Below are 57,671 nucleotides of genomic sequence, written 5' to 3'. Positions count from 1 at the left end.
TACATGGAATCAGCACATAGCGCCGATCATTCATGCTAATTGTACACCTTGTCATAAAAAAGGAGATGCTGCACCGTTTGAACTTATGACATATGATGATGTTGCCAAAAGGGCCACATTTATAAAACAGGTCACCCAAAGCAGGTACATGCCACCATGGAAAGCGGATAGTCACTATACTTCTTTTGCTAATGAAAGAAGACTGACGGACGAAGAGATTGCCATGATCGCTGAATGGGCTGACAATAAAATGCCGAAAGGAAAAGAGGTGGCCCCACAGGAGGAAGTACATTTCGTTGAGGGAACACATTATAACCGTAAGCCGGATACCGTGCTGCAGATGCCAAAAGCTTTTCATATCCAGGGCGATAATAAAGAACGGTTTATTGTGTATAAGATACCGTTTGAGTTAGCAGCTGATATGAATGTGGAAGCGATCGAATTTGTGTCCAGCAACCGGAAAGTGATCCATCATGCAAATTATGAGATTGACGCAGTACCTGACCAGAATCTGGATATTTACGCCGGACAGGATTATATCAATCTCACAGAAGATGACCGGAACAAGTATGTGCAATATGTGCCGTTTCGCCAGCATATGATCTACTACGGCGGATGGATTCCTGGTGCTACCTGTGAATCTTATCCCAAAAACATCGGCTGGATAATGCCAAAGCGTGGTGTCATATTGCTGACATTGCACTATGCACCAGTTGGAAAAGAAGAAGATAATATCAGTGGGATCCAGTTGTTTTTCACCAAAACGCCAGTCAAAAGAGAGATCCGGGCAGTCAGTTTCGGATCGGGCGGAGTGGGTGAGAAAGACATTGACCCTTACTTTTATATACCGGCGGATGCAGTGAAAACCTTCCGTCTGAAAGTTACAGTGCCCGAAGATCAGTCAGTGATGTATGTGTGGCCACATATGCACTACATCGGCACAAAGTTTAAAGCATTTGGCGTTACACCTACTGGAGACACCGTTAAAATGGTATCAGTAACTGACTGGGACTTCAAATGGCAGGAGGTCTACTGGTATCCGAAATTGTTGAAGTTACCCAAGGGTACAATCATCCATATAGAGGCGACCTACGATAACACCGCTGCTAACCCGGCTAACCCATCGTCGCCACCACGGCTGATTTACTCGAGTGGAGATATGAAATCGACAGATGAAATGTTAACACTTGTGATGCTTTACCTGACATATGAGAAAGAAGACGAAACTATTAACCTGAAAAATGAAAGCAAAGTGAAATAAGGACTAATACTATTTTCTTATTTCTTTGTGAAATATTATCATTTTAACCCAAATGTTAACTAGAACACAAAAATCTGTTAAATGTTTCTTGCTCATTCTGTTTTTATTTTTTAGCTTGGCGTTCAGAAGTGAAATAATAATATTATTTAATGTGTGATTTGAGGAAAGCGAAAGAATAGGGACATGTAGAACAATGGAAATTCAACAATGGAAGTAGCGGGAATAAATATCTAAAATACCTATGCCGAATTATTTATCCCCGGTACCATTTTCGTAAGCTAGTCTATTGTAAGAAGAAGGAAACTGTGCCAGGCGGTATATCGAAATCTGCTTTTTAATCTCAGCATTGCAAGTAAATTTTTTATGAAGGAACATAAATGTGTTACCTCTTAATGGGAGAGGTGCATCTATACCTGTGTGTTTCATAAGGACTAAACAAAACATAATAAACTAAAATCCAAAAGAAAGCTATGCGAAGATCTCTCTTAGTGTGTACATTGCTTTTCTTATGCTGCTGCTTTACTGCTTTAGCACAGACTAAGATAGCAGTGACGGGAACTATCAAAGATGCCAAGGGTACTCCTCTCCCTGGCGTAACCGTTAAAGAAAAGGGTGTTTCTAATGGCGCTATGTCAAACCCGGACGGGTCTTTCAAGCTGTCGGTTTCAGCTGAAGGCACATTAGTCGTATCGTATGTAGGGTTTGTTACCCAGGAAATTCCTGTTGCCGGAAAAACTTCTATCAATGTTACATTGGAAGAAGATAACAAAAACCTGAATGAGGTAGTTGTTACTGCAATGGGTATTAAAAGAGAATCACGTGCACTGGGTTATGCCGTAAGCACTGTGAGCTCTAAAGAATTAACGCAGACTGCCAGCCCTACCATCGGTTCTGCACTGTATGGTAAAGCTGCGGGTGTGAAGATCATCACTGCTCCAGGTGGTGCTGGTGGCGCCGTTTCTGTACAGATCAGAGGTGTCTCTTCTATCGGTCTGAACACACAGCCACTGTATGTAATTGATGGTGTGCCTGTAAGAAACTTCAGCAATCCATCATCTAACACCTTCGGTACAAGCAATGGCCGTATCGATAATAACGGTGCTGGTGACATCAACCCACAGGACATCGAAAGCCTGACTATCCTGAAAGGTGCGAGTGCAACTGCGCTGTATGGTTCTGAAGCAACCAACGGTGTTGTTGTAATCACTACCAAGAAAGGTGCTAAAGGCAGAGGTCTGGGTGTTGAATTCAACTACGCTTACACACAGGAAAAACTGGCTAGCTCTCCTGACTATCAGAACGAGTACGGTCCGGGTTACAACCCTGCACTGAACCTGTCTGCTACCGGCGGTCAGAGTGCTGAAGGTTGGTTCACTGAGCCAGATGGCGCTATCCACCCTTACTACAGAGCTTATGGTCAGTTCGGTGCGAAATTCGACGGCCGTGAGGTAACTTATTTTGATGGAACAAAAAGAAAGTATGAGGCACAGCCTGATAACTACAAAGATTTTTATCAGACTGGTTACAACTCTAGCGCTAACGTAGCTATTTCCAATGCAAATGATAAAGGTAGCTTCCGTTTCTCTTATACCCGCCTTGATTATAAGAGCATCATGCCAGGAAGTAACCTGTACAAAAATAACTTCAACTTCAACGGTACACTGAAGCTGCATGAAAGAGTAACATTAGATGTGATCTCTACATACAACAACTTCTACAACCACAACCGTCCAAACGTTCTGAATAACGTAACTAACTCTTATGGTGGTTATTTCAGCCGTTTCGATGATATGAATGTCTATAAGACAAGATTCCAGACCAGAGATGGTTACAAGTATGTACTGTACAACAACACCAGCTATGGTCAGGAAGATAAATTCCTGTACAATATCAGAGCTAGCCAGTTGATGGACTACTTCTGGGATAACCTGCGTAACAGCTTCAACGAAACGCAGAACCGTTTCGTGAATAACGCAACCCTGAGCATCAGAGTGCTGGATAATCTGACCCTGAGAGGTAGAGTAGGTGGAGATTTCACCAACATGTCCTCTGCAGATATGAGATACAACGAAAGACCTGCAAGGCTTGGTTATAGCGGTATGTACGCTACAGATTCCAGAAACAACAACATATTCTATGGTGATGCGATGGCAATCTACAATCCTAAGCTGACAAAAGATCTGGATATGACCGTAACAGGTGGTTACACTGCTCGTAAGACTACTTACAGATATAACAGAGTAGCAACCAACGGTGGTCTGGTAACTGAAAACTGGTTCAGCGTAGGTAACTCTGCGCAGCAGCTGAACGCAAGCTCAGAACGTGCTACCCAGTATGATGTTGCTGGTTTCGGTATCCTGAACTTCGCTTATAAAGGCTTCCTTTACGTAGAAGGTACTGGTCGTTATGAGTCTACAAGTACACTGCCTGTAGCTGTAAACTCTTACTTCTACCCATCCTTCAACGCAGGTTTCATCCTGTCTGAAGTGGTGAAACTGCCAAAAGCGATCAGCTATGCTAAGTTCAGAGGTTCTTACGGTTTCGTAGGTAACCACCCGAACCTGTATCAGTCTAACGTATTGTACACTCAGTACGGTGCTACTTATAACAACGCTAACTTACTGTACCAACAGCCTAACGGTACTCAGTTCGGTAACGGTAAGCTGAGATCTGAGAAAAAGAGAGAGTCTGAATTCGGTCTGGAAACAAGACTGCTGAACAACAAGATCAGCGTAGACCTCGCTTACTATAACAACAAGGTATCTAACCAGATCCTCTACAGATCAGTAGCTACATCTTCCGGTGCTTCCAGCCAGATGGTAAACGCAGGAGATATCTCTAACTTCGGTTTTGAAGCTGCTATCTCTGCAACTCCGATCGAAAGCAAAGACTTCCGTTGGAATACCCGTTTCAACTTCGCTATCAACAGAAACAAACTGACAAGCCTGCCTAATGGCCAGACTTTCCTGGATAGCAGAAGCGTTGACAACGGTTATGCAATTATCCGCTCTCAGGTAGGTGATGCATTAGGTAATATCTATGTACACCCACACAACTACGATGCGAAGGGTAACAAAATGGTTGACGAATATGGTCTGTATACCATCAACACCAGCGAATACGTTCAGGCAGGTAACATCATGCCTAAACTGGTGGGTGGTTTCTCCAATACCGTTAGCTACAAAAACTTCTCTCTGGACTTCACACTTGACTACCGTTTCGGTGGTAAGCTGATCTCTACTCCGACTTATTACATGATCGGTGCTGGTATGTTCAAATCTACCCTGCAGTACAGAGATGCTGCTCGTGGTGGTCTGTCTTACAACCCAACTGGTGATGAAGCGTCTCAGGATCCTGCTAAATACACTTATGTACTGGCTGCTAATGGTTCCCGTCACGACGGTATGATCCTGCCAGGTACTAAAGCTGATGGTACTCCGAACGACAGAGTGATCTCTGCTGCTGACTACTACATGAACAACTTTACATGGGGTGGTAACGGTGACTACACTGGTGCAATCTTCAATAACAACTACATCAAGCTGCGTGAAGTAGCGCTGAACTACAACATTCCTCAGTCTATCTCTGATAAACTGCACTTCCAGGGTCTGCAGGTGTCTGTGATCGGTCGTAACCTGCTGTATGTTTACAAATCTCTGCCTTACGGTCTTGATCCTGAGGTTGCGATTGGTTCAAGCTGGTTATCTCAGGGTATCGATGATGGTACTGCTGGTCCTACCAGAAGCTTCGGTGCTAGCATCCGTGCTCGTTTCTAAGATGTATTGTAAAATTGGATAAATAGAAAATAATGAAAAGAATCTTCATAAATATAGCCCTTGTCTGCACGCTGGCTGGCCTGTTCAGCTCCTGCGCTAAAAAGATCGAGGAGTCTTATAACAACCCGGAGAAAATCTCTGAGGGTTCCTTAAGTAAGCTCCTGTCAGGTATGTACCTGAACAAGAGAATACACCCTTCCTATTACGATTACTACACCTTTGTGATGCCGGTACTGGCTAACTATTCACAGATGGTAGCAACTGCTCCTGGTAATCAGATGTACTTCCCGAACCCTTCCTACCTGGAAGGTCGCTGGACAGACTTCTACGCAGGTGTACGTGCTGACGATGGTGGTAGCCCGGATTATAACTACAATGGTCCTGGTATCATGAGTAGCTATCGCGAAATGCAGACTACTATTGGTCAGATGTCTGCTGAACAGCAGTCAAGAAACCAGGTGTTCCTGAAATGTGCGGAAGTATTGGTATACGACCAGGCTGCGCAGATGATCGATATGTGGGGTGATATTCCTTTCTCTGCATCAAACAGTCTGAATACACCTGATCGTACTACTACAAATGCACCATATGATGATTCAAAAGCACTGTATACCAAAATCATTGCTGATCTGAAATCGATCAACACTTACCTGGATACAGTAACGCTTGCGAGCGATGTACAGTCTGAACTGACTGGTTCCGACATCCTCCTGAAAGGTGACCTGGTTGCATGGCAGCGTTACGCAAACTCTCTGCGTCTGCGTCTGTTAATGCGTATCTCTAACCCATCAGTTGACGAAGCAACAGCAAAAACAGAAGTTACTGCTATGCTGAGCAATGCTACTACTTACCCGCTGATCACTTCCAATGCACAGAACGTTCTGTTCAAAGAAAGTCCAACCGCTGTAAGAAGTGACCTGGTTGACGTATTTACTGGTTATCCTTTCGCTCCGGAATATCTGATCAATACCGTACAGGAAGCTAATGGAGATCCTCGTCTGGCTGTAATGTTTGATGAAGATGATAAAAATGGTTACAAAGGTTTCCCCTGGAATGGTAGTGTAGGTGACTACGACAATCAGGCCCGCCTGTACGCTGTATTCGATACTGCTACTTTCACTTACAACGACAACGTTCCAGGTGTTATCATCACCGCTTCTGAAGTTAGCTTCCTGAAAGCTGAAGCTTTCGAAAGATGGGGTCTTGGCGATGCAGCTACTGAATATACCAATGGTGTTAGACAGTCTATCGACTTCTACTACGGTATCAACCAGTCTGCTATCAAGAGACAAGGTCAGAACAACTTCTCCCGCGCTGCACTGGCTTCTCCGGCAGCTGCTGATGTAAATACGTTCCTGGCTAAAGCGGCTATCGCTTACACCGGTACTACTACAGAAAAACTGCAGAAGATCTATCTCCAGAAATGGGAGCACTTCTTCGTACTGCAGGCCGGTCAGGCATGGGCTGAGCTGAGAAGAACAGATTATCCTGCGCTGCAGTTCCCATCTGTTGGTAACTCTCAGGCTCCAACGCCTCCTAAACGTCTCCTGTATCCAAACAGCGAGAAACTGTACAATGCTAGCGAGTATAGCAAAGTTTCTTCTAAAGATACCCGCGACACGAAAATCTTCTGGGATGCTCAGTAATCTCCAGTAATGATATCCGAAAAAGGGCCGGCATTATGCCGGCCCTTTTTTTTGCCCCTGCCTTTCCCCGTTTTTTTCTACCTTACAGTTCTTAACTGATTCCTTATTCCTGTGAAAATGCTGCACAAAGTCTTCCGATCATTTTGCTGCTGCCTCCTGCTGATATTGCCGTTGCGCCACGTTTCCGCACAGCAGGTGACCTGGTCCCAGCATATTGCGCCCATCATTCACCATAACTGCACACCCTGTCATCGTCATGGTGAAGCAGCGCCCTTCTCACTTGTGACCTATGACGAGGTCGCCAAAAGAGCCAACTTTATTAAACGGGTGACGGAAAGCCACTATATGCCGCCATGGAAACCTGATCCGCACTACGTCACTTTCGCGAATGAAAGAAGACTGAGCGATGAAGAAATTAAACTCCTGGGTGACTGGGCAGAACATGGTATGCCGAAAGGAGAGGGGGAGGTAAAAGAAGTACCGCAAACCTTTGTAGATGGTACGCTCTTCCATCGTCCACCTGATCTCGTGGTGAAAATGAATACCGCCTATACCCTCAAAGGAGATAACGTAGAACGTTTCATCGTATATAAACTGCCATTCGAAATACCGGATTCCGTAGCCGTCGAAGCGATTGAGTTTACTTCGAATAACCGCAAGGTCATTCATCACGCCAACTATGAGATCAACGATGTGCCGGATGCAGATTTTAACAATACGGCAGACTATGTGGATAACACAGAGTCACACCTTGATTATTACCAGCAATACGTACAATACCGTAAAAAGATGAAATACTTCGGTGGATGGATTCCCGGCAGCAGCTACGAATCATACCCCGAAGATATCGGATGGGTAATGCCCAAACGGGGTGTCGTACTGCTGACTGTCCATTATGCGCCTGTAGGAAAAGATGAGGAAGTAATTAGTGGAGTACAGTTCTTTTTCAGAAAGAAGCCGGTAAAACGCCTGATAAGGGCCACTACCTATGGCTCCGGTGGTGTAGGAGAGAAGGAGATAGAGCCTTTCTTCTATATTCCTGCGAATGTGGAAAAGAGCTTTAAAATGAACGTAAAACTCACCGAAACACAATCCCTCTTATATGTATGGCCGCATATGCACCTCTTAGGCCAGACCTTTAAAGCATATGCTGTAACACCGGAAAAGGATACGATCCGTCTCATATCCATTCCGCAATGGGATTTCAACTGGCAGGAAATATACTGGTTCCCGAAAATGGTAAAGGTCCCTAAAGGGACGGTACTCACAATTGAAGGCAAATATGATAATACTGTGAATAACGCCGCCAATCCATCCTTCCCGCCACAACTCGTCTATGGCGCTATGCGTACAAAAGATGAAATGATGACGATGATCATCATGTCACTGCCGTATGAGAAAGGAGATGAGGAGAAAGATGTGAAACGACCGTGAATGCTCATGAGTAATTAAGTACAAAAAGTCCACTGCATACATAAAAAGAGAACGGTCCTTCACACTTGAAGGACCGTTCTCTTTTTATGTATCATTTAAGGCAATCAGAAAATTAATTCCTGATTGTCTACAAGAGGTTTTTAATCTCATTCAGCTTCAGCAAGGCTTCCACCGGCGTCAGTCTGTTAATATCCACATCATTCAACATATCCCTGATCTCTTTGAATGTATCGCTGTGCGCATCGAAGATACTCAGCTGTACTTTCTGCGTAGGACCCGCCATCTCTTTCACATGCTTTTCCAGTGGTGCATCAATATGTTTCTGTTCAAGATGTGACAGTACTTCATTCGCACGTTGCAGCAACTGAGGAGGCATACCCGCCATACGTGCCACATGTATACCAAAGCTGTGACGACTACCACCTGGCGCCAGTTTGCGCAGGAAGATCACCTTATTGCCGGATTCTTTATTGGTGATATGATAGTTCTTGATACGGCCGTGTTTATTCTCCAGCTCATTCAGCTCATGATAGTGTGTCGCAAAAAGTGTCTTAGGCTTATGCGGCGTCATATCATGCAGATACTCCACGATACTCCAGGCAATGGAGATACCATCGTATGTGCTGGTACCACGGCCAATTTCATCGAGTATTACCAGACTTCTTGGTGTGATATTGTTGATAATGCTGGCTGTTTCATTCATTTCAACCATGAAGGTAGATTCTCCACCACTCAGGTTATCGGAAGCGCCTACACGCGTAAATATTTTGTCTGTCAGACCGATCTCCGCTGCCGCTGCCGGTACAAAGCTACCCATATGCGCCATCAGTGTAATGAGGGCGGTCTGTCGCAGCAATGCGGACTTACCACTCATATTAGGACCAGTCAGAATGATGATCTGTTGCTCTTCTTTATCCAGTACGATGTCATTCGCTACATAACTTTCTCCCGGTGGTAAACCTCTTTCAATAACCGGGTGTCTGCCCTCGCGGATATCCAGGTGATAACCCTCTGTGACATTCGGACGACGGTATTTATACTGGATCGCATTATTGGCAAAACTCAGCAGACAATCCAGTCGCGCCATCAGCTGTGCATTCTGCTGAATAGCCTGAATGTGCGGTTGCAGGGCAAGCAGCAATTCATCAAACAACTGTATTTCCAGTGCAAGTATCTTTTCTTCCGCACCTACGATCTTTTCTTCATATTCCTTCAGCTCAGGTGTGATATAACGCTCCGCATTGGCCAGTGTCTGTTTACGGATCCAGTTCTCAGGTACCTTGTTCTTATGCGCATTTGTTACCTCGAGATAATAACCGAACACATTGTTGAACGCTACTTTCAGACTTGGAATGCCGGTAGCATCAGATTCTGCCTGCTGAATGCGTAGTAGGTATTCTTTACCGGAATGTGCGATTGTACGCAGGTTATCCAGTTCTGTATGTATACCGTTCTGTATAACGCCGCCTTTGCTCACCAGTATAGGTGGTGTTTCAACGATCTGTTCCAGGATGCGGCAAAGGATGCCCGGACATGGATTCAGCTTCTCCCCAATGGCAGTCAGATAAGGATGACCTGTCTTTGCCAGCAGTTGTTTGATACCTTCTACCTGCTGTAGTGCTTTCGCCAGCATCATCACTTCGCGTGGATTGATCTTCCGCAGTGGTATCTTGGATACAAGTCTTTCCAGGTCGCCTGTCTGTTTCAGATGTTGCAGTACATCCCTTGAAAGATCAGTTTCTTTGATGAAGTACTCGGTTACATCCAGTCGCTCGTTGATCTGTTTGATGTCCCTTAAGGGCAATACCATCCAGCGTTTCAGTAGTCTGGCGCCCATAGGGGTCACCGTCGTATCCAGTGTTTTCAGCAGGGTATGACCGTTTTCCACACTGCTGCCCAGCAGTTCCAGGTTCCTGATGGTAAAGCGATCCATCCAGAGAAAATCGTCCTGTTCGATACGCTGGATGTTGGTGATATGTTGCAGGTGAGGATGTTCTGTGTCACGCAGATAGTGCAGACAGGCACCGGCAGCAATGATAGCATCAGGTAAACCGTCCACGCCAAACCCTTTCAGACTATGCGTCTCAAATTGTTTGAGCAGGGTTTCTTCTGCGTAGTTGGTCGTGAAGATCCACTCTTCCAGTGTATATGTATAGAATTTGGAACCGAATTGTTCCTTGAAATGTTTCTGTTGCGGACGGGCGAAGATCACTTCTGCCGGTTTGAAACTTTGCAGAAGTTTATCCACATATTCCAGATTACCCTGGGCGACAAAGAATTCACCGGTAGAAATATCAAGGAATGCTACACCGTTCAGTTCTTTTCCGAAATGAACGGCTGCCAGGAAGTTGTTGCTGGCATTTTCAAGGAGCTTGTCATTCACCGCCACACCCGGAGTGACCATCTCAGTTACACCACGTTTCACAATACCTTTAGCCATTTTAGGGTCTTCCAGCTGATCGCATACTGCTACGCGATAACCCGCTTTGACCAGTTTATGCAGGTAAGTATCGAGGGAATGATGGGGAAAACCTGCCAGGTCCTGTTGTGAAGCAGAACCATTGGCCCTTTTGGTGAGTACAATACCTAAGACCCTGGACGCGATGATTGCATCGTCATTAAAAGTTTCATAAAAATCTCCCACGCGGAACAACAACACAGCATCCGGGTAACGGGCCTTGATGGCGTTGTGCTGTTGCATGAGCGGGGTTTCTACCGATTTGCTTTTTGCCATTCGGCAAATATATAATAATGTGCGGATGTGCTGAATTTGAGATGTACACATCCCTGTTGAGGGCTGTGAAGATGTGTTTTCCTTTGAAAAACAATTGTTTAGCTATCTTGTTGGAATGTTATCCAGGCGTCTGGTCCCCTGCAGAACCCTTCAGTCCCTGAACACTTTACATTTTATCGTACTTTTGCAAAATGCGAAAACTAAGCATGGATGAGCTGGGCCGTAAGACGGTTGACCAGTTCCGGGCGGCAGATAAAACTCCTTTGGTACTGATACTGGATAATGTACGCAGTATGCATAACGTAGGATCAGTGTTCCGTACAGCGGATGGATTCCTCCTGCAGGGCATTGTTCTCTGTGGATATACACCGGTGCCTCCTCACCGGGATATTCAGAAAACTGCCCTGGGCGCGACTGAAACGGTAGAATGGCAATACTTTGCAACGACAACCGAAGCAGTAGCCGCATTGCAGGAGGCAGGTTATATCGTTATGGCGGTAGAACAGGCGGTAAACAGTATCATGCTGGATCAGTTCACGCCTGCGACAGATAAGCCACTTGCGCTGGTTTTTGGAAATGAAGTTACCGGTGTCGATGCGGAGGTAATGAAAATGGTGGAAGGCTGTATCGAAATACCGCAATCCGGTATGAAACACTCTTTGAATATCTCAGTGAGTACTGGTATTGTGGTTTGGGATATCTTTGCAAAACTGAAAAACAAACAGGCACAATGATCACAACGGTTAATAAATATCTATCGCTGGTAAAATTCAGCCACACCATCTTCGCGATGCCTTTCGCACTGACAGGCTTTTTCATCGCTACCATCAAGACGGACGCCTCTTTCAGCTGGCAGTTGTTTTTACTGGTAGTGCTCTGTATGGTTTTCGCACGTAGTGCAGCGATGGCTTTCAACCGCTATCTGGATGCTGATATCGACAGGAAAAACCCACGTACGATACAGCGTGAGATCCCAAGAGGTGTGATCACAGAAAAGAACGCGCTCATATTTGTGATCGTGAACTGTCTGCTGTTCATGGCGGCTACCTGGTTCATTAATTTCTTATGTTTCCTGTTATCGCCGGTAGCATTGCTGGTGGTACTGGGTTATAGTTATACTAAAAGATTTACCGCGCTTTGTCACCTGGTGCTGGGATTGGGATTATCCCTGGCGCCGGTGGGAGCCTACCTGGCAGTGACCGGTCATTTTGCGGTATTGCCGGTATTGTTATCCATCCTGGTATTGTGCTGGGTAGCGGGTTTTGATATTATCTATTCCCTGCAGGACGAAGAATTTGATCGTTCCCTGGCTTTAAATTCTATTCCTACCTGGCTGGGTAAGGCGGGAGCGCTGCATTTCTCCGAAGGTTTACACGTGGTAGCAGGCGCCTTGGCAGTGATCATCGGCCTGTATGGTCAGTTCCACTGGCTGTATGCGATCGGCGCCCTTGTATTTATTATTATGCTGGTGTCACAGCATCTGTTGGTAAAACCCAATGATCTGAGCCGTGTCAATATTGCATTTATGACTACCAACGGTATTGCCAGTGTGGTATTTGCTGTATTCGCCATCGCAGATATGTTCATCATCGGATAAAACAGAAATATGGCGCGTATACTTGCAATTGACTACGGAAAGAAGAGAACAGGGCTGGCAGTAACTGACCCATTACAGCTGATAGCCAGCGGTCTGACCACCGTTGCGACCCACGATCTCATTCCTTATCTGAAAAAATATCTGGCACAGGAAGCAGTGGAACTGTTTCTGATAGGAGAGCCCAAAAACCTGGATGGTGGCGCTACACATGCGACCCCGCTGGTGATCGAGTGTGTGCGTATCCTTGAAAAGAACTTTCCACAGGTGCCTGTAAAAAAAGTGGACGAACGTTTCACTTCTAAAATGGCCTTCCAGACGATGATTGACAGCGGACTCAAAAAGAAAGATCGCCAGAATAAAGGACTGGTTGACGAGATCAGCGCCACAATCATCCTGCAGGAGTACTTGCAGAACAAGTAATTCCTAATTCATTCTTACCTTTGCATTTCGAAAAAAATATAAAATGATTCTACCTATAGTTGCTTACGGTCATCCGGTATTACGTAAAATGTGTGAAGATATAACCCCTGATTACCCTCAGTTAGAGCAACTGCTTGCCAATATGTGGGAAACCATGTATGCTTCAAATGGTGTTGGACTGGCTGCTCCGCAGATCAACAGACCTATCCGCCTGTTTGTAGTGGACAGTGAACAGATCATCAACAGCCTGGAAGATGATGAGAAGAAAGACTACCCTGGCGATAACGGGATCAAACAGGCATTTATCAATGCACATATTGTAAGCACTGGCGGAGAAGAATGGGCGTACAACGAAGGTTGTCTCAGTATCCCGAAAGTGCGTGAAGACGTATACCGTCCGGAATCCGTAACGCTGCGTTATGTAGATGAAAAATTCCAGCCACAGGAAAGGACCTTTACCGGCATTACCGCCCGTGTGATATTCCATGAATACGACCATATTGATGGTAAACTGTTCATCGATCACCTGAAGCCATTAAAGCGCAGAATGATCAAAGGTAAGCTGGATGATATCTCCAAAGGCAAGATCAACGTGGATTACAAGATGATATTTCACAAATAAAACAAGTGAAAATTTTGTAATGTAAGAAAACCCGTTTATTTTAGTGCCTGCAAACTAATACAATACATTGGGAGCAGCAGTCACATATACAGAATCCGAATTGGTACTTGGCCTCAAGGCGAGGAACGAAAAGCATTTCGGGTACTTATATGATCATTATTCACCGGCATTATATGGTATCGCCCTCAAAGTCCTGAACGATGAGACGATAGCCGGTGATGTGCTGCAGGAAATCTTTCTCAAGATCTGGCGCGGTATCGAACGCTATGATAGCGAAAAGGGACGTCTGTTTACCTGGATGGTGAACATTGCCCGTAATACTGCCATTGATACCCTCCGCTCAAAGTCCCATAAGATGGGACAAAAAGTTGCAGAATTAGGGAGCAACGCTCTTGCGTCAGACCAGCTGGCTATTCATCCGTCCGTAGATCACCTCGGACTGGTGAAAGTGTTGGAACAACTCAGCAAGGAACAACGTGTTATTATAGACCTGGCTTATTATAAGGGATGCACTCAGGATGAGATTGCGAAGATATTGGACATCCCTCTTGGAACGGTGAAGACCAGGATGCGTAATGCGATCATACAATTGCGGAATATTTTAAAACAGATCTAAGCAAGTGGATGTTCAACGTTACATATCGTCCGGTGTTATTGAAAACCATGTTACGGGATTACTATCAGAACCAGAATCACGTGAGGTTGTCAGCGCCATTCAGCAACATCCTGAGGTAAAGGCTGCTGCCGATGCGATTCAACAGGATATGGAGTACTATATACAGCTGTGGGCCAAAAAGCCACCGGCCGGTATCAGACGCCAGCTGATGGAACGTTTACACAAAGACGATGTACGCGAAGAACCGGTCGCTACCGCAACGCCTGCATTAAGTACAGCAACATACGAAGACATTTTCTCCGAAGATAAAGGGACAAACAGCTCTCCATCCCGTGTTTGGCAATACACCGCCGCAGCAGCGATCGCGCTGTTGATAGGCAGTGTGAGCATGAACATCATGTCATACAGCAAATCAGACAGCGTTACCGGACAGCTTGCTACCCTGCAGGATGAACAGTCAGCTCTTTCCGCAGAGAAAGAAGCGCTGAAAGAACAGCTCGATTATGCACATAAAGAACTGGGTCTGATGAAAGATCCTTCTTTCAAATGGATCCGCATGCCCGGCGTCGGTAAACATACCGGTGCATTCGCCACCATCGGATGGAATCCTCAATCAAAAGAAGCATTCATCCTTGCTCAGGCATTACCTGAGCCTCCTGCTGATAAACAATACCAGCTCTGGGCTATCGTCAACGGAAAGCCCATCGATGCAGGTGTATTTGAACTGGGCGCAAAAGCGCATACCTTACAAAAGGTGAAGTCAGTTGAAAATGCCCAGGTATTCGCAGTAACCCTCGAAAAGAAAGGCGGCAGCCCTGAACCGACACTCGAACAAATGTTCGTCGCCGGTAAAGTGGCAGGTTGACCTTAACGCTTCATTTACTCCTTTCCTCCAACTATAGCGCTCATTATCAATTATTCCGTAATAATTGCTATCTTTCCTTTATTATTGCATTCCCATTAACCATCATTTTAGGACTTATTTGGATTGGAACATCAGGTTGTACTGGTAACAGTTTCGAGTACTGTAGCACCTGCAGCTGAAATGTGGTGAACACTGTGAAAAGTATTTTTAACAAAATTTTTAACTGTTTTGGAATCCGCGTTCACATATACGGAATCTGAGCTGGTGCAGGGGCTAAAAGCCAAAGACCAGAAGGTATTCGGCTACCTGTATGACCGATATTCGCCTGCTTTGTACGGTGTAGCACTGAAAGTGCTCAACGACGAAAGCAATGCGAATGATGTATTGCAGGAAGTGTTCCTTAAAATCTGGCGTAATATAGACCGGTACGATGAAAGCAAAGGACGTCTGTTCACATGGATGCTCAATATTACACGTAACTCCGCAATTGATACGCTCCGCTCGAAGGCACATAAAATGGATCAGAAAATCCAAGACATTGGAGATGACGTACATTTATATACAGGTAATTTAACTGTACACCCATCCGTTGACCATCTTGGACTCTCAAAGGTTCTTGAAAAATTAACTAAGGAACAACGAATCATCATTGATTTAGCGTACTATAAGGGTTGCACCCAGGAAGAAATTTCCAAGGTGCTGGAAATTCCTTTGGGTACCGTGAAAACGAGAATGAGGAACGCAATTATCCAATTAAGAAACTTGTTAAAATTAGTATAAGAGTGGACGCATCACGTTTCATATCGTCCGGATTGATCGAAGCTTATGTTAGCGGACTCGCCACCTCCAACGAAATAGAGGAGCTGGAACGCGGCATGGCGCAGTATCCGGAAGTGAGAGCTGCAGTGGATGACTGTCAGCTCGATATGGAACACTACGTTACATTACAGGCGAAACCACCAGCTCCTGAATTAAAACAGAATATCCTCCGTATCATTGCCGACGAAGAGACTGCCAGAGAAAACGGAACTTATGTTGAACAAACTGAAGTCGCTTTCCCAAATGAAGAAAAAGTTTACGTAAGCAGCGCCTGGCGCTGGATTGCAGCTGCCGTGTTTGTCGCACTGCTCGGTAGCCTGTATATGAATTACGTATACTCCGGGCAGATCAATGACTATAAAGGCCGCTACGAAGCCTTACTCTCCTCACAAAATTCACTGGCGTCAGAATCTAATCTCTATCGCACCCGCCTCGAGCAAATGGAAACTTCGATGAACATCGTTAAAAGTCCTTCCATGAAAGCGGTAAAGATGCCTGGCACCAAACCTTTCCCATCCGCACTCGCTACCGTATACTGGAATCAGCAATCCAAGGAAGTGTTCGTCATGGTGAATAACCTGCCGGAACCCGCTGCTGATAAGCAATACCAGCTCTGGGCCATTGTTGATGGTAAACCCGTTGATATGGGTGTATTCGAAACAGGCAACAAAGATGAACTGCTGCACAAGATGAAACCCATCGATAATGCAGAGATGTTTGCCATCACACTCGAGAAAAAAGGTGGTAGCCCGGTTCCTACGCTTGATCAGATGTACGTCGCAGGAAAAGCCAGCTAACAAGAAAATACATAATTTCGCACCATGCGAAAACTCTGGATCTACACTGTCACACTGTTATTTTTTCAGCAAACCTATGCGCAGGATACAGCTCGTTACAAAGGAATGACTGTTAACCTGGATGAAGTGATCGTAGAAGCCAAACGTATAGGCTTTGACGTCAACAGCTTTATCAAAAGAGTAGAAGACGATACTACTTTTTACCGCGCATTTAAAAATCTGCACCTGCTCGGCTATACCGCCGACAACGATATCCGCATCTATAATAAAAGCAACGAAATACAGGCGTCCCTGAAAAGTCAGACCATACAATCTATGCAGGGCAGATGCCGTACCATGAAAGTGCTGTCTGAAAATATTACCGGCGACTTCTTCGATAAAAAAGGCAATTATAATTACTACACCGCAGAGTTATACGGTAACCTCTTTTTTACAAAAGGAACTATCTGTGCCGATCCCACCGGAGAAGAACCCGAAAGCTCCAAAGGTAGTATGGCCCGTCATAAAGCACAGCTGAAGCAGTTAATATTCAATCCGGGTAAACCTGTCAGAGGTGTGCCCATCGTCGGTGGAAAAGTCGCCATCTTCGATCCGGAAGTACAACGCTTCTATAACTTCGCGATCTCTTCCCAGGAATATCTCGGCGTATCCTGTTATGTATTCAGCGCAAAAGCAAAACCTGATCTGAACAGTCTGGACAGGGGGGATGTCGTGGTAAATGAACTGATCACTTATTTTAATAAAGATAACTTCGAGATCGTCGGACGTAAATATTCATTGTCCTACAAAACAATGCTCTTCGATTTCGATGTGAAAATGGATGTGCAGATGACGAAACAACAAGGTTTACTGATCCCCGCACTGGTTACCTATGACGGTACCTGGGATGTACCTTTCAAGAAACGTGAAACAGCGAAGTTCATCGCAAGGTTTCATACGTTTACCACACCACAGTAATAAAGCTGTCAACATAAAAAGCGAAGAGCGTCTGCCACCGGCAAGACGCTCTTCGCTTTTTATCCTGTATTGTACCTGTCTTAGTAGATCACTGTTACCGAACCTGTCTTCTTCACTTTCTCTCCTGTTGATACCACTTTATAATCCATCATCCAGACATAGGTGCCAAATGGTACTCTTCCTTTCTGCCAGGTTCCTTTCCATCCTACATCCGGATCGGTGGTGTAGTAGATGCGCTGGCCCCACCGGTTGAAAATGACCAGCTCAAATTCTGTAATGGGACATCGGAATTTCGGTCGGAAGTAGTCATTCACGCCATCTGCATTTGGCGTAAAGGCCGTAGGCAGGTATACCTGACAACCACATTCCTGGAAGGCAATATCCACTTCATCGATCGATTGTCCGCAGCTGTTAGTTGCGACGATCGCATAGTGTCCTGCCTGTGTGACCGGGAAGATCGGTAACGAAGAACTGTCCTGCCATTTATAATTCATACCAGCTCCGTCAGGATGCAGATTGTATACTGTCCCCATACATAACAGGGTGTCGTGGCCTAAGTTCGTACGTAAGGTATCTTCAAACTGTACATGAATCGTATCCTGATCTATACAACGGCCTACTTTTGCTTCTACCCAGTAATAACCGGTTTCTCTCACATAGAAGGTCGCCTGTTTGGAGGTATCCTGCCAGCGGTAGGAAGCTGTTCCGAAATCTGCTTTCAGTACCAGGGTCTCGCCTTTACATACGATCGTGTCATTGCCAAGATCAAGTTCTCTGTCTGGTTTATAGCGGATCAGGATCGTGTCCAGTACTTCGCAGGTATTGTTGATTTCTACAAATACCCACAGATCCCAGTTACTTCTGATCGTGGTGGTTGGTGTAGTAGCGCGGTTGCCCCAGCGGTAGCCGGTAGCGCCGGGTGTGGTCGCATTCAGTGTGATGGATTCTCCCGGACAAAGAATGGTGTCTTTACCCAGTGAGAAAGGATGTTCCGTACCGGCAAAGGCGATATAGATCGTATCGCGGTACAGGCCACAACCCTGTGCATCAGCCGTAACGATGTATGGGGTGGATGGCATCGCCACATCGCTGTGTACGATGATGTTAGGTGTGATAGCGCCGGTGTTCCAGATGTAGGTACAGTTCTGAGCTGTGGCATCCAGTTCGATGGTCTCACCGAGACACAGTATCAGACTGCTGTCACCCAGATCTATTTCCGGAACGGGTGTATAAAAGATGTTAACGGAATCGGGTACAAGACAGCCATTGATCTTTACCTTATAGGTGGTCATGCTGTCGACAAGGATACTCCGGCCGGTAGAGCCGTCCTGCCATTCATACGTGGCGCCGGGTACGTCCGGTGCGGTCAGTGTAATGGTTGTACTATCACAGAGGGTCTGATCGGTAGGGCCGAAATCATAGATAACGGGTGCCACAATGTTCAGATTCGTGGTAGAGGTTGACGGTACGCCTGCTCTGTAGGCGATGAGTTGCACAGTGTAGGCACCGACGGTATTGTAAAGGTGGGCGCCTTTGATTCTGCGGGATGTGTCCGCAGCGCCGGAGGCCGGGTCGCCGAAATACCATCTTACGGAGTCTATGCCTGCGAGGTCCGCTTCAGCAATTTCAAATCTAACACTATCATTCTGGCAGGTCGTCGAGTACGTAAATTGTGTCTGTGCCTGGGCACTAAATGCACCCAGCATGGTTATTAAAACCGCGATTAATAGATATAGGCTTCTCATGAAGGGACATGGGTAAGGTGCTAAATTAAAACAAAAAATGATATGTTTTAATTTTTTAATGGATTTACTATTCTAATGGTCTGGCGCTCACATAGCGTCTCCATTTTTCCAGAACGGCTTTAAAATCATCAGGTAACGGACTTTCAAAATGGATAGGTTTACGTGTACGCGGGTGTATGAAACCAAGCGTCTGCGCATGCAGGGCATGGCGTGGCATGATTTCGAAGCAGTTTTCCACAAATTGTTTGTATTTGGCAAATACGGTGCCTTTCAGGATACGATCACCGTTATAAGTATCATCATTGAACAGGGAATGGCCCATGTGCTGCATATGTACCCTGATCTGGTGGGTACGTCCGGTTTCCAGGCGGCACTCGATCAGTGTCACGTAGTTAAAGCGCTCCAGCACTTTATAGTGAGTGATGGCCTCTTTACCGTATTCTCCGTCAGGATATACATCCATAATTTTACGGAAGCGCTGGTGACGGCCAACATGTGCCTCAATAGTGCCTTCATCTTCCTCAAAATCACCCCATACAAGGGCCATATAACGACGTTGAACAGTATGGTCGAAGAACTGCTTCGCCAGATCGTTCATGGCTTTCTCCGATTTGGCAACTACCAATAATCCACTGGTATTCTTATCGATACGGTGTACCAGTCCAAAACGGGGCATGCTCGGTTCAGGTACCGGTGTTGTAGTACGATCACCCAGGTACCAGGCCAGGCCGTTTACAAGCGTACCAGTATAATTGCCAGAGCCAGGGTGTACTACCATACCCGGCAACTTATTGACTATCATTAAATCTTCGTCCTCATAGACAATGTCCAGCGGCAGTTCCTCCGGTATCACCTGCGTGTTTTCCGGATTCTTGTTGGAATACACCACAATACGATCGCCCGCCTTTACTTTATAATTGGATTTAACTGGTTTGTCATTGACGATGACCATGCCATTGTCGCATGCCTGCTGAATTTTATTACGGGTAGCACCTTCCACCCGGTTCATCAGGAACTTATCCACACGAAGTGGCTCCTGACCCTTGTCAGCTATAATATTCACCCGCTCATACAGCTCCTCGCTGCCTTCGCCGTTCTCCAGTTCATCGTCAATTTCAATCAGTTCTTCCGCCATGAGGATTCAAAATTTTTGCAAAGGTACGAATAACCGGGCGCAAGTCCACAGTTTGGGTAAGCTTTGCTTAGGAGTCCACCAGAGAGTATGTTGGGAATGTTGTCAGGCGGCATTCATTCTCAGAGCGTAATATATCATATCGCACAGCGGAATTTATCATGTGCTGATAGCGGGTAGGAAGGATATCGCCATAAGTAAAAGAGGGATGTTGTATGAGATGAAGCATGGATGCGTCGTATATACGTCGTGTATGCGTCGTGTCAGGGCTATATTTTGGCCTGATAGGGGGCATTTAGGACAAAATATAGCTTCCCTGGTGCTGATTGCCTATAATTATTTGTAAAACAATTAGTTATAGTTGGTGATCTGTATTCGCAAAAAAAGTATCCCGTAGTATGTCAGGCTGCGGTGTTTCATCGTAAATTATGATAAGGGCGGTCCCGGTGCAAAAGATCAGATAATTCAGAAGCCTGACTATAGTTATAGTATAGTTAGCTTACGTTAGTGCTACGTTTTTCTCGGCCATCTAAGGGAGGATAACTATAGGATGACCAATGAACAGTGATAACCAAACATTGTTAAGCGTATTCTTCCATACGGCCCCCCTCCGGATAGATCACCGCAAGTGGTAATTCCGTATTTTTGCACCTGCAATATGAACAAGAAGATCCACACGAACGACCTGGGAATAATTGATTATCAGAAGGCCTGGGATTATCAGGAACAGCTTTTACAGCAGAATGTAAGCATCAAGCAGGCATTGGCAAGAGGAGAGGAGCTGCCGGGACAGGCACGGGAAACGACCAATTACCTGTTATTCTGCGGTCATCCGCATATCTATACCCTCGGTAAGAGCGGACACATGGAAAATCTGTTGCTGGATAGCCAGCAGCTGGAAGATAAAGGCATCACTTTTTCAAGCACGAACCGCGGCGGAGATATCACCTATCACGGTCCCGGTCAGGTGGTAGGATATCCGATCCTCGACCTGGAGAATTTTATCACAGATATAGGGAAGTACCTGCGTAACCTGGAAGAGGTGATCATGCTTACACTGGCGGACTATGGCATCAAAGGCGATCGTTCTCCGGGAGAGACCGGCGTATGGCTGGACCCGCAGGATCCTGCCCGTGCCCGTAAGATCTGTGCGATGGGAGTACGTTGCAGCCGCTGGGTGACCATGCATGGCTTCGCTCTGAATGTCAATACCAACCTCGACTATTTTGGCAATATCGTGCCTTGCGGTATTGTTGATAAAAAAGTGGCTTCCATGCATGAAGAACTGGGTAGAGAAGTGCCTGAGGCGGAAGTAAAAAGCCGGATCGCACAGCATTTCGCCACCGTCTTCGGCGCAGAAATGATCATGGACTAAATACAACAGAGCTGTTATAAAAGAGAAAAGGCCTTTCCACCTATGGCGGAAAGGCCTTTTCTCTTTTATAAACGTGTTAATTGTTAGTTTCTGTAAGTCAGCGGGATATAGAGATTCCACTTCTCATATGCTTTTCCTTCCTGGTAGATTTCGAAATTGAACCAGCCAGCATGCAGGAAAATTGCTTTTTCCAGTATCAGGAAGGGCTCTTTTACCTGTGGGATCTCAAAAAGGAAGGAGCCGTCCGGTTCGAAGAACTTAACACTGTATTTCTTTTCCTGTGCATCCGGCAGTTTGATGTTCACATTGCCGTCTGCGGTGGTATAAATATAGTTAGATGGGTGCCACACGATCTTTTCCTCTTTTACCACCTTCTCTTTTGCTGTCGTTGTAGTCGGATTCGTACCAGTATTGATACCCGCTTCTTTCGCAGCAGCGATCGCCTCTTTCACGTCTGACAACTGCAGCTTCTTGGTAGCGTCTATAGTGCTGTCCGGTACTGCCAGCACAATTTTGGAGTGCAGGTAGCGTCCGTTGTTGAATTGGATAAAGAGACGGTAGTAGTTAGACCCTGGCAATGGTTTGACGTCATTATAACTGTTCCTGAAGTCATTCGGATTATTCACCAGACCAATTGTACTGAAGTTCAGTACGCTGTCAAGAGAGCGCTGTACGCCGATAAACTTCACATCCCGGAAACCGGAGATAAATTCCAGTGAGATCTTGCCCGTTTTAATGAGGGCAGAGAAATCAGGTAATACCGGTGGTGTATTCGATTGGGTCTGTGCCTTAACTGAAAATACTGATGCTGTAAATATAACTGCGAATAAAATAAGACGCGACAACTGCTTCATAAATGCTAATTCCTGTACTGTATCCATGTCTCCGGAGTCTTTGTTCACACAAGAACGCCGGTTTTCCTCTTTAAGTTGGCAAAAATAATAAAATGATAGACCTGACTGGTATCAAATACCGTTAAAAAAATCCAAACAAAGGTAGCATGACTGTCCTGTGGCTGGAAGTAGTTACTACCGTAAATATAAACAAATCTGCTATATGGCGTTTCCCTGCAATCCGCCGGTGTGGATAAGTAACACCTTACTACCATCGGGATACCTGCCCTCCTGTATATCCTGTCTGAATCCCATCAGCAACTTGGCTGTATAGATCATATCGAGCGGAATACCGGTTTCAGCATGAAAATTAGCCATGAAGGTCTGTAGCGCAGGCGTCACTTTCGCATACCCTCCGCCATGATGTTCATGGCGTAATTCCCAGTGGGGATGAGGAGCCGGATGGAGCAGGGTCTGTATTTCATTTGTCAGGTAAGCAGCCCCTTTTAATACAGCATAGCCAAGAATGGTTTGCTGCGGTGCTGCACTGTTTATAATACCTGCCAGCGTCGTACCGGTGCCCACAGCACAGGCAATGTGGCTGAAGTATATACTGGCCTCCGCCGGGGAAATAACACTTTTATCAACGGCCATCAGTTGCGGGATGGCCAGTGGCAGGATCTCCTCACAACCCTTTGCTCCCAGGGCATTGTTGCCGCCTTCCGGTACGATCCAGGCATCCGGATAAAGCGTGGCCCAGTCTGTATCCGCTTTATGCCGGTAAGCTTCCCGGCTGATAAATACCAGTTCCATATTGCGGGCAGCTGCGTCCTGCAACGTATGACTTAATACAGGCGCTCTTTCTCCCCGGATAATGCCGGTGCAGGGAATGCCCGCCAGCTGACAGGCAGCGGCAGTAGCAGCAATGTGATTGGAATAAGCGCCGCCAAAAGTGACAATACGGTGTTTACCTGCTTTAATGGCGGCGTCAAGATTATACCTGAGCTTAAACCATTTGTTACCCGATACTTCCGGATGCAGCAGGTCCAGCCGTAATACAGCAGCACGGATGCCGGCGGGTAACCAGGCAGGTGTAATAAACTGTAATTGAATATTGTCGTAATCAAATTGCATGCTGCGCAAAGTAACGACATTGAGGGGTATATATAAAACGGGTGTGCCACAAGACACACCCGTTGCAAAACGATATGAACAGCTGTTTACTGACCGGTAAAGAAGATCTCTGCCGGGTTCAGTTTCTCTCTGTCTCTGTAGATACCTGCATCCAGCCAGGCGCCGGTGCCGGTATTAAAGTATTGTACTTTGATGCGGTGCAGTCCTTTACGCAGCGGTACAAAACCACTACGATCCTGCAGATCATGTTGCCCGTCATTATCCACAACGATCTGATCATCTATATAAAATACAGCGCCATCGTCACTGTTGAGATGGAATTCATAGAGATCATCCGCGGGGATCTTTACCAGTCCGGAGAAAGTGACACCATACTCTTTTACCGGCAGCGGACGAATATCGACTGCTGGCAATATGCCACTGCTATCACCTTTTTCAGGTAATTGCTTTGCACTGGCAGGTACTGTTTTTACAAGTGAGAAACGTACGCCCTTTGCACCTTGTTTTGTTACAATGGCAGGAAGGAAGGCTTTGCGTACATAGGTGGCACTATATAGTGGACTCACACGTCCGGTAGGCAATACCACAATACAGTTTAACTGTGCAGTACCGTTTTCAGGAACGTTGATCGTAATAGCTTGTTTATAAGGTTTGCTGCGCAGTCCAGGTTGCGTACCATCAGTTGTATAATAGATCATACCACCTTTCACCGGCGTCTTCAGTGTGACAGTGACTGATGGCGTAGTCACGACTTTGCTTTCCAGTCCGATAGGTTCTGGTATACGGAAATTGATACCGGCATAACTCATGCGGGAAAGCTCCAGTGGCAGCTTACGGAGGAAACGGTCATAGTTCTTTTTACCAGGTTGTGCCCAGGCTATTTCAGATAAAGCCAGTGCACGCGGCCATAACATATAATCAAGCATCTGCTGATCGGGGATGAACTCTGTCCATATATTACCCTGTACACCTTTAATATAACGTTGTTCCGTTGGCGTTAGTGATGGTGGTAAAGGCTCATAGTTATATACAGTTTTCAGTGGCAGATAAGCAGCTGCATTCAATGGTTCTGTTGATGGCTGACCTTGTGTATAGTCAAAATACAGATAGGTATTAGGCGTCATGATGACGTTGTGTTGCTGTTTGGCAGCTGCGATGCCACCTTCTTCACCACGCCAGCTCATAACGGTCGCATTGGCTGCCAGTCCGCCTTCCAGTATTTCATCCCATCCGATGATAGAACGTCCTTTACTATTGACAAACTTTTCCATCCGCTGGACGAAATAACTCTGCAACGCGTGTTCATCTTTCAGTCCCAGTCTGCGTATCATGCGCTGTACTTCTGCGGATTCTTTCCATCTGTCTTTCAGACATTCATCTCCCCCAATGTGGATAAACTGGCTGGGGAAGAGATCTATCACTTCTGTTAATACATCCTGCAGGAAGGTGAACACAGAGTCATTTACAGGATTCAGTACATCTTTGGAAATGCCCCAGGTGCCGCGCACTTCATAAGGACCTTTGGTATTACCGAAGGATGGATAAGCGGTGAGCACCGCCTGTGAGTGCCCCGGCATCTCTATTTCAGGAATGATCGTGATATTTCTTTCTGCTGCGTATTTCACAATATCGCGTACTTCATCCTGTGTATAATAACCGCCATAAGGCTTACCATCATAAGTAGTACTACGGCGGTGATGACCAACGATCGTCTCTTTTCTGATGGATGCAATTTCCTGCAGACGTGGATATTTTTTGATCTCGATACGCCATCCCTGGTCATCGGTGAGATGCCAGTGGAAGCGGTTGAATTTATAAAGCACCATCATATCGATGAACTGTTTGATGGCAGCAGGAGGAAAGAAGTGACGGCTGACGTCCAGCATCATACCACGATAGGCGAAGCGTGGATAGTCCTGGATCTTTACGCCGGGCAGATGAAGACTGCCATTATAAGGAGTTTGTCTGACAGTGTCAGTTGCGGTTTTAATATTCTTATTAACCGGGAACAGTTGTATCAGTGTCTGCAGGCCATAAAACAGCCCGGCAGCGTCTCCCTGCAGATAGACCCGGCCGGTATTTACTTCAAGGATATATCCTTCCGGTTTGCCGCTGCGTGCTTCCACAATTTTGATGATGGAGTTGGAGGCCTGTCCGGATACGGTTGTCTGGCTGACAGGGAGTTTGAAGTTATAATTACGTTGCAGGTAATCATTCAGGAATGCAGCTGTTTTTTCAGCGCCTTTGCCACTGTATTGAATGGCTGCCTGGTCGTTCACAACAAAGCTGCCTGGCATAGGATTGAGCAGTAGTGGCTCAGGGATAATGGTGATGTCGCCGGTTTTCAGCTGTGCTGTACCCGACAGGTAACAACAGATTGCGAGCATCGACAGGAATAATGTTTTCATATGCATCATGTTGGTATGGTTATTTACTGGCCGTTCCATGTCATTGTCCATCTCCTCGTTTACGCTATGGGATCAGCAGTCCTGCCATCAGGAGGACTGCTGATATTGTTTTATTCATTTGTCAGGAATCCGCCTTTACCACGGTACAGCTTTACTTTGCCGTCCAGTTCCAGCGCCAGTACAGTCATGTATTTATCCTGTACATTGGCAGGGACGTCAATGTATACCAGTCCGGGTACAGCGCTCCAGGAGATCTTACCTACCACCTTATGCGTCAGTTGCTGACCATTGCCCAATACACTGATCTTTTTGATATTGTTCACCAGGCCTTTCACCATGACCTGACCGCTTACATTGCCAGCCAGGAAGAGGTATAAGGTAGTGGAATCTTTTGATAAAGTGGTAGGACCATAAAAATGTCCTGCCGGAATTCCCGCTACCGTATTGAAAATAGCAGGCGCATGTTTTTTATTCCATGCACCCAGTTCTTTGAGCACAGTCACTTCTTCAGCAGGAATGGTGCCATCTTCAGCAGGCCCGATATCCAGAAGCATATTACCGCCATTGCTGACAGCATCTGCAAAGATGGTGATGACTTCATACGGCGTCTTGAAATTGGTATCATCCGGGTGATAGCCCCAGTTGTTGTTGATGGTCATGCAGAGTTCCCACCAGTTGTAATGTGGTCTGGATACGGGGAAGTTCTGTTCAGGCGTGTCATAATCACCATATCCCTGTAAGCGGCCATTGATGATGGTATTCGGGTTATGACCCGTCAGCATTTTTCTGACCTTTACAGCTTCCCATTCTTCTGCGCTGTGTTCCCAGTCGCCGTCAAACCACCAGAGATCGGGATTATACTGCTGCATGACTTCTTTCAGCTGTCCTTCGTAGAAGTGCAGGAAGCGTTGCCAGCGGGCAGGATCTTTCTTTGCATCATAGCGGCTGCTGTCTTTCAGGAACTGTGGATAATCCGGATAACTCCAGTCGATCAGTGAGAAGTAAGCGCCGGCTTTGATACCCTGCTGACGTAAAGCAGTGTAGAAGGGCGTGAGTACATCACGTTTTGCCGGTGTACTGTTGGCCATATCCAGTTTACTCAGTTTACTATCCCATAATGCAACACCATCATGGTGTTTAGTGGTCATTACGGCATAGCGTGCGCCTGATTCCTTGATCAGTGCGGCCCATTCTTCCGGATGATAATTCTTTGCAGTAAAACCTTTCAGTTGCTGCATGTAATCAGCGTAAGCGATCTTCCTGTTGTGGAAGGACCAGGATTCGTCTACTCCGTTGACGGAATAGATCCCCCAGTGAATGAAGATGCCGAGCTTTGCGTCGGCGAACCATTGCATTTTTTCACGAATGGAATCAGCGGATGTGTGTTGTTGTGCGTTGAGACTTCTAAGCAGTGGTAGTATAAGGGCTACCGATAATAGGAAACGTTTCATTCTATATTCACATGTGTTTATTGTGTAATGTTTTTTAATTCTGGTAAATTGCCCCGGTTGGTACGGGATTTGTTGCATGATGGCCCATAGGCGTAACAGTTTGGTAACAAAAAGAAGCTGTGAAAATAGTTTTAATGATTAAATTTATCGCCAGGAAAATGTTCATCCAATACATGAAAACACAAAAAACAATCTATAAATGCAACCAACTTTATTGATCCTTGCTGCCGGTATGGCTAGCCGATACGGTAGCTTAAAACAGATCCAGCAGTTTGGCCCCAGCGGTGAAACAATTGTTGATTACTCCATTTACGATGCTATCCGTGCTGGTTTCGGCAAGATAGTGTTCATTATCCGTAAGGATTTTGAAAAAGAATTTAAGGAAATATTTGAACCTAAACTGAAAGGCCGTGTGCAGACTGATTATGTATATCAGGAAATGGATGCATTTACAGATGGCTATGCAACACCGGCTGACCGTACCAAACCATGGGGTACAGCGCATGCTATATTGTGTGCAAAAGATGCTATCAACGAGCCTTTCGCAGTGATCAATGCAGATGATTTTTATGGTCGTGACTCATTTGAGAAAGCAGCAGCTTTCCTGAAAGATGCCGCTAAACCGGATGTATACAGTGTAATTGGTTATCAGCTGAGCAAAACGATCAGTGAGCACGGTTCCGTTTCACGCGGTGTATGTGCTGCAGACAGTGAAAGCAACCTGGCTGCTATCAATGAAAGAACCAAGGTATATAAAGACGGAGAGCAGATCGTGTATGAAGATGCTGATGGCAGCAAGCACGAACTGGCGCCAGATACCCCGGTTTCTATGAACTTCTGGGGTTTCCATCCTTCTGTATTTAAACTGAGCCAGGACCTCTTCAAAGACTTCCTGCAGCAGAATGGTGATAAACCTAAGTCTGAGTTCTTCATTCCGATCGTTGTGGATCACTTCATTAAGAACAAGGTAGGTGTTGTAAATGTGATCCCTACAGGAGCGCAGTGGTTTGGTGTTACTTATAAAGAAGATGCCCCAGGCGTACAGGAAAGTCTCTCTGCCCTGGTAAAAAGTGGGGAGTATCCGGACAACCTCTGGAAATAGAAGCTGAAGAATTGTAATAATTTTGCTATTTGTATGGATTTTAGCTAAAGAATCGATGTTTTATTTCAAAAACTTCAAAAAGTGAAGTTTTGTTTGCGAAATAACTAAATCTTTGGATTGTATTGTTTTTTAGTTTTATGACCAATACATTTGTAGAAGCAAAATAAAAAGCGTCCCTCCATGTGGGTAAATAAAGACAACAATAAGATTAATCACATCGTAGCTCAGTTGAACTGGGCTATAACACTAGTCGTGATTGTCGTTGTCATTATTAGCCACCAGTATGGAGGATAGGTTAACGTGTACAATCACTAATGATAAACAAGACGCCTTCCTCCATCAGAGGAAGGCGTTTTTTTGTGCCTGTAATTATAAAGCAATCCAAAATCGAATTCTAATATCTGAATTATGTATAGCTATTACAACGAGAACACCATTCTTTACATTAACGGGGAGTATAAGAAAGCTACCGCGGCCACTACAGATCTGTATGGTCAGTCATTACACTATGGGTATGCTGTATTTGAGGGCATTCGCGCTTATAAAACAGCTGATGGAACTGTGAAGATTTTCAAAGCAAAAGAACACTTCGACAGATTTAAGCGTTCCTGCGAATTAATACACATGCCATATCCATTTGATAATGACGAGCTGGTGAAAGCATGTTACAAAGTGCTGGAACTGAATAATATGGAAGAAGCGTACATCCGTCCGCTCGCTTTCTGCCCTCCGAACATGACACTGAAGGCTGCCTCCGAAACACATGTACTGATCTGTGCATGGGAATGGGGTGCATACCTGGGCGAAAAACTGCTGCGTGTGATGACCTCATCTTACCAGCGCCCAAATCCAAAAGCATTCAAGATCGAGTCCAAAACAGCTGGTCTGTACGTAAACTCCATCCTGGCTTCTCAGGAAGCAAAGGAACAGGGTTACGACGAAGCGCTGCTCCTGGATATCAACGGCTTCGTAGCTGAAGGTCCTGGTGCAAACCTGTTCTTCGAAAAAGACGGTAAGATCTTTACGCCTCCTCCGGGCAACATTCTGCCAGGTATTACCCGTGCTACCGTGATCGAATTGTGTCACGAACTGGGTATTCCGCTGGAAGAGAAACTCTTCACTACTGACGAACTGAAAACAGCTGACTGCGTATTCTATTGCGGTACTGCTGCTGAAGTAGTAGGATGGGATTCACTCGATGGCCAGACCTTTAACAAGCCATGGGCTACTTCCCTGGGTAAACTGCTGCAGCAGGCTTACAAAGCGAAAGTACTCGAGAAAGAATTCGATCGCGCTGCGGTTCCGGTCGCGTAAGCCACTGGTATCAGTACACAGATATTCATGAAAACTCGTGCTGATTCAGGTTGTATTTCCTCTATATACTTCACCTGAGAGTGATACGCTATTGTTTAAAACCAATAGTATAGTATCTCATTTGAATCAGATAGCTAACAAAGCATCACGCTTTGTACCCATGGTATAAAGCGTGATGCCTTCTATAAACACTTCGTTCAGGCCTCACATTCTTCCCGTTACAGCCTTTTTTAACCAAGTTGGAATTTGGATTTTTGAAAGTACGTTATCCAATACCACAGCGGATTTGGCCACAAAACGAAGAGATTTGAATACCGGCTAACCGGTCAGTAATTGGTTTGGAACTTGGCTTTTATCACTGCTATTTTGTACCTACTTAAATAGCAACCCGGAAATTTTTATAAACAGATGGAATTAAACAAATACAGCAAAACGCTCACGCAGGATCCAACACAGCCCGCCACACAGGCGCAGCTGTACGCTCTCGGTTTAACTGAAGAAGACCTGAAGAAAGCGCAGGTAGGCATTGCCAGTATGGGCTATGACGGTAATCCGTGTAATATGCACCTCAATGACCTCGCACAGGAGGTCAAGAAAGGGGTCTGGGCTAATAATCTCGTCGGACTCACTTTCCATACTATTGGCGTCAGCGATGGTATGACAAATGGTACTCCGGGTATGCGTTATTCCCTGGTCAGCCGCGACCTGATTGCTGATTCCATCGAAACCGTAGTAGGTGCACAGTATTATGATGGTGTGATCACCGTGCCTGGCTGTGATAAGAACATGCCTGGTTCCCTGATCGCAATGGGACGTCTGAACCGTCCTTCTATCATGGTGTATGGCGGTTCTACCGCTCCTGGTAAATACCAGGGTAAAGACCTGAACATTATCTCTGCATTTGAAGCGCTGGGTCAGAAAATGGCTGGTCAGCTCAGCGAAGAAGACTTCAAAGGCATTGTACAGCATTCCTGCCCTGGCGCCGGCGCCTGTGGCGGTATGTATACGGCAAATACCATGTCTTCTGCAATCGAAGCATTAGGTATGAGCCTTCCTTACAGCTCTTCTAACCCTGCACTCAGCAAGGACAAAAAAGAAGAGTGTCTGTCAGCTGGTAAATATATCCACATCCTCCTGGAGAAAGATATCAAGCCTTCTGATATCATGACGCTGGAAGCATTTGAAAATGCGGCTACCGTTGTGATGGCGCTGGGTGGTAGTACCAATGCCGTACTGCACTTCATCGCAATCGCAAAAGCAATCGGTGTGAAATTCGGTTTACCTGAATTCCAGCGTATCAGCGATAAAACGCCACTGATCGCTGACCTGAAACCAAGTGGTAAATACCTGATGGAAGACCTGCACAACATCGGCGGTGTTCCATTGGTAATGAAATATCTGCTGAAAAAAGGATACCTGCATGGTCACTGTCTGACAGTAACCGGTAAGACCCTGGCAGAAAACCTGGAAAGTGTACCAGATCTGGAATTCGAAGGACAGGATATCGTTGTTCCGGTTGAAAAACCAATAAAAGCGACCGGTCACATCCAGATGCTGTACGGTAACCTGGCAGAACTGGGTTCCGTAGCAAAGATCACCGGTAAGGAAGGTTTAAGCTTCCGCGGTCCTGCACGTGTGTTTGAAGGTGAATATGAGCTGATCGCGGGTATTCAGAGCGGTCGTGTGAAATCAGGCGATGTGGTGGTGATCAGACAGGTAGGTCCTAAAGGAGCGCCTGGTATGCCGGAAATGCTGAAACCAACATCCGCTATCATGGGTGTAGGTCTCGGTAAGAGCGTAGCGCTGATCACAGACGGACGTTTCTCTGGCGGTACACACGGTTTCGTAGTGGGACACATCACACCGGAAGCGGTGGAAGGTGGTACCATCGGACTGGTACAGGACAATGACATTATCGAAATTGACGCCGAAAAGAATACGATCAACGTGGAACTGAGTGCAGAAGAACTGGCTGCCCGCAGGGCGAAATGGGTGAAACCCGCGTTGAAAGTAACTAACGGTGTATTATATAAATATGCAAAACTCGTTTCAAATGCAACAGAAGGATGTGTTACCGATGAAGCCTGAGCCGGCTGAAAAGCGGACAGCTGCGACTGCTCCACTTAATATGACTGGTTCTGAGGCAGTGATCCGCTCGCTCATTGCAGAAGGTGTTGAAACCATTTTCGGCTATCCTGGCGGCGCTATTATGCCCATTTATGATGCCCTCTACGATTTCCAGCAGGAAGTTCATCATATACTGGTCCGTCACGAGCAGGGTGCTACGCACGCTGCACAAGGTTATGCGCGTTCATCCGGTAAAACAGGGGTGGTCTTTGCTACCTCCGGTCCGGGTGCTACCAACCTGGTAACAGGTCTGGCTGACGCTTATATGGATTCTACGCCGATGGTGTGTATTACCGGTCAGGTAGCAGCACATCTGTTGGGTACAGACGCCTTCCAGGAAACAGACGTGATTGGTATTACCATGCCGATCACCAAATGGAACATCCAGGTAACACGTCCGGAAGATATTCCAGGTGCTATTGCCAAAGCATTCTATATCGCAGGTAGCGGCCGTCCCGGTCCGGTACTGGTTGATATCACCAGGAATGCACAGGTTGCGAAATTTGATTTCGAATACAAGAAATGTGATTATATCCGTAGCTACCGTCCCGTACCAAGACTGGACCTCGAGGCAGTAGAAGCGGCAGCAGAACTGATCAATAGTGCAAAGAAACCATACATTTTCTGTGGTCACGGTGTATTGTTGTCAGGTGCTGAAAAAGAACTGATCGAACTGGCTGAAAAAGCAGGTATTCCGATCGCTTCTACCTTACTGGGTCTGTCAGCTGTACCGGTTGACCATCCGAACTATGTAGGTTATCTCGGTATGCATGGTAACTATGCGCCGAATATCATGACCAACGAGTGTGATGTACTGATCGCGGTAGGCATGCGTTTCGACGACCGTATCACCGGTGATGTATCACAATATGTGAAACAGGCGAAGGTGATCCACGTAGAGATCGATGCAGCTGAGATCAACAAGATCATCAAAGCGGATGTAGCAGTACATGCAGATGCTAAAACTGCGCTGGAAGCTTTGTTGGCCCTGGTAAAACCTGCAAAACATGACGAATGGATACAATCCTTCCGTGAAGCAGACAAACAGGAAATAGAAAAAGTATCTACTAAAGAACTGTATCCTACTGAAGGTGGTTTAAAGATGGCGGAAGTAGTGCGCCTCATCTCTGAAAGAACCGAAGGTAAGGCTATACTGGTAACCGATGTGGGCCAGCACCAGATGGTCGCTTCCCGTTACTATCGCTTTAAAGATCCGAATACCAACATCACTTCAGGTGGTATGGGTACAATGGGTTTTGCCCTGCCGGCAGCGATGGGTGCGAAAGTAGGTGCGCCTGAAAAAGAAGTAGTAGCGGTGATCGGTGATGGTTGTTTCCAGATGACATTGCAGGAACTGGGTACGATCTATCAGTCTGAAATAGGCGTGAAAATAGTGATCCTGAATAACAACTTCCTGGGTATGGTGCGTCAATGGCAGCAACTGTTCTTTGACAAACGTTACTCTTCTACGGAAATGACCAACCCTGACTTCGTACAGATCGCAAAAGGGTTCTTCATTCCGGGTAGGAAAGTAACTGACCGTGCAGATATCGTTGCTGCTGTAGATGAGATGATCTCTCACAATGGCGCTTATCTGCTGGAAGTAGTTGTGGAGAAAGAAGACAACGTATTCCCAATGGTGCCTTCCGGCCAGCCGATCGCAAATATCAGGCTCGAGTAGCAGGAAGAAAGGTTCAGCAATCATTAACAACGAACACTATGCAAAAAGAATATACAATAACGGTTTATACGGAAGACAGGATTGGTATCACCAGTCGTATAACTGTTATTTTCACCCGCCGTGGAATAAATATCACGAGTCTTACAACGGCTGAAACAGAGATTCCCGGCGTATATAAGTTCATCATCACGGTGCTTTCTGAAAAAGAAAAGCTGGTGAAGATCGTAGGTCAGATCGAAAGACTGATCGAAATCCACCGTGCATTCGTGCATGAAGAAGACGAAGTGGTATACCAGGAACTGGCGCTGTATAAGATCTCTACAAAGGCACTGCAGAACGGTAATATCGAACTGCTGATCCGTGAGAACAATGCGCGCATCCTTACGATCACTGAAGACTACTTCGTACTCGAAAAGACCGGTCATCAGCAGGAGCTGATCGATCTGCAGGCAAAGCTTGCACCATATGGTCTGATCGAATATTCAAAGAGTGGAAGGGTAGCTATTATCAAATGGAGCCGCCGTTTCCACGATCACCTGAAGGAGCTGGAAACACAGCGTCCTGACAACCTGAAGCAGGCAACTTATAAAGAACACACAGAAGTGTCTGCAGAAGAAGAAAGTATCTAGTTTATAATATTTATAAAAAAAACAAACACTATCAAAACATGGCAACCATCAATTTTGGAGGGGTACTGGAAGACGTAGTAACCAGAGAAGAATTCCCAATGGAAAAAGCTAGAGAAGTGCTGAAAGATGAAGTGATAGCTATCATCGGTTACGGCGTACAGGGTCCCGGCCAGGCACTGAACCTGAAAGATAACGGTTTCAACGTTATCATCGGTCAGCGTAAAGATTCTAAAACCTGGGACAAAGCTGTTGCTGACGGCTGGGTTCCTGGTCAGACGCTGTTCGAGATCGAAGAAGCTGCTCAGAAAGGTACGATCATTCAGTTCCTGTTGAGTGATGCCGGTCAGATCGCACTGTGGCCTACACTGAAACCACACCTGACTAAAGGTAAAGCGTTATATTTCTCCCATGGTTTTGGTATCACTTATAAAGACCAGACTAACATCATTCCTCCTGCTGATGTGGATGTAATCCTGGTTGCCCCTAAAGGTTCCGGTACATCTCTGCGCAGACTGTTCCTGGCTGGTCAGGGTCTGAACTCCAGCTTTGCTATCTATCAGGATGCAACCGGTAAAGCCCGTGATCGCGTTATCGCACTGGGTATCGGTGTTGGTTCAGGTTACCTGTTCGAAACAGATTTCAAAAAAGAAGTTACTTCTGACTTAACAGGTGAGCGTGGTACCCTGATGGGTGCTATCCAGGGTATCTTCGCTGCTCAGTACGAAGTACTGCGCAAGAATGGTCACTCTCCATCTGAGGCATTCAACGAAACAGTAGAAGAACTGACGCAGTCTCTGATGCCGCTGGTTGCTGAAAACGGTATGGACTGGATGTATGCTAACTGTTCTACTACTGCTCAGCGTGGTGCGCTGGACTGGTGGAAGAAATTCAAAGATGCCAGCCAGCCGGTATTCGAAGAACTGTACGCAAGCGTTGCTGCAGGTAAAGAAGCTGCACGTTCTATCGCATCTAACAGTACTCCTGACTATCGTGATAAACTGAACGAAGAACTGAGAGAACTGCGTGAAAGCGAAATGTGGCAGGCTGGTGCTGCGGTAAGAAAACTGCGCCCAAATAACTAATAATTCAATTAGGAATTAAGAATTAAGAATTAAGAATTGTGGTGCAATTGTCTGCCTGCTGATTTTGAAGTCTTAATTTTTAATTCCTAATTCTTAATTCCTAATTAATAATGTCCCAGGTAATAACAAGCGTGAATCCGCTCAACATACTCGATGCAGCGGTGAAGTTAAAACCTGTGGTGAACCGTACCCCGCTTACTTACAGCGCCACGCTCTCCCGCAGGTACAATGCAGATGTCTATCTCAAAAGAGAAGACATGCAGATTGTAAGATCTTATAAATTGCGTGGGGCATACAACCTGATTAGCAGCCTGGATAAAGAAACGCTGTCAAAAGGAGTAACCTGTGCCAGCGCGGGTAACCATGCGCAGGGCTTTGCCTATGCATGCCGCCAGCTGGATATTAAAGGCGTGTGTTTCATGCCGATCATTACGCCAAAACAAAAAGTCAACCAGGTAAATATGTTCGGTGGCGAGAACATCGAGATCAGACTGGTAGGCGATACATTTGATGATTGTGCCGCAGAAGCCCAGGCTTTTACCAAAGCGCACAACATGACTTTCATTCCTCCTTTTGATGATCCAAAGATCATTGAAGGACAAGGTACCGTGGCTGTAGAGATCCTGGAAGACCAGTCGAAGATCGATTATGTGTTCGTGCCTATCGGTGGCGGCGGACTCGCAGCAGGTGTCGGTACTTATTTTAAAACATACAGTCCCAATACACAGATCATTGGCGTAGAACCGGAAGGTGCTCCGTCTATGAGCCGTGCACTGGAGGCAGGCGAACCAGTTACACTGAGCGAGATCGAACGCTTCGTAGACGGTGCCGCCGTAAAAAGAGTAGGTACACTCAATTTCAGTATCTGCAAAGACGTGCTGACAAAAATGCAACTGGTACCGGAAGGGAAAGTTTGCTCAACTATATTAAGGCTGTACAATGAAGACGCTATCGTGGTGGAGCCTGCCGGGGCACTGTCCATTGCGGCGCTTGATTACTACGCGAAAGAAATTGAAGGCAAAAAGGTGGTTTGTGTTGTCAGCGGCAGCAACAACGACATCGACCGTATGCAGGAGATCAAGGAACGCTCCCTGTTATATGAAGGTCTGAAACACTACTTTATCATCCGCTTTGTACAGCGTCCGGGTGCACTGAAAGAATTCGTGAACCATGTGCTGGGACCTAACGATGATATCACCCGTTTCGAATTCATTCAGAAACACAACAAGGAAACCGGCCCCGCACTGATCGGTGTGGAACTGAAAAACAGGGAGGATTATGATATCCTGGTGGCTAATTTCCGCAAGTATAATATTCACTTCACTGAACTGAACAAGGACGATAATCTGTTCGGCTACCTGGTTTAACTGCTTAGTGATAAAAGGCTTCTGAAAGGGGCATTATGTTTTGGTTATAAAACATAATGCCCCTTTTGCATATGTGGCAATTATCGTTTTTATCGCTAATTTGAAGACAAAATCTGCAAGTATGAGTAATTTTATGCAGGCGGCTATATTGCCTGAGTTCGGGCCGGCCACTGCTTTCAGAATTGAGAAAGTAGCGATACCCCTGCCGGGAGCCGGGGAAGTACTGGTCAAAGTAAAGGCCATCGGATTGAACCCTGTTGATTTTAAAACCCGTTCCGGAAAAGGATATGCCTCATTCCAGACGCTGCCCGCCATTTTAGGCTGGGATATAGCCGGTGAAGTAGTGAGCGTGGGAGAAGGTGTGAGTAAGTTCATCACCGGTGACCGTATATTCGGTATGAGTAACTTCCCAAATCCCGGTAATGCATATGCAGAGTATGCAGTCGTACAGGAAGATGAGTTTGCCATTATACCTAAAGATATATCCTTCGAGGTAGCCGCAGGTACCCCACTTGCCGGACTGACCGCCTGGGAAGCCCTGTTTGATCATGCCGGTATCACCTGGGGACAGCGTGTCCTGATCCAGGCAGCTGCCGGTGGAGTAGGACACATTGCTGTACAGCTGGCCAAATGGAAACACTGTTTTGTGGCAGCTACCGCTTCTGCTGCCAATCATCCCTTCCTGGAACAGTTAGGCGTCGACCAGCTGGTTGACTATAAAACACAAAAGTTTGAACAAGTACTGGACGGCATGGACGTTATCATTGACGGCATGGGCGGCGAAACAGCACTCCGTTCCCTTGATATCCTCAATCGTGGCGGTATACTGGTATCCTTACCAAGCATGTACAAAGATGATCCTGCGGTGATTGCCAAAGCAAAGGAGAAAGGCGTAGAGGTGAAATGGATGTCAGTGAGACCATCCGGAGAAAGAATGGAACAACTGGCTGTACTACTCAAAAATAATCGTCTGAGAGTGGAGATAGGACAGACTTTCCCGCTGACTGATATCGTAAAGGCGCACCAGGCACTGGAGAGCGGACATGGAAGAGGTAAAATAGTATTAACAGTGTAGCGAGAATGGACAAAGGATTGAAGATTGATTAATGTCAGTTTGACATCTAAAAATAGTGTACATTTGAATACACAATACATCGCGGGTTCCGACGTTTTGAAAAACAGGCTGTTACGGCCAAATCAGAAAGCATGTTAAGCTACTGGGAGAAACAAAGCCTTTTACAATACGACTATATCATTGCGGGCAGCGGTATAGTAGGGCTTTCTACTGCCGTAAGTCTGAAGGAAAAACTGCCGGCCGCGCGTGTACTGGTACTGGAAAAAGAGGTACTGCCCACCGGGGCGAGTACAAAAAATGCAGGTTTTGCATGTATCGGAAGTCTGACGGAACTATTATCGGACCTGCAGACGATGCCTGCCGAAGAAGTCATTGCCCTCCTGCAGATGCGCCGTAATGGTTTACAGCTGTTGCGTAAGCGGATCGGGGATGAGTATATGGAGTACCATGAGAATGGTAGTCATGAACTGATCGGGACACAGGAAGAACATACACTGACAGAGATAGACAGTGTAAACGCCCTGCTGAAGCCATTACTGGGAGGCGAGGCGTTTACACTGGTTAATAAGAAGATAAAGGACTTTGGCTTCAACGGCCAGTATGTAAAGGCCCTTATCAGTAATAACTATGAAGGAGAGCTTCATACCGGGCGGATGATGCGCTGTCTGATAGACCTCGCTATCACCAAAGGGGTGGAAATCAAAACAGGTTGCACCGTCAGCCGCCTGGAAGATCTGCAGACGGGTGTACGCGTAGTGGTACCCCGGACCAACGGAGAGGAGATCGGTTTTATGGCCAGGAGAGTGGCGGTCTGTACCAACGCTTTCGCCAGAGAGCTGATGCCGGATGTTGACCTGCAGCCAGGAAGAGGACAGGTGTTACTGACAAATGTGATTCCGGACCTTCCCTTCAGGGGGGTATTTCATATGGACGAGGGCTATTTTTATTTCCGGGAGCTGGACGGCAGGGTGCTGTTTGGCGGTGGCCGGAACCTCGATTTTGAAAAAGAAGCCACAACAAGCTTTGATCTTAACCAGGAGATACAACAGCAATTGGAAAACCGGCTCCATGACATTATCTTACCAAAGCATTCCTTTATGATCACTGACCGGTGGACAGGTATCATGGCTTTTGGAAAGACCCGCCAGCCCGTGATACGGTTCTATACCCGCAATATTGTATCGGGTGTCCGGATGGGCGGTATGGGTGTCGCAATAGGTTCCGCTGTAGGAGAACAACTTTCTTCTCTTCTGACTGAATAAAAATGAAAAACAAACAAATATGCCCAACACGTAGTGAAAAATTTTAAACGTAAATTTTACGTTTATTAAAAATGTTGCTATATTGATTCCTAATTTAATTACCACGTACCACGTTTTTTTATGCAAAAGAGTTTACAATTCCTCGATTATGTTGTTTTCTTAGTGTATTTCGTGATTGTTGCCGGTTACGGTCTCTATATCTACAAAAAGAAAAAACGCGAAACAACAGATTCCAAAGACTTCTTCCTGGCGGAGGGTTCCCTTACCTGGTGGGCTATTGGTGCTTCCCTGATCGCTTCCAATATTTCTGCGGAGCAGTTCATCGGGATGGCCGGTTCCGGTTTTAACATAGGTCTGGCTATCTCCACTTATGAGTGGATGGCGGCTGCAACGTTGATCATTGTTGCAGTTTTCTTCCTGCCGATCTATCTGAAGAATAAGATTTATACCATGCCGCAGTTCCTGCTGACGAGGTATAATAAAACGGTAAGTACGATCATGGCCGTCTTCTGGCTGTTGCTGTACGTGGTGGTAAACCTGACTTCTATCCTTTATCTGGGTGCACTGGCGGTAAATACGATCTCCGGTATTCCTTTCTATCTGTGTATGACGCTGATCGCGGTATTTGCGATCGTGATCACACTGGGTGGTATGAAGGTAATTGGTTATACAGACGTTATCCAGGTGTTCTTCCTGATCTTGGGTGGTCTGGTAACAACCTATCTGGCATTGAGCCTCGTATCAGAACATTTCGGTGAAACCGGTGTACTGAAAGGCTTCTCCCTGATGACTAAAAATGCAGAAGAGCATTTCCATATGATCCTGAAAAAGGATAACCCGCATTACCTCGATCTGCCAGGTCTCACTGTACTGGTAGGTGGTATGTGGATCGTAAACCTGAACTATTGGGGTTGTAACCAGTACATTACACAGCGTGCACTGGGTGCAGATCTGAAAACAGCGCGCAGCGGTCTGCTGTTTGCCGGTTTCCTGAAACTGCTGATGCCTGTGATCGTGGTATTGCCTGGTATCGCAGCTTATGTATTATATAAAGAAGGTGTGTTCTCCTCTGAAATGATGAAAGCAGGTGAACTGAATCCTGACAACGCTTACCCTGTGCTGATGAACCTTCTGCCTGCAGGTATGAAAGGGCTGGCTTTTGCAGCACTGACAGCAGCGGTAGTAGCGTCTCTGGCAGGTAAAGCCAACAGTATCTCTACGATCTTCTCCCTTGACATTTATAAAGAGATCTTCAACAGAAATGCAAATGAAAAAGAGATCGTGAATGTAGGCCGTGTGGTGGTAATTGTTGCTATGATCCTCGCTATCATTATCTCTCCGTTCCTGGGTATCGATAAAAAAGGTGGTTTCCAGTTCATTCAGGAATACACCGGCTTCGTGTCGCCAGGTATCTTCGCCATGTTCCTGTTAGGTTTCTTCTGGAAAAAGACCACTTCCAATGCCGCATTGTTCGCTATGATCGGTGGTTTTGCAATGTCTATCTTCCTGAAATTCCTGCCTAACTGGAGTGACCTGTCTTCCCTGTATGACCTGGGTATGGCAGTACCAAATGCCGCAGGCGTTTATGAAATTCCGTTCCTCGATCGTATGGGTATCGTGTTTGCAGTGTGTGTAGTGGGTATGATCATCATTTCCCTGGCTGCTCCTGCCAAGAAACAGGTGGTTGTTGGTGGTACGCTGGTAACTTCCGGTGAATCAAAAGGCCTGGAAGTGGATGCTTCCATGTTCAAACCTTCTACCGCATTCACCGTGATCGCATTGCTCATCTGTGGTATCCTGACAGCACTGTATACTATCTTCTGGTAGTCGCAGACAGCTAAACAAATTAACCATCAAGAAACGAAGAAGATTGCACTATGAGATATACGATCGGATACGATATCGGTTCCTCCTCTGTGAAAGCGGCTCTGCTGGACGTGGAAACGGGAACATGTCTGGCCACGGCTATCAGTCCTTCACAGGAAATGCCGATGCTGGCGCCTGTAGCCGGATGGGCAGAACAGGACCCGGAAATGTGGTGGCAGGAGGTGCAGAACGCTACAAAAAAACTACAGCAACAGCACCCCTTTGACGGGAGTGCTGTTGCCGGTATAGGAATCGCCTACCAGATGCATGGTCTGGTATGTGTGGATAAAGACCAGCAGGTGCTGCGTCCTTCGATCATCTGGTGCGACAGCCGCGCCGTTGAGATAGGGAATGAGGCATTCAACAGCCTGGGACACAACTGGTCCCTGCAATACCTGCTGAACTCACCGGGTAACTTTACAGCTTCCAAGCTGCGCTGGGTACAACAATACGAACCGGAGATCTACAGCCGTATTGACAAAGTGATGCTGCCAGGCGACTTTATCGCAATGCGGCTCACCGGTGAAGCGGCTACTACCATCTCAGGCCTCTCAGAAGGGATCTTCTGGGACTTCAGCGGTCGTCAGGTTTCTCCCGTATTGTTAAAGCATTATAATATTGACGAAAAGCTGTTGTCAGCGATCGTACCGACTTTCGGTCTGCAGGGCAAGGTAACATCACAGGCAGCCGCCCTGCTGGGGATAGCAGCCGGTACACCGGTGACCTACCGTGCAGGCGATCAGCCCAACAATGCTTTCTCGCTCAACGTACTGAAGCCCGGCGAAGCCGCAACCACAGCAGGTACTTCCGGTGTGGTCTACGCAGTACACGATCATATCGCTTTTGATGAAGAAAGCCGTGTGAACACATTTGTACATGTGAATGACACCAAAGAAGATCCACGCAATGGTGTACTGATGTGCCTCAATGGTACAGGTATTCTCAACAGCTGGTTAAGACAGGCAACCGGCAACCTTGATTACAATGAAATGAATACACTGGCAGGTAAAGCACCAGCTGGTTCCCGCGGATTACAGATCTATCCTTTTGGTAACGGAGCAGAACGCATCCTGAGCAATAAGGAAACGGGAGCAGTATTCAATGGTCTCAACTTCAATATACACAGCCGCGAACACCTGTTGCGCGCAGCACAGGAAGGTATCGTATTTGCCCTGAAATATGGTATGGATATTATGACCGATATGGGTCTGAATATTCAGCGTGTAAGGGCAGGGCAGGCGAACATGTTCCTTAGTCCTCTTTTCCGTGAAGTATTTGCCAACACCGCCAATGTAGTGATCGAACTGTATAATACAGACGGTGCACAGGGTGCGGCCAGGGCTGCCGGAATAGGCGCAGGACTTTATAGCGAACAGGATGCATTCCGCGGCATGGAATGCCTGGCTACCATAGAGCCGGATGCCGCATTGCAACAACAGTACGCTGGTATCTACGACCAGTGGCTGCAGGGCTTACAGCGCATTATTAAGTAACTGAATTACACGTTAGCAGTTACATTACATATTCACACGTATTGGTTCAAAAAAAGAAAGACAATGAGTATTACTTTAGGGAATCAGGAGTACTTCAAAGGCATTGGGAAAATCGCCTATGAAGGACCTCAGTCAACAAATCCGTTTGCCTACAAATGGTATGACGAGAACAGAAAGATCGGTGGCAAGACCATGAAGGAACTGTTTCGTTTTGCAGTATCCTACTGGCACACCTTCTGTGGTACCGGCGGAGATCCGTTCGGTCCGGGCACCAAGGCTTTCCCCTGGTTAACTGCTACTGATGCAGTGCAGAGTGCGAAAGATAAAATGGATGCTGCATTTGAATTCTTCACCAAACTGGGCGTTCCTTACTACTGCTTCCACGATGTGGACCTGGTAGATGAAGGCGCATCGGTCAGCGAGTACGAAAGCCGTATGCAGCAGATCGTGGAGTATGCAAAAGAAAAACAAAAAGCCAGTGGTGTAAAACTGCTGTGGGGTACTGCGAATGTATTCAGCAATCCGCGCTACATGAACGGTGCTGCTACCAATCCTGACTTCGCTGCTGTAGCTTACGCAGGTACACAGGTGAAAAACTCCCTGGATGCAACTATCGCACTGGGTGGTGAAAACTACGTGTTCTGGGGCGGTCGCGAAGGTTATATGACCCTGCTGAACACCAACATGAAGCGTGAACAGGAACATCTGGCCCGCTTCCTGACAATGGCGAAAGACTATGCACGTAAACAGGGCTTTACAGGTACCTTCTTCATCGAACCTAAGCCTTGTGAACCTACCAAACATCAGTACGATTATGATGCTGCTACCGTAATAGGTTTCCTGCGTCAATTCGGACTGGATAAAGACTTCAAACTGAACCTGGAAGTAAACCACGCAACCCTGGCAGGTCATACCTTCCAGCACGAGTTGCAGGTAGCTGCCGATGCAGGTATGCTGGGTAGCATCGACGCTAACCGCGGTGATGCGCAGAACGGCTGGGATACTGACCAGTTCCCGATGAACCTGAACGATATGGTTGAATTCATGCTGGTGATCCTGGAAGCAGGTGGCTTCGCTGGCGGTGGTGTGAACTTCGATGCGAAAACACGCCGTAACTCAACAGACCTGGAAGACATCTTCCACGCACATATCGGTGGTATTGATTCCTTCGCACGTGCTGCTGTTATCGCAGAGAAAGTGCTGGAACAGTCTCCATACAAACAGTTCCGCAAAGACCGTTACGCTTCATTCGACAGCGGTAAGGGTAAAGACTTCGAAGCGGGTACCCTGACACTGGAAGATCTGCGCAACTTTGCTGTAAGTAATGGCGAACCTAAACATATCAGCGGTAAACAGGAGTGGCTGGAGAATATCATCAATCAGTATATCTGATCAGCTGATCATCGTTGAGTTGAAAATATGGAACAGTCCCGCGTAATGCGGGACTGTTTTTTTATTGGGTATGAAGAGCGGAGAATGAAGAATTAGTTTCAGGTGTCTTCACCCTGTTGCCCTTTCTTTCCGACTACGCTGTAATAAAACGTATTGAATAGTTATCATCTGCAGCAGGCATTCCATAACCGGAACTTAACAACAGGGAACCTGCCGGTCGCAAACAGTAAAATAAAGTTTGCGTAACTTACAAGACAAGGCAGGTACCATCGTCATGCAGGATGCTTAGATGTTTATTATGCTGAAATGGAAGCAATCGATTTAAACTGACCATAACACATGTTTGCGGTAGAACAATTTCATAAAGACGGTTTTGATATCATTGCATTGAAAGATGACCTCAATGATATACAGGTGGAGATCATTCCTGCGCACAGTGCCATGCTGCATGCTTTCAGGATACCACATGGCGCGGAAGAGCTGAACATCATCGATGGGTATAGTAGTCTGCAGGATTATCAGACGAATATGGCGGAGTACTTCAAAGGTGCGAAGCTGAGTCCCTTTGCCTGCCGGATTCCCGGTGGCCGCTACGAATGGGAGGGCAGGGAGTATGTCATTGAGAAAACAATTGCGCCTGGCAGCTGGATACATGGTTTATTATACGATGTAGCTTTTGATATCGTGGAGTTACAGGCGAATGAAAGAAACGCGGTCGCTACATTGCGCTATCAGTATAAAGGGGAAGACAAGGGATATCCGTTCCCGTATGATTGTGAAGTGACTTATCGTTTGCAACCCGATACCCGGCTGGATATAAGTACTACCATCAGTAATCATGCATCAACCGCTATACCGGTGATGGACGGCTGGCATCCATATTTTACAACTGGTACGCCTATGGATGATATGGAATTGCAGTTCGCATCGGAACAGATAGTGGAATTTAATGCGCAGCTGATTCCAACCGGTAAGGTATTGCCATATGACAGGTTCCTGGAATCTTCTCCGCTGGAGGGTATTCCGCTGGATAATTCCTTTCTGCTGAACTTCGGTCAGCATGCGTCTTCCTGTACGCTGAGAGACCCTTTGAAACATATTGCGATCACTTTTTACCCGGATAGCAGCTATCCTGTATTACAGCTATATATCCCGCCACACCGCAGGAGTATTGCAATAGAGAACCTGACGGGGCCTCCCAATGCCTTTAATAATGGTATGGAGCTGATCTCCCTGCCAGCGGGCGAAAGCAGGACTTTTAGCACAGGGATATCCGCCGCCGCCTGGTAGAAAAAGGGGGCCATTGGCATAGTCTTTGGAACTTTACCTGTATTGTTCACCCAAAAAAGATATGTTATGGATACTTTAGAAATCAAGGGCAAATGGAATGAGCTCAAGGGCCGGATCAAGCAACAGTACGCTGATCTTACAGATGATGATCTGCTGTACGAAGAAGGTCAGGAAGATCGTTTGATAGGAAAACTCCAGCAGAAATTAGGCAAGTCACGTGATGAAATTATTAAACTCTTAAAATCTGCGTAAAATGGGAAGTCTGTTATATATCATAGCTGTAATACTCATTATAGGCTGGTTGCTGGGTTTCTTCGTTTATTCCGCAGGTGGGCTGATCCACATTCTACTGGTGATCGCGATCGTAGCCATCCTCCTTCAGATCATAAGGGGGTCAAGATGAGTCTATTTTTTAAAATATCATGCGAAACCTCTCAAATACTGAGAGGTTTTTTTCGTTATTTTTTTAGGATATTGCCTGTAGAATAATTCATCAGCTACATGAAAAGACTCATTACCGGAATATTATTCCTGTTCTGCTGCTGCAGCCTGCTGGCTGTAAAGGTACAGGCGCAGGTCACAGTAACGGGAACTATTATGGACAAGGAAAATAAGCTTGTCCTTCCGTATGCAAGTGTAACGAACAAGAGCACGGGCCGGCGTTCCTATTCAGACAAGGGCGGTTTTTATAAGATCTCTGCCAGTCCGAAGGACGTCATTGTATTCTCCTTCCTGGGGTATAAGTCCGATAGCCTTGTGGTTATTCAGGCCAGCGGTACGGAAACCCGGAATGTTTCCCTGGTGGTTGAAGCCCGTCAGTTGCATGGTGTAGATGTAGGGGCGCAGTATAGTCCTTATCAGGCGGACTCCATTTCCCGAAGGGAGCAGTTTGGTTATATCCTGGATAAAAAGGACATGCCACTGGCTGGTGGAAATACCCCGGTAGGGGCCGGTATCGTGTTTAGTCCTTTTACCCGGTATTCCAGAAAAGAGAAGCAGAAACGTGAGTTTAAGAAGATTTTTGCGAAGGCGGAACAGGAGCGGTATATCGATTCCAGGTATACGGCAGCATTTGTCAGCAAAGTGACCAGCCTGAAGGGTGATTCTTTACAGCTGTTTATGCGGGATAACCATCCTGACCATAATATGCTGAGGACGATGCCACAGGAAGACCTGATCTACTGGATTACGGATAAGTACAAGGCCTGGGTTAAGAAAAATTAAGAATTAGGTTAAATGTTTTCTGCCTGACTATAAAATAGTAAGACAAAAGGGAGCGGCTCTTCAGACTGAAAGAACCGCTCCCTTTTGCTTTATTATAAGTTGTTTACCTCAAATTCTTAATTGTTAATTCCTAATTCTTAATTGAATTAGTAACGGCCACCCTGTTTCCAGAGTGGCCGTTTGCATGCAGAGGCCAATAGAAAAATATCTTATCAATTATAGACTTTCACCATGTAAACAAAGTCTTCCAGTTTCTTCACCTGCTCTACGCGGCTCAGTCCTTCGAGTTTATTGTTTTTATGGTTCCACTCTTTTTTGGGCAGTTTGTCTTTCGGCATTTGTTCCAGCAAACGTTTCAGGTGTGCTGATTTTACTGCGAAGGCGATACCGTCAGCAGTGGTCTGTTTGCCGGTTACGATACCCACTACGTCACCTTTGTTGTCCATCAGCGGAGCACCGCTGTTACCCGGGTTAACCGGAATAGACACCTGGTAGGCTGCGCTGTCACCGTTAAAGCCGGTCTGGGCGCTGATGTAACCTTCTCCATAAACGATCTCATCTCTTGGGTAACCCAGGGTGAAGACCTGTTCACCACGCATGGCGCGCTGTGGTTTTAGAGAGTAGGGCAGTGGCTGACCTTTAAAGGTAGAGTCGGTGATCTTGAGGATGGCCAGATCGGCGCTGATATCCTCAAATACGCTGGCTGCTTTAAAGGCTTCTCCTTTGGTATTCTGTATATAAATAGAGTCTGCTCCTGCAATGACGTGATAGTTGGTCACGACATAACCATTATTAGATACGGCAAACCCGGTGCCACCATAAGTGCCGGGGTTGGCAGGTGCTTTTTTAGAACTGTTGATATCGTTGATGAGGGCGTTCTGGGAGCGCTGAATATGGTTCAGCACACGTCTTACGTCCTCGTATTCAGCAGTGGTCTTCTGTCTGCTGGCTCTTTGCATAAACGCAATGGTAGACACAGAGGTCAGCAGAGCGATACCAGCTGCTGCGGCCATATTGAGAACCAGTCTTCTGCTGATGGAGAATACTTTCTTTGGTTCCGGCGTCGACGAAGGTGCAATTGATACATGTTTATTAGCCAGACCAGCATGGATCTTATCCATTTTTTCCTGCAACGCTGACCTGCGTCCAAAGTACTCCAGCTGTTGAATGAGCTGCTGATGAGCCAGCACCTGCTCATTGACCGCCGGGTCGGACTGGCGGAGCGCTTCGAAGGCAGTTTTTTCCTGCTCGTTCATTTCGCCCTCCAGGTAGCGTTCAATATCACGTATCAATGAAAATTCGTTCATCCCTGTAACCGCTTTTATAGATCTGTCAGGTATTACACCTGTCAGGTCCTAAGATTTATATTGTTCGAAAAATAGTTTCTTGAGTCGCATCAGGCATTTATACTTCTGATTCTTGGCATTTTCTGAGTTCGTGTAACCGAATTTCTCAGCAATGTCCTGCATCGAGAGTTTCCTGACATAATAATCTTCAAGGATGGTCTTGCAGGGTTCCCCCATGCTGCCCATTGCCTTTTCCATGATCCTGAACTGCTGGTCTTTCTCCTCATGCTCGGCGATGCCGTTGGTGTCATCGGCAGGCAGTACCTCTTCCAGTTCTTCAGGGAGGGGCAATTGCCAGCTTCCCGTCTGTAACCTCTTTAACCACATATGACGGCAAACTGCATACAGGTATGTTTTCAGTTTGCTATAAAGGTCAAATTCCCCTTTCTGGGCCTTTTCGTATAAAACGATCATTGCCTCCTGGAAAAGATCTTTAGCGTCATCTTCAGACCCATTATACTGTAAAACCATTCTTAATATAGAAGGATAATTCTCCGTATAGATGGTCGCCAGCGCTCTGTCGTCATTCCTGGTTAATCCCAGTAGTAATTCCCGATCCCGTTCTATGTTCTGATTATGCTTCACTTATTAATACGATTAAATGGCTTTGGTAACCCAAAGTAGCAGAAAAAAATTCCAAATCCCAAATCGGGCAGAACACTTGTCTTTTTAGCCAGGTATTATTGACCCTATTTCATATATGGTTTGGTGACTATATATGAAAATACCTTGCCGGAACCTGAAAATGAAGGAAAAAGGGGGTGAAAAAAATTTTTTTAAAAAAGTGGGTTACCTTTTTTCAAACCCGGTATAAAGAGTAAATAATATTTCAAAAACCTAAAACATAGTCAAAATGAAAAATGCTCTGAAAATCGGTTTCTTCGCTTTAGCTCTGGGTGTATTCGTAGCTTCTTGCGGTAATGGTGGTTCTGCTTCTACAGAAGATACTACTGCTGCTGCAGCTTCTATCGATTCTGCTGCTGCAACTGTTGATTCAGCTGCTGCTACCGTTGATTCTGCTGCTGCTGTAGTAGATTCAGCTAAAGCTACCGTTGATTCAGCTAAAGCTGCACACTAATCACCTGGTAAGCAAATAAAGGCTTTTATATAACCGCTCCGTCTCTGACGGGGCGGTTTTTTTTTGCTAAGCCCCTTCGTTTAGCCTTGTTTTTGAATAAAATATCGAAAAGGACGTTGATTGTTAGAAATAATGTAATTTTTTACAAAGACGCTTGGATAATTCAAATCGAGGTGTATTTTTGTCAGGCAATTAAGCAAATATGATACAGCAAACAACCTTTGGTTACTTTTATGGTTTCTATTATTTCTGGTACCAGAAATAGGGAGGTCGTTTGTAGTACTCGAATATAAAAGAAACTAGCAAAGGCCTCCCGAACGGGAGGCCTTCTTTTTTTCCAGCAAAAGTCAATAACGCATTTATGTTACGCCGTTTCAGCCTTTATTTCTTTTACTTTTCCTTTTACTTCTTTTACGTCGTAAAGGCCGGGACTCTTTTGTAAAAAAATGCACGAATAAAATAACTGCAAATAAAAAGGGTCCCGGCTCCACCGGGGCCCTTTTTCATTTTATACGGTAGTTGCTACAGCAACTACAAATTCAAACCAAACATTAAAAAATGCGTATCGCGATCCAGGGTTTTGAAGGATGTTTTCATCAGATAGCAGCAGAGGCTTATTATGGTAAGGGAATAGAGATAGAATGTTGCGCATCCTTTCCGGAACTCGTTAAGAAAGTAAGTAAACAGAAAGATGCAGACGCTGGTGTAATGGCCATCGAAAACTCCATCGCCGGCAGCATTCTGCCAAACTATTCGCTGTTAAAAAACTCAGGTCTGCACGTAATCGGTGAGGTTTACCTGCATATCAGACAACACCTGATGGTGTTACCGGGCCAAACCCTGGAAGATATACGCGAAGTACATTCCCATCATATGGCGCTCCTCCAGTGCACAGAATTCCTGGAAAAGCACCCGCATATGAAACTGGTGGAAACAGAAGATACTGCCTTAAGTGCCAAACACGTTGCACAGAAGAAACTGAAAAGCACCGCAGCCATCGCTGGTAAACTGGCAGCTGATATATATGGTCTGGAGATCATCGCACCGAATATCCATACCATTAAAAACAACTATACCCGCTTCCTGGTTATTTCTCCCAACGGAGTAACACCAGCGCCGGATGCCAATAAAGCCTCCGTTTACTTCCAGACCTCTCACGAGCGCGGAAGTCTGGCAAAGGTGCTCACACAGGTAGCACAGGCAGGGATCAACCTGAGTAAAATACAGTCCTTCCCAATGCCTGCTAAAGAATGGAACTACTACTTCCACGCAGATTTCGAATTCGAAAACCTGAGCCACTTTGAAAAAAGTATCAGCAAAATTCAACCGCTGACAGAAGATCTCAAAGTATTAGGTATCTATCAGAAAGGAAACACTCATTAATCACATACATCAGGACGCGGAAAACAAAGCATTATGAACTTACAGGTAGCAAAAAGGCTGCAGCAGACGGAAGAATATTACTTCTCCAAAAAGCTCAGGGAAATAGACGAGATGAACAAAGCAGGCGCTAAGGTGATCAACCTTGGTATCGGTAGTCCGGACCTGCCGCCGCATCCTTCCGTCATTTCCGCTCTGCATGAATATGCACAAAAGCCTGACACCCACGCATACCAGGGCTATAAAGGTATCCCGGCGCTTCGTAAAGCGATGGCCGACTGGTACCAGCGCTTTTACGGCGTATCCCTGGAACCTGAAAAGGAAGTGCTGCCGCTGATCGGGTCTAAGGAAGGTATCATGCACATCTGCATGACCTATCTGCAGGAAGGTGATGAAGCCCTGGTGCCTAATCCCGGTTACCCGACCTATCGCTCTGCCGTTAACCTGAGTGGCGCTACCGTGGTAGACTACGACCTGGAAGAAAAAAACGGATGGCTGCCTGATCTGGACGCACTGGCGAAGAGAGACCTGAGTAAAGTGAAACTGATGTGGGTGAACTATCCGCACATGCCAACAGGCGCCCGCTTCAATGAGGCGTTCGCTCAAAAACTGATCGCATTCGCGCAACAGCATAATATCTTAATTTGTCACGATAATCCATATAGCTTTATCCTGAACAAACAACCACAGAGTCTGCTGCAGACTCCGGGTGCAAGAGAAGTGGTACTGGAACTGAACTCCCTCAGTAAATCATCCAATATGGCCGGCTGGCGTGTAGGTATGCTGGTAGGCAAACAGGAATGGATCAATGAGGTACTGCGTTTCAAAAGTAACATGGACTCCGGTATGTTCCAGCCGCTGCAAATGGCCGCTGTAAAAGCACTGGAATTAGGGCCGGAGTGGTACGCTGAACTGAATGGCATTTATGAAGGCCGCCGTAAGAAAGTGTTTGAACTGCTGGAACTGCTGAACTGCACTTTCGATAGAGACCAGGTGGGACTGTTCGTATGGGCAAAGATCCCTGCCGGTGCAAAAGACGGATTCGCCCTCACAGACGCGATCCTGCAACAGGCACAGGTTTTTATCACACCAGGCGGTATCTTCGGCAGCAATGGCAACGGTTATATCAGGGTAAGTCTCTGTAAGGATGAGAAAGTATTTGATGAAGTGCTGGATAGGATAAAAACAAAATTTAAGCAGTAACAGTCATGATCGCAACTATAGTAGGAACAGGATTAATCGGAGGTTCACTGGCTATCACCCTGAAAGAAAAAGGGGTAGCTAACTGGATCATAGGAGTAGACCAGAGCGAAGCAAACCTGGTAAAAGCACAGGAGCTTAAGATCATTGATGAAGGTGCATCCCTGAAGGATGCGATGCAGCGTTCAAAACTGATCATACTGGCTATACCGGTTGATGCACTGCTGCAGATATTGCCAACTGTAATGGATAACGCAGGACCAGAACATGTGATCATGGATGTTGGTTCTACAAAAGAAAAGATACTGCAACTCGTTGCCGGTCATCCCAACAGAGGACGCTTCGTAGCGGCTCACCCGATGGCCGGCACGGAGTATTCAGGGCCGGAAGCTGCTATCAAAAACCTTTTCACGCAAAAGACCATGGTACTCTGCGATGTGAAAAACAGCGATGAAGATGCGCTGGAGGTAATAGAAAACCTGGTGGATAAATTACAGATGCGCCTTGTATATATGAACGGTGTCGAGCATGATCTCCACACAGCATATGTATCACACATCTCTCACATTACTTCATTCGCACTGGCATTGACAGTACTGGAGAAAGAGAAAGAACAGGGCCGCATCTTCGAACTGGCAAGCGGTGGTTTTGAATCTACCGTAAGGCTGGCAAAAAGCTCCCCGGATATGTGGGTGCCGATTTTCAAGCATAACCGCAACAACGTGCTGGATGTACTGGATGAACACATCAATCAGTTACAGCAAATGAAGCAGCTGCTGGAAAATGAAGATTACGACACATTTTACAAACTGATCCAGAAATCAAATAAGATCAGGAAAATATTGAAATAGCCGATAGTCGGATTATAACAAGAAAACAAACAATCACAGGATTATGGACGACTATCGTCTATGGTCTGCAAAGCGTCAAACGATGGAACAGATTCTCGCAAAAACAAAATTCTCCGATCCGACTTCAGATAAGAAGCCGCTGATCATTTCCGGTCCATGCAGTGCAGAAACCGAAGAGCAGGTACTTGATACAGCCCTGAGACTGGCTAAAACCGGTAAAGTAGACGTGCTGCGTGCTGGTATCTGGAAACCACGTACCCGTCCGGGATCCTTCGAAGGTATCGGCGTTACCGGTTTACCATGGTTACAGAAAGCAAAAGAACTGACTGGTCTTCCGCTGGCAGTAGAAGTAGCTACCGCTAAACAGGTAGAAGAAGCACTGGCACATAACGTTGATATCCTGTGGATCGGCGCGCGTACCACTGTAAACCCATTCTCTGTACAGGAAGTTGCTGACGCACTGAAAGGTGTGGATACAACTGTACTGATCAAGAACCCGATCAACCCTGACCTCGAACTGTGGATCGGTGCTGTAGAACGTGTGCGTAACTCCGGCATCAATAAGATCGGTCTGATTCACCGCGGTTTCTCCAGCTACGGTAACACTGAATACCGTAACGCACCGATGTGGCACCTGCCAATCGAAATGAAACGTCGTATGCCTGAACTGCCTATCATCTGTGACCCAAGCCACATCGGTGGTCGTCGCGATATCCTGCAGGAAATTGCACAGGAAGCAGTTGACCTGGATTACGATGGTCTGATGCTGGAATCTCACATCGATCCGGACAAAGCATGGAGCGATGCCAAACAGCAGGTTACGCCTGAAAGACTGGCAGAAATTTTGGAAGGTATCACCTGGCGCCATGAGCATACCAACAAGAAAGAATTTAACTCTGCACTGGATAAACTCCGTGGTCAGATTAACCAGATCGACGATGAAATACTGCTGCTGCTCGGTAACCGTATGAAAGTCGCTGAAAAGATCGGTCTGTACAAGAAAGAGAACAACGTGACCATCCTGCAGACTAACCGTTGGAATGAAATCCTGGAACGCGGTATTGCCAAAGGTGAGAAACTGGGTCTGACAAAAGATTTCATCCTGAAATACTTTGATGCAGTACACCTGGAATCCATCAACAGGCAGAACAGAGTGATGAACGAAGACAAATAGACACAACACAAAATATGAGAACGTTATCTTACCAGTTCCAGCATAGTAATACAAAATATTATCTGGGAGAAAGCCTGCTACAGCTGGGCAATTATGCTGATCCTTCCCGTACCGTACTGGTACTGGATGAAAATGTGGACGAACACCACGGGCATAAACTGCCAGGCTGGAAAAAGCTGGTGATCCCGGATGGAGAGGAACATAAAAGCGGAGAAGTCCTTGATCAGATCATTAACGGTCTGATTGAACTGGAGGCCGACCGTAAGACCATGCTGATCGGTATTGGCGGCGGTATGACCACCGATCTGACAGGATATGCAGCCAGCATTTACATGCGGGGTATGCCTGTTGGTTTTGTTCCTACTACCTTGCTGGCACAGGTGGATGCGTCCATTGGTGGCAAGAACGGTATCAACCATGGTAAACATAAGAACATGCTGGGTACGATCCGCCAGCCGGAGTTCATTCTGTTTGACTATTCACTGCCGCTGACAATGCCGGCAGAAGAATGGCACAATGGCTTCGCGGAGATCATCAAGTATGCCTGCATCCTCGATGCCAGCCTGTTCAACTACCTGGAAGAAAACCGTGATAAAGCCATGCAACGCGATGTGGCTGTCCTGGAATACCTGGTAGAACGTTCTGTAGAACTGAAGACCAAAGTAGTACTGGAAGACGAATTTGAAACCGGCTCCCGCCGCTGGCTGAACTTCGGTCATACACTGGGACATGCGGTAGAAAAGATCGAGAACATTGCGCATGGGAAGGCTGTTGCTATTGGTATGGTAGCAGCATCCAAGATCTCAGAAAAACTGAAAGGATTGCCTGTTGAACAAACCAACAGGTTGATCCGTCTCATTAACGATTACCAGTTGCCGGTGACGCTCACCTCCAACAAGGAAGAAGTGTTCAACATCTTCAAGCTGGATAAGAAGCGCGAGAAAGATGCGATTCACTTTGTGTTGCTCGAAGAAATAGGTAAGGCTACTACACAACCTGTACCTATTACAGAACTGAAGCAATTGCTGGATGAACTTTAAATTTAACTAATTATGCAAGTAACAATATCGCCCGGCGCTATCAGTGGTACAGTGACCGCCAATCCTTCCAAAAGTGCGATGCAACGTGCAGTTGCAGCCGCATTACTGAGCAATGGCACCAGCATTATCCGTAATCCCGGTCTGAGCAATGACTGCCTCGCAGCATTGGACGTAGCGGGAAAACTGGGTGCTGTAATCAAGCGTAATGAAGATCATATCGAAATAACAAGCAAAGGCATACAACCTGTATCCGAAGAGATCAACTGTGGTGAATCTGGTCTGGGTATCCGTATGTTCACGCCCATTGCAGCGCTTTCTGAAAAAGCCATTACCATCAATGGTCATGGTAGTCTGACGGTACGTCCGATGGACTTCTTCGAGCAGGTACTGCCACAACTGGATGTTAAATGCACCACCCGCGAAGGCAGGCTGCCATTGAATATCCAGGGTCCTTTGCAGCCAAAGAATATTACGATCGACGGCTCACTCAGTTCACAGTTCCTCACCGGTTTGCTGATGGCATATGGTGCAACTGCTGAAGATGTGACCATCACCGTAAAAGATCTGAAAAGTAAACCTTACATCGCACTCACCCTGCAGCTGATGCAGCAGTTTGGTGTAGAAGTAAAAGAAGAGCAATACGAGCAATTCCACTTCGGTAAGCGTCAGTCTTACAAGGCAGGCGAATACACAGTAGAAGGTGACTGGAGCGGTGCTGCTTTCCTGCTGGTAGCTGCAGCTGTAGCTGGTAAGGCGGAAGTGCATCACCTGAATACACAATCCGCACAATCTGATAAAGCGATCCTGGAAGCACTGGAAAAAGCCGGCGCTGGTCTGCTGCCAGGCGTATTCACCGTGATCGTGGAAAAACAGCAACTGAAGGCGTTTGACTTCGACGCAACTGATTGTCCTGATCTGTTCCCTCCGCTGGTAGCACTGGCTGCTAACTGCGAAGGCACAACGAAAATTATCGGTGTGAACAGACTTGCACATAAAGAAAGCGATCGTGGTAAAACACTGCAGGAGGAATTTGGTAAAATGGGTATCGAGATCGAGCTGCACGGTGACGAAATGCTGGTACATGGCGGCACCGGTATCAAAGGCGCGACTGTAAGTTCTCACAATGACCATCGTATTGCAATGGCTTGCGCAGTAGCAGCACTGACTGCTGATGCACCTGTGATCATCGAAGATGCAGAAGCCATTAACAAATCATACCCTGAATTCTACGATCATCTGGAGAAGATCGGCGGTATAGTAAAAAAGCAGGGTACAGCAAGCCTGACGCATTAAAATAGTAACGGTAAGGGCTATATCCTTACTGTAAAAAATATTCAAAAGCATGAACAGTTTTGGTAGATTATTCCGGGTGAATGTATTTGGCGAATCGCATGGCGCCAGCGTAGGTGTGAATATAGACGGCATTCCTGCCGGTATTCCGCTTACTCAGGAGGATTTCCTGCCTGATCTGGAAAGACGTAAAGCCGGTGCGAAAGGTACTACGCCCCGCAAGGAAGAGGACCTGCCTTTTATCAAGTCCGGCGTATTCAATGACCATACTACCGGTGCTCCCATCACAATATTATTCGAGAACAACAATACCCGCAGTACAGACTATGAGAAGCTCCGTGAGTTTCCCCGTCCTGGTCATGCGGACTTTGTAGCAACGCATAAATACGGTGGTTTTGAAGACTATCGCGGCGGTGGTCACTTCAGTGGCCGTCTGACCCTCAACCTGGTAGCAGCAGGCGTAATAGCCAAGAAAATACTGGGTCCCGGTATCTCTGTAAAGGCAACGCTGAAAGAGGTAGCTGGTCTGCCGGATGCGGAGCAGGGACTGGAAGCTGCTATTGCAGCGAAAGACTCTGTAGGTGGTATTGTAGAATGCGTGGTAGAAGGATTGCCTATCGGTTTAGGCGAACCTTTCTTTGATTCTGTAGAGTCTACTATTGCACATGCAGTATTCTCCATTCCTGCTATCAAGGGTATCGAATTTGGCGCTGGTTTCGCAGCTGCACGTATGAAAGGTGTTGAGCATAACGACGCCATTCTGGATGCCAGCGGTAAAACAGCTACCAATCATGCCGGCGGTGTAGTGGGTGGTATTACCAATGGTAATCCGCTGGTATTCCGCGTAGCGGTAAAACCAACTTCCAGCACACCTAAAGAGCAGCATACGCTGAATATCAAAAGCGGTGAAGTGGAAAACTTCAGCGTGAAAGGCCGTCATGACCTGTGTATCGCTTTGAGAGTACCAGTGGTACTGGAAGCGGTTGCAGCAATGGCGCTGGCAGATTTTATGCTGCTGGAACAGCGTAGTGCAAGAGTGTTCCGTTAATAGGAATAAAAACACTTTACATAAAACAAAGCCCCGGTCTGTTACAGACCGGGGCTTTGTTTTTATCATCGTTGCAGATGAAACTATTTTTCAATAGCGATCAGTTCTACTTCGAATACCAGCGCACTGTTAGGGCCGATTTTTGGTCCTGCCTGACGCTCACCGTAAGCCAGATCGGAAGGAATGAACAGTTTCCATTTGGAACCTACAGGCATTAACTGTAAAGCTTCTGTCCAGCCTTTGATCACACCGCTGACAGGGAAGGAGATCGGCTGACCTCTTTCTACTGAGCTGTCAAATACAGTACCATCGATCAGTGTACCGTGGTAGTGTGTTTTTACTTTGTCATTGATGGTAGGCTTAGGACCTGTACCTTCAGTGATCACCTGGTATTGCAGGCCGCTTGGCAGTGCAACTACACCTGGCTTTGTTTTATTTTCTGCCAGGAACTGTTCGCCGGCTACTTTGTTTTTCTGCATCTTTTCCGCTTTTAACTGTTGTAAATAATCACTTACACTCATATTGCCTTGTTCTTTAGTAATCAAAGGTGTGCCGTTATTCATGGCATCTTTCAGCGCTTTGGACAGTATTTCGGTTTTAACGCTGTCCAGTCCCTGCATTTTCAGCATACCGCCAAATTCCAGGCCAATGGCATAACTGATCGTATCCAGTTTGGTCTGTAATAATGGAGCCGGTGCTACAGCTACCGGAACCGCTTCGTCTTTTTTAGACTTCTTT

The 57,671-nt window shown here is 46.3% G+C and carries 48 protein-coding genes (2 of these 48 cut by a window edge); 38 read left to right on the top strand and 10 right to left on the bottom strand.

The genetic code is table 11. The annotated features are described in order from the left end of the window. The 4 genes from BMZ72_RS13015 to BMZ72_RS13000 form a co-directional block, all read left to right on the top strand. Positions 1 to 1,261 carry the 3' portion of a c-type cytochrome gene (locus tag BMZ72_RS13015; protein WP_255373191.1) on the top strand. Its footprint begins 26 nt before the window's first position, so the window shows 1,261 of its 1,287 coding nt (coding positions 27-1,287); the start codon falls outside the window, past its left edge; the stop codon is at positions 1,259 to 1,261. A gap of 470 nt (positions 1,262 to 1,731) precedes the next feature. Beyond that, positions 1,732 to 5,037: a SusC/RagA family TonB-linked outer membrane protein gene (locus BMZ72_RS13010; RefSeq protein WP_089808918.1), complete on the top strand. Its 3,306-nt coding sequence runs from the start codon at positions 1,732 to 1,734 to the stop codon at positions 5,035 to 5,037. Positions 5,038 to 5,069: 32 nt separating this feature from the next. Beyond that, positions 5,070 to 6,683: a SusD/RagB family nutrient-binding outer membrane lipoprotein gene (locus tag BMZ72_RS13005; protein WP_089808916.1), complete on the top strand. Its 1,614-nt coding sequence runs from the start codon at positions 5,070 to 5,072 to the stop codon at positions 6,681 to 6,683. A gap of 117 nt (positions 6,684 to 6,800) precedes the next feature. Further along, positions 6,801 to 8,117 (top strand): monooxygenase, encoded by a 1,317-nt coding sequence (locus tag BMZ72_RS13000; RefSeq protein WP_089808915.1) that lies wholly within the window; start codon positions 6,801 to 6,803, stop codon positions 8,115 to 8,117. Between the two features lie 127 nt (positions 8,118 to 8,244). On the opposite strand, the gene mutS is transcribed toward BMZ72_RS13000, so the two are convergent. After that, positions 8,245 to 10,851 (bottom strand): DNA mismatch repair protein MutS, encoded by a 2,607-nt coding sequence (mutS, locus tag BMZ72_RS12995; RefSeq protein ID WP_089808913.1) that lies wholly within the window; start codon positions 10,849 to 10,851, stop codon positions 8,245 to 8,247. 191 nt (positions 10,852 to 11,042) lie between these two features. On the opposite strand from mutS, the gene BMZ72_RS12990 reads away from it, so the two are divergent. The 9 genes from BMZ72_RS12990 (at position 11,043) to BMZ72_RS12950 (ending at position 17,544) form a co-directional block, all read left to right on the top strand. After that, entirely contained in the window at positions 11,043 to 11,585 is a 543-nt protein-coding gene (locus BMZ72_RS12990) for an RNA methyltransferase (protein ID WP_317043488.1), read from the top strand. Next, on the top strand, positions 11,582 to 12,448 hold the full coding sequence (locus BMZ72_RS12985; protein ID WP_089808909.1) for a UbiA-like polyprenyltransferase: 867 nt from the start codon (positions 11,582 to 11,584) through the stop codon (positions 12,446 to 12,448). The genes BMZ72_RS12990 and BMZ72_RS12985 overlap by 4 nt, the downstream gene beginning before the upstream one ends. A 9-nt stretch (positions 12,449 to 12,457) precedes the next feature. Then, positions 12,458 to 12,868 (top strand): Holliday junction resolvase RuvX, encoded by a 411-nt coding sequence (gene ruvX, locus BMZ72_RS12980; RefSeq protein ID WP_089808908.1) that lies wholly within the window; start codon positions 12,458 to 12,460, stop codon positions 12,866 to 12,868. Between the two features lie 43 nt (positions 12,869 to 12,911). Continuing rightward, entirely contained in the window at positions 12,912 to 13,490 is a 579-nt protein-coding gene (gene def, locus BMZ72_RS12975) for a peptide deformylase (protein WP_089808906.1), read from the top strand. 100 nt (positions 13,491 to 13,590) lie between these two features. Further along, on the top strand, positions 13,591 to 14,106 hold the full coding sequence (locus BMZ72_RS12970) for an RNA polymerase sigma factor (RefSeq protein ID WP_255373190.1): 516 nt from the start codon (positions 13,591 to 13,593) through the stop codon (positions 14,104 to 14,106). 4 nt (positions 14,107 to 14,110) lie between these two features. Beyond that, a complete protein-coding gene (locus BMZ72_RS12965; RefSeq protein WP_089808901.1) occupies positions 14,111 to 14,971 on the top strand; it encodes an anti-sigma factor domain-containing protein in 861 nt (286 codons plus the stop codon). A 228-nt stretch (positions 14,972 to 15,199) separates the two neighbouring features. Then, entirely contained in the window at positions 15,200 to 15,751 is a 552-nt protein-coding gene (locus tag BMZ72_RS12960) for an RNA polymerase sigma factor (protein WP_012789579.1), read from the top strand. Between the two features lie 2 nt (positions 15,752 to 15,753). Next, positions 15,754 to 16,587 (top strand): anti-sigma factor, encoded by an 834-nt coding sequence (locus tag BMZ72_RS12955; protein WP_089808898.1) that lies wholly within the window; start codon positions 15,754 to 15,756, stop codon positions 16,585 to 16,587. A 24-nt stretch (positions 16,588 to 16,611) separates the two neighbouring features. Further along, entirely contained in the window at positions 16,612 to 17,544 is a 933-nt protein-coding gene (locus tag BMZ72_RS12950; RefSeq protein WP_089808897.1) for a hypothetical protein, read from the top strand. Positions 17,545 to 17,624: 80 nt separating this feature from the next. Here BMZ72_RS12950 and BMZ72_RS12945 read toward each other — a convergent pair whose 3' ends face one another. Further along, the gene (locus BMZ72_RS12945; RefSeq protein WP_218155242.1) at positions 17,625 to 19,250 is read right to left on the bottom strand and encodes a T9SS type B sorting domain-containing protein; all 1,626 of its coding nucleotides are present in this window, start codon (positions 19,248 to 19,250) and stop codon (positions 17,625 to 17,627) included. Positions 19,251 to 19,356: 106 nt separating this feature from the next. Beyond that, entirely contained in the window at positions 19,357 to 20,424 is a 1,068-nt protein-coding gene (locus BMZ72_RS12940; RefSeq protein ID WP_218155241.1) for an RluA family pseudouridine synthase, read from the bottom strand. 655 nt (positions 20,425 to 21,079) lie between these two features. Here BMZ72_RS12940 and lipB point away from each other — a divergent pair. Then, entirely contained in the window at positions 21,080 to 21,796 is a 717-nt protein-coding gene (gene lipB / locus BMZ72_RS12935) for a lipoyl(octanoyl) transferase LipB (protein ID WP_089808890.1), read from the top strand. Between the two features lie 83 nt (positions 21,797 to 21,879). Here the strand turns inward: lipB and BMZ72_RS12930 are convergent, their stop codons facing one another. The 4 genes from BMZ72_RS12930 to BMZ72_RS12915 form a co-directional block, all read right to left on the bottom strand. Beyond that, positions 21,880 to 22,698 (bottom strand): hypothetical protein, encoded by an 819-nt coding sequence (locus tag BMZ72_RS12930; RefSeq protein WP_143087682.1) that lies wholly within the window; start codon positions 22,696 to 22,698, stop codon positions 21,880 to 21,882. 150 nt (positions 22,699 to 22,848) lie between these two features. Next, positions 22,849 to 23,763: a 1-aminocyclopropane-1-carboxylate deaminase/D-cysteine desulfhydrase gene (locus tag BMZ72_RS12925; protein WP_089808886.1), complete on the bottom strand. Its 915-nt coding sequence runs from the start codon at positions 23,761 to 23,763 to the stop codon at positions 22,849 to 22,851. An 86-nt stretch (positions 23,764 to 23,849) separates the two neighbouring features. Continuing rightward, on the bottom strand, positions 23,850 to 26,171 hold the full coding sequence (locus BMZ72_RS12920; protein WP_177222778.1) for a family 20 glycosylhydrolase: 2,322 nt from the start codon (positions 26,169 to 26,171) through the stop codon (positions 23,850 to 23,852). Positions 26,172 to 26,281: 110 nt separating this feature from the next. Beyond that, a complete protein-coding gene (locus BMZ72_RS12915; protein WP_089808883.1) occupies positions 26,282 to 27,622 on the bottom strand; it encodes an alpha-L-fucosidase in 1,341 nt (446 codons plus the stop codon). A gap of 199 nt (positions 27,623 to 27,821) precedes the next feature. On the opposite strand from BMZ72_RS12915, the gene BMZ72_RS12910 reads away from it, so the two are divergent. From BMZ72_RS12910 to BMZ72_RS12840, 16 genes are all read left to right on the top strand, one after another. Continuing rightward, the gene (locus BMZ72_RS12910) at positions 27,822 to 28,724 is read left to right on the top strand and encodes a sugar phosphate nucleotidyltransferase (protein ID WP_089808881.1); all 903 of its coding nucleotides are present in this window, start codon (positions 27,822 to 27,824) and stop codon (positions 28,722 to 28,724) included. A 408-nt stretch (positions 28,725 to 29,132) separates the two neighbouring features. After that, entirely contained in the window at positions 29,133 to 30,038 is a 906-nt protein-coding gene (locus tag BMZ72_RS12905) for a branched-chain amino acid transaminase (RefSeq protein ID WP_089808879.1), read from the top strand. A gap of 408 nt (positions 30,039 to 30,446) precedes the next feature. Further along, a complete protein-coding gene (gene ilvD, locus BMZ72_RS12900; protein ID WP_089808877.1) occupies positions 30,447 to 32,126 on the top strand; it encodes a dihydroxy-acid dehydratase in 1,680 nt (559 codons plus the stop codon). Continuing rightward, positions 32,092 to 33,846, top strand: coding sequence for a biosynthetic-type acetolactate synthase large subunit (gene ilvB, locus BMZ72_RS12895; RefSeq protein WP_317043487.1), 1,755 nt, complete (start codon positions 32,092 to 32,094; stop codon positions 33,844 to 33,846). Before ilvD ends, ilvB begins: the two co-directional genes overlap by 35 nt. A 38-nt stretch (positions 33,847 to 33,884) precedes the next feature. Next, positions 33,885 to 34,475 carry an acetolactate synthase small subunit gene (ilvN, locus tag BMZ72_RS12890; protein WP_089808875.1) on the top strand — a complete coding sequence of 197 codons (591 nt, stop codon included), beginning with the start codon at positions 33,885 to 33,887 and terminating at the stop codon, positions 34,473 to 34,475. A gap of 38 nt (positions 34,476 to 34,513) precedes the next feature. After that, the gene (ilvC, locus tag BMZ72_RS12885) at positions 34,514 to 35,557 is read left to right on the top strand and encodes a ketol-acid reductoisomerase (protein WP_089808872.1); all 1,044 of its coding nucleotides are present in this window, start codon (positions 34,514 to 34,516) and stop codon (positions 35,555 to 35,557) included. 110 nt (positions 35,558 to 35,667) lie between these two features. Beyond that, positions 35,668 to 36,924, top strand: coding sequence for a threonine ammonia-lyase (gene ilvA / locus BMZ72_RS12880; RefSeq protein WP_089808871.1), 1,257 nt, complete (start codon positions 35,668 to 35,670; stop codon positions 36,922 to 36,924). 121 nt (positions 36,925 to 37,045) lie between these two features. Further along, positions 37,046 to 37,999, top strand: coding sequence for an NADP-dependent oxidoreductase (locus BMZ72_RS12875; protein WP_089808869.1), 954 nt, complete (start codon positions 37,046 to 37,048; stop codon positions 37,997 to 37,999). 131 nt (positions 38,000 to 38,130) lie between these two features. Next, the gene (locus BMZ72_RS12870; protein WP_089808868.1) at positions 38,131 to 39,261 is read left to right on the top strand and encodes an NAD(P)/FAD-dependent oxidoreductase; all 1,131 of its coding nucleotides are present in this window, start codon (positions 38,131 to 38,133) and stop codon (positions 39,259 to 39,261) included. Positions 39,262 to 39,381: 120 nt separating this feature from the next. Continuing rightward, positions 39,382 to 41,088, top strand: a complete 1,707-nt coding sequence (locus BMZ72_RS12865) for a sodium/sugar symporter (RefSeq protein ID WP_089808865.1) — start codon at positions 39,382 to 39,384, stop codon at positions 41,086 to 41,088. A 50-nt stretch (positions 41,089 to 41,138) separates the two neighbouring features. Beyond that, entirely contained in the window at positions 41,139 to 42,620 is a 1,482-nt protein-coding gene (locus BMZ72_RS12860) for a xylulokinase (RefSeq protein ID WP_089808863.1), read from the top strand. A gap of 63 nt (positions 42,621 to 42,683) precedes the next feature. Then, positions 42,684 to 44,012, top strand: a complete 1,329-nt coding sequence (gene xylA / locus BMZ72_RS12855) for a xylose isomerase (RefSeq protein ID WP_089808860.1) — start codon at positions 42,684 to 42,686, stop codon at positions 44,010 to 44,012. A 339-nt stretch (positions 44,013 to 44,351) separates the two neighbouring features. Next, a complete protein-coding gene (locus BMZ72_RS12850; RefSeq protein ID WP_089808858.1) occupies positions 44,352 to 45,302 on the top strand; it encodes an aldose 1-epimerase in 951 nt (316 codons plus the stop codon). Between the two features lie 66 nt (positions 45,303 to 45,368). Further along, the gene (locus BMZ72_RS12845; protein WP_012789603.1) at positions 45,369 to 45,554 is read left to right on the top strand and encodes a CsbD family protein; all 186 of its coding nucleotides are present in this window, start codon (positions 45,369 to 45,371) and stop codon (positions 45,552 to 45,554) included. Position 45,555: 1 nt separating this feature from the next. Next, positions 45,556 to 45,705: a lmo0937 family membrane protein gene (locus tag BMZ72_RS36345; RefSeq protein ID WP_012789604.1), complete on the top strand. Its 150-nt coding sequence runs from the start codon at positions 45,556 to 45,558 to the stop codon at positions 45,703 to 45,705. Positions 45,706 to 45,803: 98 nt separating this feature from the next. Beyond that, the gene (locus tag BMZ72_RS12840) at positions 45,804 to 46,526 is read left to right on the top strand and encodes a carboxypeptidase-like regulatory domain-containing protein (RefSeq protein WP_089808857.1); all 723 of its coding nucleotides are present in this window, start codon (positions 45,804 to 45,806) and stop codon (positions 46,524 to 46,526) included. Positions 46,527 to 46,738: 212 nt separating this feature from the next. On the opposite strand, the gene BMZ72_RS12835 is transcribed toward BMZ72_RS12840, so the two are convergent. Beyond that, positions 46,739 to 47,833, bottom strand: a complete 1,095-nt coding sequence (locus BMZ72_RS12835; RefSeq protein WP_089808854.1) for a S1 family peptidase — start codon at positions 47,831 to 47,833, stop codon at positions 46,739 to 46,741. A gap of 48 nt (positions 47,834 to 47,881) precedes the next feature. Continuing rightward, a complete protein-coding gene (locus tag BMZ72_RS12830) occupies positions 47,882 to 48,457 on the bottom strand; it encodes an RNA polymerase sigma factor (protein ID WP_089808852.1) in 576 nt (191 codons plus the stop codon). A 268-nt stretch (positions 48,458 to 48,725) separates the two neighbouring features. Between BMZ72_RS12830 and BMZ72_RS12825 the strand changes: the two genes are divergently transcribed. The 8 genes from BMZ72_RS12825 to BMZ72_RS12790 all read left to right on the top strand — a co-directional run bounded on the left by BMZ72_RS12825 (position 48,726) and on the right by BMZ72_RS12790 (position 56,933). Then, the gene (locus BMZ72_RS12825) at positions 48,726 to 48,950 is read left to right on the top strand and encodes a hypothetical protein (protein ID WP_089808850.1); all 225 of its coding nucleotides are present in this window, start codon (positions 48,726 to 48,728) and stop codon (positions 48,948 to 48,950) included. A 558-nt stretch (positions 48,951 to 49,508) separates the two neighbouring features. Then, positions 49,509 to 50,333, top strand: coding sequence for a prephenate dehydratase (locus BMZ72_RS12820; RefSeq protein ID WP_012789609.1), 825 nt, complete (start codon positions 49,509 to 49,511; stop codon positions 50,331 to 50,333). A gap of 33 nt (positions 50,334 to 50,366) precedes the next feature. Beyond that, on the top strand, positions 50,367 to 51,533 hold the full coding sequence (locus tag BMZ72_RS12815; RefSeq protein WP_089808848.1) for a pyridoxal phosphate-dependent aminotransferase: 1,167 nt from the start codon (positions 50,367 to 50,369) through the stop codon (positions 51,531 to 51,533). A gap of 5 nt (positions 51,534 to 51,538) precedes the next feature. Beyond that, on the top strand, positions 51,539 to 52,381 hold the full coding sequence (locus BMZ72_RS12810) for a prephenate dehydrogenase (protein ID WP_089808846.1): 843 nt from the start codon (positions 51,539 to 51,541) through the stop codon (positions 52,379 to 52,381). A gap of 82 nt (positions 52,382 to 52,463) precedes the next feature. Beyond that, on the top strand, positions 52,464 to 53,555 hold the full coding sequence (locus tag BMZ72_RS12805) for a chorismate mutase (RefSeq protein ID WP_012789612.1): 1,092 nt from the start codon (positions 52,464 to 52,466) through the stop codon (positions 53,553 to 53,555). 14 nt (positions 53,556 to 53,569) lie between these two features. Next, the gene (gene aroB / locus BMZ72_RS12800; protein ID WP_089808844.1) at positions 53,570 to 54,595 is read left to right on the top strand and encodes a 3-dehydroquinate synthase; all 1,026 of its coding nucleotides are present in this window, start codon (positions 53,570 to 53,572) and stop codon (positions 54,593 to 54,595) included. Between the two features lie 12 nt (positions 54,596 to 54,607). Further along, positions 54,608 to 55,888 carry a 3-phosphoshikimate 1-carboxyvinyltransferase gene (aroA, locus tag BMZ72_RS12795; protein WP_089808842.1) on the top strand — a complete coding sequence of 427 codons (1,281 nt, stop codon included), beginning with the start codon at positions 54,608 to 54,610 and terminating at the stop codon, positions 55,886 to 55,888. A 49-nt stretch (positions 55,889 to 55,937) separates the two neighbouring features. Continuing rightward, positions 55,938 to 56,933, top strand: a complete 996-nt coding sequence (locus BMZ72_RS12790; protein WP_089808840.1) for a chorismate synthase — start codon at positions 55,938 to 55,940, stop codon at positions 56,931 to 56,933. 83 nt (positions 56,934 to 57,016) lie between these two features. Here BMZ72_RS12790 and BMZ72_RS12785 read toward each other — a convergent pair whose 3' ends face one another. Then, positions 57,017 to 57,671: the 3' portion of an FKBP-type peptidyl-prolyl cis-trans isomerase gene (locus BMZ72_RS12785; RefSeq protein ID WP_089808838.1), read on the bottom strand. Its footprint extends 68 nt past the window's final position; 655 of the gene's 723 nt are visible here — the last part of the coding sequence; its start codon lies off the right edge, out of view; its stop codon occupies positions 57,017 to 57,019.

The sequence above is a fragment of the Chitinophaga sp. YR627 genome (assembly GCF_900114995.1).
GTDB lineage: Bacteria > Bacteroidota > Bacteroidia > Chitinophagales > Chitinophagaceae > Chitinophaga.
This window is presented reverse-complemented; position numbering and strand designations above follow the sequence as displayed.

What these genes read in the sequence shown, in the direction of transcription:
- BMZ72_RS12810 (WP_089808846.1), top strand. Translation starts at nt 51,539, where the DNA reads ATGATCGCAACTATAGTAGGAACAGGATTAATCGGAGGTTCACTGGCT.
- BMZ72_RS12990 (WP_317043488.1), top strand. Translation starts at nt 11,043, where the DNA reads ATGCGAAAACTAAGCATGGATGAGCTGGGCCGTAAGACGGTTGACCAG.
- ilvN (WP_089808875.1), top strand. Translation starts at nt 33,885, where the DNA reads ATGCAAAAAGAATATACAATAACGGTTTATACGGAAGACAGGATTGGT.
- BMZ72_RS12925 (WP_089808886.1), bottom strand. Translation starts at nt 23,763, where the DNA reads ATGCAATTTGATTACGACAATATTCAATTACAGTTTATTACACCTGCC.
- BMZ72_RS12940 (WP_218155241.1), bottom strand. Translation starts at nt 20,424, where the DNA reads ATGGCGGAAGAACTGATTGAAATTGACGATGAACTGGAGAACGGCGAA.
- aroB (WP_089808844.1), top strand. Translation starts at nt 53,570, where the DNA reads ATGAGAACGTTATCTTACCAGTTCCAGCATAGTAATACAAAATATTAT.
- BMZ72_RS12875 (WP_089808869.1), top strand. Translation starts at nt 37,046, where the DNA reads ATGAGTAATTTTATGCAGGCGGCTATATTGCCTGAGTTCGGGCCGGCC.
- xylA (WP_089808860.1), top strand. Translation starts at nt 42,684, where the DNA reads ATGAGTATTACTTTAGGGAATCAGGAGTACTTCAAAGGCATTGGGAAA.
- BMZ72_RS13000 (WP_089808915.1), top strand. Translation starts at nt 6,801, where the DNA reads ATGCTGCACAAAGTCTTCCGATCATTTTGCTGCTGCCTCCTGCTGATA.
- ilvC (WP_089808872.1), top strand. Translation starts at nt 34,514, where the DNA reads ATGGCAACCATCAATTTTGGAGGGGTACTGGAAGACGTAGTAACCAGA.
- BMZ72_RS36345 (WP_012789604.1), top strand. Translation starts at nt 45,556, where the DNA reads ATGGGAAGTCTGTTATATATCATAGCTGTAATACTCATTATAGGCTGG.
- ruvX (WP_089808908.1), top strand. Translation starts at nt 12,458, where the DNA reads ATGGCGCGTATACTTGCAATTGACTACGGAAAGAAGAGAACAGGGCTG.
- BMZ72_RS12835 (WP_089808854.1), bottom strand. Translation starts at nt 47,833, where the DNA reads ATGAACGAATTTTCATTGATACGTGATATTGAACGCTACCTGGAGGGC.
- BMZ72_RS12865 (WP_089808865.1), top strand. Translation starts at nt 39,382, where the DNA reads ATGCAAAAGAGTTTACAATTCCTCGATTATGTTGTTTTCTTAGTGTAT.
- BMZ72_RS12945 (WP_218155242.1), bottom strand. Translation starts at nt 19,250, where the DNA reads ATGCTGGGTGCATTTAGTGCCCAGGCACAGACACAATTTACGTACTCG.
- BMZ72_RS12915 (WP_089808883.1), bottom strand. Translation starts at nt 27,622, where the DNA reads ATGAAACGTTTCCTATTATCGGTAGCCCTTATACTACCACTGCTTAGA.
- mutS (WP_089808913.1), bottom strand. Translation starts at nt 10,851, where the DNA reads ATGGCAAAAAGCAAATCGGTAGAAACCCCGCTCATGCAACAGCACAAC.
- BMZ72_RS12850 (WP_089808858.1), top strand. Translation starts at nt 44,352, where the DNA reads ATGTTTGCGGTAGAACAATTTCATAAAGACGGTTTTGATATCATTGCA.
- BMZ72_RS12815 (WP_089808848.1), top strand. Translation starts at nt 50,367, where the DNA reads ATGAACTTACAGGTAGCAAAAAGGCTGCAGCAGACGGAAGAATATTAC.
- BMZ72_RS12790 (WP_089808840.1), top strand. Translation starts at nt 55,938, where the DNA reads ATGAACAGTTTTGGTAGATTATTCCGGGTGAATGTATTTGGCGAATCG.
- BMZ72_RS12985 (WP_089808909.1), top strand. Translation starts at nt 11,582, where the DNA reads ATGATCACAACGGTTAATAAATATCTATCGCTGGTAAAATTCAGCCAC.
- BMZ72_RS13010 (WP_089808918.1), top strand. Translation starts at nt 1,732, where the DNA reads ATGCGAAGATCTCTCTTAGTGTGTACATTGCTTTTCTTATGCTGCTGC.
- ilvD (WP_089808877.1), top strand. Translation starts at nt 30,447, where the DNA reads ATGGAATTAAACAAATACAGCAAAACGCTCACGCAGGATCCAACACAG.
- BMZ72_RS12845 (WP_012789603.1), top strand. Translation starts at nt 45,369, where the DNA reads ATGGATACTTTAGAAATCAAGGGCAAATGGAATGAGCTCAAGGGCCGG.
- BMZ72_RS12870 (WP_089808868.1), top strand. Translation starts at nt 38,131, where the DNA reads ATGTTAAGCTACTGGGAGAAACAAAGCCTTTTACAATACGACTATATC.
- def (WP_089808906.1), top strand. Translation starts at nt 12,912, where the DNA reads ATGATTCTACCTATAGTTGCTTACGGTCATCCGGTATTACGTAAAATG.
- BMZ72_RS12840 (WP_089808857.1), top strand. Translation starts at nt 45,804, where the DNA reads ATGAAAAGACTCATTACCGGAATATTATTCCTGTTCTGCTGCTGCAGC.
- ilvA (WP_089808871.1), top strand. Translation starts at nt 35,668, where the DNA reads ATGTCCCAGGTAATAACAAGCGTGAATCCGCTCAACATACTCGATGCA.
- BMZ72_RS12825 (WP_089808850.1), top strand. Translation starts at nt 48,726, where the DNA reads ATGAAAAATGCTCTGAAAATCGGTTTCTTCGCTTTAGCTCTGGGTGTA.
- BMZ72_RS12820 (WP_012789609.1), top strand. Translation starts at nt 49,509, where the DNA reads ATGCGTATCGCGATCCAGGGTTTTGAAGGATGTTTTCATCAGATAGCA.
- BMZ72_RS12910 (WP_089808881.1), top strand. Translation starts at nt 27,822, where the DNA reads ATGCAACCAACTTTATTGATCCTTGCTGCCGGTATGGCTAGCCGATAC.
- lipB (WP_089808890.1), top strand. Translation starts at nt 21,080, where the DNA reads ATGAACAAGAAGATCCACACGAACGACCTGGGAATAATTGATTATCAG.
- aroA (WP_089808842.1), top strand. Translation starts at nt 54,608, where the DNA reads ATGCAAGTAACAATATCGCCCGGCGCTATCAGTGGTACAGTGACCGCC.
- BMZ72_RS12920 (WP_177222778.1), bottom strand. Translation starts at nt 26,171, where the DNA reads ATGAAAACATTATTCCTGTCGATGCTCGCAATCTGTTGTTACCTGTCG.
- ilvB (WP_317043487.1), top strand. Translation starts at nt 32,092, where the DNA reads ATGCAACAGAAGGATGTGTTACCGATGAAGCCTGAGCCGGCTGAAAAG.
- BMZ72_RS12950 (WP_089808897.1), top strand. Translation starts at nt 16,612, where the DNA reads ATGCGAAAACTCTGGATCTACACTGTCACACTGTTATTTTTTCAGCAA.
- BMZ72_RS12805 (WP_012789612.1), top strand. Translation starts at nt 52,464, where the DNA reads ATGGAACAGATTCTCGCAAAAACAAAATTCTCCGATCCGACTTCAGAT.
- BMZ72_RS13005 (WP_089808916.1), top strand. Translation starts at nt 5,070, where the DNA reads ATGAAAAGAATCTTCATAAATATAGCCCTTGTCTGCACGCTGGCTGGC.
- BMZ72_RS12905 (WP_089808879.1), top strand. Translation starts at nt 29,133, where the DNA reads ATGTATAGCTATTACAACGAGAACACCATTCTTTACATTAACGGGGAG.
- BMZ72_RS12860 (WP_089808863.1), top strand. Translation starts at nt 41,139, where the DNA reads ATGAGATATACGATCGGATACGATATCGGTTCCTCCTCTGTGAAAGCG.